Origin of the sequence: Streptomyces sp. NPDC047525, assembly GCF_040643025.1 — a bacterium.
GTDB lineage: Bacteria > Actinomycetota > Actinomycetes > Streptomycetales > Streptomycetaceae > Streptomyces > Streptomyces durmitorensis.
Genome location: NZ_JBEYTL010000007.1, coordinates 325,507 through 381,332 on the forward strand (window position 1 = coordinate 325,507; position 55,826 = coordinate 381,332).

Consider the following 55,826-nt stretch of genomic DNA (forward strand, 5'->3'; position numbering starts at 1 on the left):
TTGGACATCACCCACCAGGACGCGGCGTCGTCGAAGCCGCCGGCGATCACCACGTCGGACTCGCCGTGGCGGATCGAGCGGAAGCCCCGGGCGAGCGCCGTCACTCCGGCGTCGGCGGTGCCGTGGTAGTAGGAGTTGGCGCCCTTGAAGCCGTGCGCGTGCGAGAGATGGAAGAGCGATGCGGACTGCAGGCCCTCCACGAAGTACAGCGGATAGAACGCGGACGAGGCGCGCTCGCCGAGCTGCCGCAGATCCGCCCTGCCGTCCTCGCGGCGGCCCGCCAGACTGCCGGTCAGCAGATGCTCCGGGTTGGAGATCTCCTTGTTGCCGCCGACGAACACCCCGGCCCGCTCCGGGTCGTACCCCGCCGCCTCGAGTTCGAGACCGGCGTCCTCGACGGCCAACGCGGCGCCCGCGATGGCGAGTTGGTCATTGCGCGTGGTCATCCGCAGGGACTTGCGAGGGGCGTACCTGGTCGCCTTGAAGTCCGTCAGCTCGGCGGCGATCCGGGTGGAGAGCGACGCGGGGTCGTACCCCTGGATCGGCCCGATGCCACTGCGCCCGTCGAGCAGCGCCTTCCAGGTCTCGACCCGGCCGTCGCCCAGGGCCGTGAGTACTCCGATGCCGGTGACCGCGACCCGCCTCATGCCGTCACCTCGCCCTTCTCCAGGCGGAGTTGGCGGATCGTGGTGATGTCCCGCCCGCCGACGCCGACCGCCGCCTTGAAGGTGACGGACGACTCGGTCGCCTCGGTCACCTTGACGCTGATCTCCAGCCGGTCACCGGGCTCGGCGAAATGGCGGTAGCGAACCCGCCGCGCCTCGGCGAGCACCCAGCGGGAGCCTCGCGGCAGCCGGGGGGCGGCGAGCCGGGCGGCCCGGACGATGTCGTCCAGGATCAGCACGCCGGGCAGTACGGGAAACCGGGGGAAGTGAGTGGCGAACACGTGCAGGGTGCCGGGGACGTTGCGGACGGCGACCGCCCGGTCGCCCGGTACCACGTCGAGGACCTCGTCGAACGCTGTCATGCTGCCTTTCCTTCGCTCGGTCCCGCACTTGGTCCCGCACTCGGTACTTCGCCCGGTCCCTCGCTCGTCGCGGCCTTGACCACGAAGCAGGCGTTGGTGCCGCCGAACGCGAAGGCGTTGACCAGAGCGGCGCGCACCGGGCGGTGCACGGCCTTGTTCGGCACGTAGTCGAGATCGAGCTTGGGATCGGGACGGTCGAGGTTGATGGTCGGTGGCACCAGGCCCTCACGGATGGCGCCGAGCGCCGCGATCAGATTGACGCCCGCGGCTGCCGAAGTGAGGTGGCCCGTCATGGACTTGGGGGAGCTCACGCACAGCTCGTGGGCGTGCTTCCCGAAGAGCTTCTTGATGGCCAGGGTCTCGCTGGCGTCGTTGCCGGGCGTGGACGTCCCGTGCGCGGCGATGTAGTCGACGCCGTCCGGGCCGAGGCCCGACTCCGCCATCGCGTCCCGCATCGCGGAGATCGCGCCGCCGCCGTCCGGCGGCGAGTCGGTGATGCGGTAGGCGTTCAACGTCGAGCCGTAGCCGACGAGTTCGCCATGGATACGGGCGCCGCGAGCCACCGCGCTTTCCCAGTCCTCCAGGACCGCGATGACCGCGCCCTCACCGAGGACGAAGCCGGAGCGGTCGGAGTCGAAGGGGCGCGATGCCCGCTCCGGTTCGTCGTTCCAGCGGTCGGTGATCGCGCCGAGCAGCGAGAAGCCGAGTACGTCCATCCAGGTCGTCAGCGCGTCGAAGCCGCCGGCGAGCATCTGGGTGCACTCGCCCTCCTGGATGCGCCGGTAGGCCTCGCCGATCGCGTGCGCGGCACCCGCACAGGCGGTGGAGATGCCGACCATGGGGCCGCGGCAGTTTCCGGCCCCGGCGACGGCGGCGACCCCCACGTTCTGGTTGCGCAGCAGTACGTCACCGGGGGCCTGGCGGTACAGATCGTGGTAGTCGCTGGTGCTCAACTGATGCGACATGTCGACCAGTTCCTGGAGCTCGGGCCTGCCGACCGTGCCGGCCACGGCCACCCCCCGGTCGTACGGATCGGCGGTGTTCCAGCCCTCGCCCGCGTCCGCCAGCGCCTCCTGGGCCGCGGCGAGCGCGAACAGCGCGGCACGGGAGAGATGACGTCGCTGCTTGGCGGGTGCCACGCTCCTGGGGTCGAAGCCCTTGACCTGGCCGGCGATCCGTACCGGGAAGGCGGCGGCGTCGAAGGTCTCCAGGGCGCTCACGCCGCTGCGGCCTTCGGCCAGGCCCTGCCAGGTCTCGGCGGCGCTGTTGCCGAGCGGGGTGACGGCACCGACCCCCGTGATGGCGACCCGCCGCATCGGCTGCGTGCCGTTCATCGGCGACCACCGCCGGACGGTACCCGGGTGAGGCGTTCCAGCATCCGACGGGTGTCCTCGGGGTCCTCGAGATCCTCGGCGGGCAGCAGGGCGCACATCACGGCCTCGGCCTTCATCACGGTCCTGCCGTTCACCGACGCCGTGCCGGAGAGGACCGCGGTCTCCTCGCCCATGGACTCGACCGTCCCCTCAAGGACCAGGGTGTCGCCGGGACGCACCGGCTCATGGAAGGAGACCCCGTCCACGGAGAGGAGCGCGGCGCGCTGCCGTACCCCGGTGGTGGCGATGATCAGCCACGTCCCGGCCTGGCAGAGGGCTTCCAGGATCAACGGCTCGGGCATCTGTGGGCCGTTTCCCTCGTGGCGCCAGAAGTCCTCGAGCCAGGAGGTGAGTTTGCGGGCGCTGATGGTGCGCCCCGCATCCCAGGCGTCGATTCGGTCGATCAGATGGAAACGCATCGTCATCCTTCGTCTAGGAACATCACGGCGTGGGCGATGGCGTACTCCCCGCTGTGCGAGAGCGAGAGCTCGACCGAGGAGGCCCCGGCCTTCGCCGCCCGGTCCCCGGCCCCGCCGGACAGGCGCACCCGGGGGCGTCCGAGCGGGGTGTTGACCACCTCCACGTCGGTCCAGCGGGTGCCGGGACCGAGCCCGGTGCCGAGCGCCTTCAGGACGGCTTCCTTGGCGGCGAACCGCGCCGCCAGATGGGCGAGACGATTGCGTTTGGCGGCGCAGTAGGCCCGCTCGCGGCCGGTGAAGATGTCCTCTTCCGCGGCGGGGTTGTCCGCAAGGAGCCTGCGGATCCGGTCCACTTCGACCAGGTCCACCCCGACTGCGATCTGTGTCGCCACGCCACCCATCCCCCGTCATCCGTTCCGGCACTGCACTGAGAGATCCGTGCCGTGGCATCGCGGATACACCGGCGTGCGGGTGTATCCGGCGGCCGTCGTGCGGGATCTGTCATGCGAGGTCGGAGTGCAGGACCGGGCGGAGGTGGGGCAATTGCGCATCGGCGAATTCAGCCGTCGGGTCGGCGTGCCGATACCGACGATCAAGTACTACCTCCGCCAGGGCCTGCTCTCCCCGGGCAGCCTCACCAGCCCCAACCAGGCCACCTACGGCCCCCACCACGAACACCGGCTGCGGCTCGTCCGCGCGCTGAGCGAGTTGGGCGGGGTCCCGCTCGCCCGGGTGCGCGCCGTCCTGGTGGCGATGACGGCGCCGGACGTGACGACCCTCGGTGTGCTCCGCGCGCTTCGTGAGCACGAGCCGGAGCCGGAGCCTGAGCACGGCCCCGACCACGAGCAGGCCCGGACGGCGGTCCTGGAGACCCTCACCCGCCGGGGATGGCTGATCTCTCCGGACGACCCCGAGGTCAGGAAGCTGATCGCCACGGCCCTCGCCTCGCGGAGCCTGGGCCACGCGGAACTGGCGGTGGAGGCCCTGGACGCCTACGCGGAGGCGAGCGAGCGAGCAGCACGCGTGGAAGCCCGGTACGTCGCCGACGGCCATGACCCGCGGGAGCGGGCGGAACGGGCGGTGGTGGTCGCACTGCTGGGCGACGCGCTGCAGTCCTCGGTGCGCAGACTGGCACTCGAAGGGGCCATGCGCACCCCGCGGACCGGCGGCCCCGCGCTACGGCGGCAGGGCCCGAAGGCACGCTCCTGACCGGCAGTCCTGCCGTCAGGAACGGGGGCGGTCCCGCTCCGCGAGGTCCGCGTCGATCGCCGCCCGCAGCTGAGCGAGCAACGTCTCGAAGCGGGCGAGGAGTTCGGGCGGGTACTGGGCCATCGTCGCGTCCATGCGCCCCGCGAGCGGCGTGAAGAACTCGTCGGCGCGTTCCCGGATCCCCGGGCGGCTGTGCAGCGTGACGACGCGGCGGTCGGTGTGCTCGCGGGTGCGGTCGATGTGGCCCGCGGCTTCGAGCCGGTTCAGGAGCGCGGTCGTGGCGCCCGACGAGAGCAGGATGCGTTCGCTGAGGCGGGCCGGGGAGAGCGGGGTGCCGTTGTCCTCGGCGGTGACGATCTCCAGGAGGGCGTCCGCGTCCGTGGAGTGCAGGCCGAGCCAGACGGCGAAGCGGCGGCTGAGCTCGTTGTACCGCTCGCCGTAGCCCCTGAGCCCGTCCATCAGGCGCTCGCGCTGCGCCGTCACCTCGCCGGGTGTCGGTTCCTCCGTCGCCACCGCGCCCGCCCTCTCTCGTCCCTCTGCCTGCCCGTGCTCGTGCTTTGACAACTTACCGGCCCGACATTACCTTCACCGTGGAATTACTTCACCATGGAGGTATCAACGAGATGCGTGACCCGTCCCCCACCGCTCCCACCGCCCGCCGATGGCTCGGCCTCATCGCCATCGCGCTCGGCGTCGCCCTGATCGTGGTCGACACCACGATCGTCAACGTGATCGTCCCCTCGGTCATCGAGGACCTGGACGCGAGCTCCGGCCAGGCGCAGTGGATCCAGGAGTCGTACGCGATCGTCTTCGCGGCGCTGCTCCTGCTGACCGGGCGGCTCGCGGACATCTTCGGTGCCCGCCGGATCTTCGTCGCGGGTGTCGTCGTCTTCGGGGCGACCAGCGTGCTCGCCGGGCTCGCGCCAGGCAGCGGCCTGCTGATCCTGGCCCGCTTCCTTCAGGGCGCGGGCGCCGCGATGATCCTGCCGACCTCGCTCTCCCTGCTGAACGCGACCTTCACCGGCAAGGCGCGCGGCCAGGCCTTCGCCATCTGGGGCTCGACCATCGGCGCCGCCGCCGCGCTCGGCCCGCTGCTCGGCGGCTGGCTTGCCGAACACGTCTCGTGGCGCTGGGCGTTCGGCATCAACGTGCCGCTGTCCGTCCTCGTCGCCGCCGGCGTGCTGCTCTACATGGCTCCCTCGCCGCGGACCAAGGGGCGGCTGGACGTGGCCGGTGCGGTGCTCTCCGCGGTGGGGCTCGGGCTGCTCGCCTTCGGGCTCGTCGAAGGGCGTACGTACGGCTGGATCGTCAGCATCGAACCGCTGGACGTTCTCGGGGTCAGCTGGGCGAGCGGTCCCTCGCCCGTGCTCGTCGCCCTCGTGCTCTCCGCAGGCACGCTCTTCGCGTTCGTCCGGCGGCAGATCGCGCTCAGCCGGGGCGGTGAGTCCGCACGGGTCCTGATGGACGTACGGCTGTTCTCGATCGCCTCCTTCCGCAACGGCAACATCGCGACCCTGATCATCGGCCTCGGAGAGTTCGGCATCGTCGCGGTGCTCCCGCTGTGGCTCCAGTTCACCCTCGGCTACAGCGCCCTGGAGGCCGGGCTCGCCCTCGTGCCCATCGCCATCGGCAGCTTCGTCGCGACCGGTGCGAGCTTCCCGCTGGCCGCCAGGGTCCCGGCGCTCGGGCAGGTGCGCATCGGGCTTGCGCTGGAGGTCGTCGGGCTCGCGGGGGTCGGGTTCATCGCCGCGCCGGACAGCTCCTGGTGGACGGTGGCGCTGATGCTCTTCCTGTACGGAATCGGCGTCGGGTTCGCCACCGCGCAGGTCACCAACGTGGTCCTCGCCGAGGTGCCGCACGAGAGCGCGGGGCAGGGCTCCGGCATTCAGAGCGCCTTCCGCCAGCTCGGTTCCGCACTCGGGATCGCCGCCCTGACCACCGTCTTCTTCACCACCCTCAGCACGAATCTGCGCGACAGGCTGAGCGATGCCGGTCTGCCGTCCGGGAAGGCCGACCAGATCACCGGCGCCGTCACCGACAGCGCGGGCGCCGCCATCGGGCCCCTCGCCGACCGCCCGGAGACCGCGTCCGTCGCCGACGCGGCACGCTCGGCGATGACCGACGGGGTCGCGCTCGGCGGCTATGTCGCCGCGGGCTTCGTCGTCCTCGGGCTCGTCGCCACCTTCCTCGTCCCGGCCGTCACCGCCACCGCCGCGGAAGCCGCCGAGGAAGCTGCCGAGGATCAAGGCGACGTGGTCGCCCAGGTGTAGGCGTGCAGGCGCAGGGCGAGCTGGATCTCCAGGGAGCGCTCCGGGGACTGCCAGTCGGCGCCGAGCAAGTGGCCGATGCGGTCGAGGCGTTGGACCACGGTGTTCACATGGACGTGGAGCGAGTCCTTGGCCTTGGACTGGCTCATCCCGCAGGCGAAGTACGCCCGCAGTGTGTGGACAAGCTCCGTGCCGCGCTTGGTGTCGTAGTCCAGGACCGGGCCCAGCGTGCGGCGCACGTACGCGTCGAGGTTCGTGTCGTCGCCGAGGAGTACGCCGAGGAAGCCGAGGTCGGGCAGGTCCGCGCCCTGCCCGGTGTGGCCGAGCGCGCGCAGGGCGGAGAGGCAGCGCAGTGCCTCGGCGTGGGCCTGGGCGAGGGCTTCGGGGCCGGTGGCGGGGCCCGCGGCGCCGACCGTGACCGGGGCCCCGGCGGCCTGGGTGAGCTCGGTGGCGAGCGCGCGGGCGCGGGAGCCGGTGTCGTCGGCCGGGAGCACCAGGACCACGTGCTCATGGTGCAGGCCCGAAAGGCCCTGGCGGGTGCGGGCGGCGCGGGCGGCCGACGAGAGCAGGAGCCTGCGGGAGGCCGCCTCGCTGTGGGCGACGAACACCGAGTGGGGCAGGGCCAGATCGACGTCCAGGCGGCGGGCGCGCGCGGCGAGGCGGCTCGGAGTGCCGGAGAGGGAGAGCAGGTCGCCGAGGAGTTCGCCGCGTACGCGGTCCTCGGCCTCGGCGGCCGAGCGGCGCAGGAGCAGGAGCAGCGCGGTGACGACCCCGGCGCGCTCGAAGAGACGGCGGTCGGCCTCGCCGAGGTCGGCACGGCCGGTGAGGGCGATGCTGCCCAGAAGCTCCGGGCCCGCGAGGACCGCGCACACCCAGGTGCCCTCCAGGGGGACGGCCCGGCCGCTGGCGCGCGATGCGGCGACGGCCTTGGCCGGGGGCGTACGGGGGTCGGCGTCGACGCGGGCGAGTTCGGTGCCGTCGGCGTCGTGGATGAGGGTGCCGCCGCGCAGGAGCGCGCCGATGGCGGTGGCGACCTCCGTGAAGTCCCCGCCGCGCAGCACGAGATCGGTCAGGCGGTCGTGCGCGTCCTCGGCCCGGAGCATGGCCTCGCTGTGCGCGCGGATGGTCTGTGACGCCTCGTTCAGGTCGACGAGCGCGGCCCTGGTCTCCTCCATGCGGCGCGCGCTGTCGATGGCGATCGCCGCGTGGTCGGCGAGCGAGGAGAGCAGCGCGCCCTCGTCCGGCGTGAAGGCGCGGGCGGTGCGGTCGGCGGCGTACAGGACACCGATGACGTGCGTGCCCTGCCGCAGCGGCACGCCGAGGATGGCGTGCAGGCCCTCTTCCAGTACGGCGCTGTCGATGGTGAGGGTGTGCTGGAAACGGGGGTCGACCTCGTAGTCCCCGGTGGCGTACGGACGGGCGGTCTGGGCGACGAGGCCGCCGAGCCCCTCGCCCATGCCCAGGCGCAGGTTCTGGAACGCGGCGGAGACCGAGCCGTCCGTCACGCGCATGTAAGTGTCGCCCGCAGCAGGGTCGTTGAGGGAGAGGTACGCGACGTCCGTGCGGAGCAGCAGCTTGGCCCGGTGCACGATGGCGCGAAGGACCGCGTCCAGGTCACGGAGGGCCGCGAGGTCGCCCGCGGTGTCGAAGAGCGCGGTGAGCTCGGCCTCCCTGCGCTGGTGCTGGTTCAGGGTGCGGCGCACGCGCAGCGCGGTCTGCGTGGCCTCGTCGATGGCCGTGAGCTCGGCGCCGCTCGCCCCGGCCGCGCGGGCCGCCGCGGCAGGCTTGGCGAACTGCTCGGCCGGCGCGTCGTGGGCGAGCAGGTCGAGCAGCTCGCGCAGGGCGGCGAACGCCTGCTCCCGGTGGGCGGCGTCTGAGGACCTTGGCATACGACGGGTCGCCTCCGGGAGCGGGGTGGTGCGGGTCAGGTCGAGATTGTCGCCGAGGGAGCGGCGGCGGAGGAATCCCCGGGAGCCGCACTCCGCTCGGCGAGCGAGCGGCCCCGCGTCTCCTTGGCCACGAGCACGGTGAGCGTCGTGATCACCACGGTCACGCAGACGTACAGCGCCACCGGTGTCGCGGAGCCGAAGTCCTTGAGCAGCTCGACCGCGATGATCGGCGCGAGCGCGCCGCCGATGATGGACGCGAGTTGCGAGCCCATCGAGGCCCCGGAGTAGCGGACCTTCGTGTCGAACATCTCGGAGATGAAGGCGGCCTGCGGCCCGTACATCGCGCCGTGCAGGAGCAGCCCGACCGTGACCGCCAGGGTGATCACGGCGAAGGACTTGCTGTCGACGAGCGCGAAGAACGCGAACGCCCACGCCGCCATGCCGATCGACCCGATCAGGGTGACGGGCCTGCGCCCGATGCGGTCCGAGAGCGCGCCCCACAGCGGGATCGTCACGAAGTGCACGGCGGAGCCGATGAGCACGGCGTTCAGGGCGGTGCTCTTGGGCAGTTCCAGGTGCACGGTGACGTAGACCAGGACGAAGGCCGTGAGGATGTAGTACGAGACGTTCTCGCCGAGCCGCGTTCCGATGGCGGTCAGGACGCCGCGCCAGTTGTGCCGGAAGACCTCGACGACCGGCGCGTCCTGCTTGGCGGCGGCCGGACCGGCCTTGGCGGCCTCGGCCTGCGCGCGGGCCTGCGCCTCGAGGAACAGCGGGGACTCCGAGACCGAGACCCGTATCCACAGGCCGATGATGACGAGCACGCCGGAGAGCAGGAACGGGATGCGCCAGCCCCAGGCGAGGAACGCCTCGTCGGACTGGACGGCGGCGAGGAGCGCGAGGACACCGGTGGCCAGGAGGTTGCCGCCGGGGGCGCCGGCCTGCGGCCAGGAGGCCCAGAAGCCGCGGTTCTTGTCGTCGCCGTGCTCCGAGACGATCAGGACGGCGCCGCCCCACTCGCCGCCGAGCGCGAAGCCCTGGATCAGGCGCAACACCGTGAGCAGGATCGGGGCGCCGACGCCGAGGGTGGCGTGGGTGGGCAGCAGGCCCATCGCGAAGGTGGCGCCGCCCATCATCATGAGGCTCAGCACGAGCAGCTTCTTGCGGCCGATCCTGTCGCCGTAGTGGCCGAAGACGACACCGCCCAGGGGCCGTGCGGCGAAGCCGACGGCGTAGGTGAGGAAGGACAGGAGCGTGCCGACCAGGGGGTCGCTGTCGGGGAAGAAGAGGGTGTTGAAGACCAGGGCGGCGGCGGAGCCGTAGAGGAAGAAGTCGTACCACTCGATGGTGGTGCCGATGAGGCTGGCGCTGATGATGCGGGCGATACCTGGCCTGCCCGGGGTCTTGCCCTGGGCACGCGGCGTTGCGGCTGCCATGGCGTGATCCGTTTCTCGATGGGGACGTGTGGTGAATTGGCGCTGGGGGAGCGGTGGTTGTTCAGCCGGCGGTCCAGCCGCCGTCCAGGGGCAGCGAGGCACCGGTGACGAAGCCGCTGTGCGGGCCGCAGAGCCAGAGCGCCGCGGCGGCGATCTCCGCGGGTTCGATCAGCCGCTTGACGGCCGAGCGCCGCAGCAGTACGTCGGTGAGGACCTGCTCGGGGGCGATGCCGTGGGCGGCGGCCTGGGCGCTGATCTGGTCCTCGACCAGGGGCGTGCGGGTGTAGCCGGGGCAGAGGCAGTTGCTGGTGACGCCGTGCTCCGCGCCTTCCAGGGCGGTGACCTTGCTCAGGCCCTCCAGGGCGTGCTTGGCGGCGACGTAGGCCGACTTGAAGGGGCTTGCGCGCAGGCCGTGCACGCTGGAGATGTTCACGACGCGGCCCCAGCCGTGGGCGTACATGTGGGGCAGGGTCCGGCGCAGCAGGAGGAACGGCGCGGTGACCATGACCTTCTGGATCAGGTCGAACCGCTCCGGGGGGAACTCCTCGATGGCGGCGACGTGCTGGAGCCCCGCGCTGTTGACGAGGATGTCGGCGCGGGCGGGCAGGGTGTCCACCGCCGCGGGATCGGCGAGGTCCACCGCGTGGGCCTCGCCGTCGATCGCGTCGGCGACGTCCTTGGCCGCGTCGGCGTGCCGATCCACGACGTGGACGAAGGCGCCTGCCTGCGCCAGGGCCACGGCACACGCCCGGCCGATGCCGCTGGCGCCGCCGGTGACCAGGGCGGTGCGTCCGGTGAGGTCCGTTCCTGCGGGGGCTTTGGCGGGGGTTCCTGCGGGGTCGGCACCGCGGGGAGTGGGGCTCGTCATGGCCGGAAACGTAAGGGTGGGCCGTGCGGGGTTCCCATGTGTGGGGCCCACATAACCGGGGAGCGCACCATGTGGGTGGGTGCAGCCGTCCGGGTGCGGTCCGAGTGCGGTCCGGGTGCGATCCGGGCGGGCTTCCGGTGACCCACGTCACGCTCGGCGGCCCGCAAGCTGTGCTACCTTGCGAACAGCACGTGTGTACGCCGCCTTCTGCGGCGCCGGTGCCGATCTTCTTTTCTTCCGCCTCACCGAGGCCCCCGCAGCTCCGAAGCTCCGAGACATTCGTGTTTCTCCGAAGCCCTTTGCTGCAGTTCTTCTCTCCGCCCGACGTACGGGACGTGAACACACCGTCCTGCCGGGCCCCTCATTCGCATGTCCGCGAAAGGACCCCATCATGAGTACCGCAACCATCACCCGGAACAAGACCACCACAGCCACCGAGGCCCCCGTCGTCGCCGCATCCGGCATCCTCGACGTGAGTCACAACGCCAACGGCCATCTCCGCACCGGCGATTGCCTCCCCACCCCGAACGACGTACAGGTCCCCTCCACGCTCATCCGCCAACTCGGCCTGCGCGCGGGCGACATGGTCCAGGGCAGCTGCGGCAAGGCCCGCACCCTCACCTCCGTCGAGCGGGTCAACGGACACTCCGCCGAAGCCCTGCGCAGGCGCGCACGGTTCGGTGACCTCACCCCGCTGCACCCCCGCGAGCGGCTGCGTCTGGAGGCGCCCGGTGAAGGCGGCGCCAGTGTCGCGACCCGGCTCATCGACCTCGTCGCACCCGTCGGCAAGGGCCAGCGCGGCCTGATCGTCGCGCCGCCCCGCACCGGCAAGACCGTTCTGCTCCAGCAGATCGCCGCCGCCGTCAGCGCGAACCATCCCGAGGCGCACCTCATGGTGGTCCTGCTCGACGAACGGCCCGAAGAGGTCACGGACATGAAGCGTTCCGTACGCGGCGAAGTGCTCGCCTCGACCTTCGACCGGCCCGCCAAGCAGCACATCGCCCTGGCCGAACTGGCCGTCGAGCGCGCCAAGCGGCTCACCGAGGAGGGCAAGGACGTCGTCATGCTCTTCGACTCCCTCACCCGGCTCTGCCGTGCGTACAACAACGCGGCGTCCAGTGGCGGCCGCACCCTCTCCGGAGGTGTCGACGCCGCCGCCATCCAGGGCCCCAAGCGCCTCTTCGGCGCCGCGCGGTGCGCGGAGGAGGGCGGGTCCCTGACCATGCTCGCCACCGTGCTCGTGGAGACCGGATCGCGCGCCGACGACTACTACTTCGAGGAGCTCAAGGGCACCGGCAACATGGAGCTCCGCCTCGACCGCGGCATGGCCGAGCGCCGTGTCTTCCCCGCCGTCGACGTCACCCCTTCCGGCACGCGCCGTGACGAACTGCTCGTCCCCGCCGCCGAGTTGACCGCCGTACGCGGGCTGCGGCGCGCCCTGCACGGCAGGGACCCGCAGAGCAACCTGGAGGCGCTGATCGAGCGCCTGCGCAAGACCCCGGACAACGCCGCCTTCCTGCGCCAGGTGCAGCAGACCGTGCCCGGCGCGGGCTCCTCCAAGGTCAACGGCGGATGAGCCGCGGCCTCATGGGCGCGTGACGTGCACCCGGTAGCGGCCCTCCGCGTCGATGTCCGTCACCGTGATGCGCACGCCCGTCCTCTTGTCCGTGAAGGTCTCGCCGGGCTCGTAGGTCGCGTCCGAGAGCTCCGCGTGGACGTTCGGCTGGCGCGTGCAGCCTCCGCTGTCCTTGGTGGAGTCGGAGACGGAGACCGGGCCCTGGCCCGTGTCGACCTCCGCGTCCACCCGGTAGATCAGGACACCGGGCTTGCAGACCGCCTCGTCGTTGCCGCCCTGGGTGCGCACCTCGACGGCGTACCCCTTGGTCGTGCTCAGCGGCACGAAGGCGAGCTTGGTGCCGCCGCTCGTCGGCAGCGGGCTCAGCGTGTGCTCGGTGGTGCCCGCGTTCGACGCGCAGCTGATCTGGTCGTCGTCGAGCCAGCCCAGCTTCCACTTGTGCCAGGCCAGCAGGTCGTTGTTGGCGCCCCAGTCCTCGCTCATGATGTCCCAGTGGCCGACCGCGCCGCCGCCCTCCTGCGTGTAGAGGTCGGGCAGGCCGAAGACGTGGCCGTTCTCGTGCGGGAGCACGCGGTAGCCGGTCTCGCGGTAGCTGCCCGAGCCGTCGTCCTGGCGGCTGTAGACGAAGGACGCGTTGGAGACCGGGACGCCGTCCGCCACGGGCGCCTCGGTGTTGCCCGCGAAGGTCACCGAAAGGACCGTGTCGAGCGCGGAAGGGCCCGCGTTCGGCGTGATGAGGATGTTCACCAGGTCGTACTCCCGGAAGTCCACGTCCGGATCGGCCGCCGCCACGATGTCCTGGACCAGATCGCGGTAGCCCGGGTCGAAGGGGGCACCGCGCTCTATCCCGTACTGCTTGAAGCTCTTGGGCATCCGCAGCCAGTCGGGGATCGGCGACTCGGGGCGGTAGTCGAGACGCCCGTAGGAGCTGGTGCGGAACCAGTCCGACGTCTGCGGGAAGAACTCCGAGAGGCGGTCGAGCGCGGTGCCCTCGCCGGGGGCGTCGGAGAAGTCGACCATGAGGTTCAGGGCCCGGACGGTGCCCGTGGAGCGGGAGTATCCGGCGGGCGTGGGCACGCCCTCCGACATCTGGACGCCCATCGTGCCGTTGATCATGCACGGGCTGAGTGTCGTCGCGCGGGCCAGGGACACGGGGCCCGCCGCCGTGGGGGACTCCTCCATCAGGCGGCCGGTGCTCGCCGATGTGGTGACCGTGAGGGCAAGGACGGCGCATGTGGCGAGTGCCGCGCCACGTCGGGCTGCGCGTATCTGCCTCCAGGTCGGCTGCTGCATGCGTGGGCCTTCCCTTTGCGGCAGCCGCCGGTCCTGGCTGCACCCTTTCGATCACCCTGTGCCGGAGGGTGCGCGGGCGCTCGCTGGGTGCGACCGATCGTGGGTTTCTCGCCCATGGAGGCGTGACGCGGGTCACATGAAGAAAGTCGGGCAGTGGGAAATATCCGGGGACTCTCTCCCCGTTTAGACCTGTGTCCGAGCGAAACGGGGAGTGGTTCCCCGCATCGCGCATCCGAGGCTCAGGCACCGTCCCGAGACTCGATCAGCAGCTTGATCACCAGCTCGATCACCGCTTGATCACCAGCTCGATCACCAAGCTTGAGGAGAGCCGCCGTGGAAACCGCCACCGCTGCACAGCGCCGCACGCCCCGCCCGCGGGCCGACGCCCTGCGCAACCGGGAGCGGATCGTCGCCGCCGCACGCGAGATGTTCGTCGAGTTCGGCCCCGATGTGCCGCTCGACGAGGTCGCGCGCCGGGCCGGCGTCGGCAATGCCACGGTCTACCGGCACTTCGCAGACCGTTCCGAACTGGTCCACCAGGTCGTCCTGCTGGTCACCGACCGCGTCTCGGCACACGCCGAGGAAGCGATCGCGGCGGCCGACGCGGACCAGGGTGTCGCGTTCGACGCCCTGCGCCGGTTCGTGCACGCCTCCGCCGACGAGCGGATCGGTGCCCTGTGCCCGATGCTCCAGGCGGCCTTCGACCCCGATCATCCGGATCTGGTCGACGCCCGCGAGCGGCTCGAAGCCGTCGTCGACGGGCTCATGCAACGGGCGCGCGCGGCCGGGCAGCTGCGCACCGACATCGCCGTCGGAGACCTGATGGTCGCCCTCTCCCAGCTCACCAGGCCGCTGCCCGGCACCGCGTGCCTGAACATGGACCGTTTCGTCCACCGCCATCTCCAGCTGTTCCTCGACGGCCTGATGGCACCGGCCCGCTCCGAGCTGCCGGGTGCATCGGCGACCTTGGAGGATCTCCGCCAGTCCTGAGCCCGGCCGACCTCGCCCGAATTCGCTCGACTCCAGCCGACTTCGCCCGACATCATTCGACTTCGCCGTACGCCGTAGTGCGCGTCGCTTTCCGTCACTTTTTTCAGCACACGTATCGCTAGGTGGCTACTCCCATGTCAGAAACAGATCCCAGGCGCTGGAAAGCGCTGATCTTCATCGCGCTCGCGCAGCTGATGGTCGTGCTCGACGCGACCATCGTGAACATCGCGCTGCCCTCCGCCCAGCAGGACCTGGGCATCTCGGACGGCAACCGCCAGTGGGTCATCACGGCCTACGCCCTGGCCTTCGGTGGTCTGCTGCTCTTCGGCGGCCGCATAGCCGACCTCTGGGGCCGCAAGCGCACCTTCGTGACCGGCCTGATCGGCTTCGCCGCGGCCTCCGCGCTCGGCGGCGCCGCGACCGGCGAGGCCATGATGCTGGGCGCCCGCGCCCTGCAGGGTGTCTTCGGCGCGCTGCTCGCGCCCGCCGCCCTCTCGCTGCTCGCCGTGATGTTCACCGATGCCAAGGAGCGCGCCAAGGCGTTCGGCATCTACGGTGCGATCGCCGGTGGCGGTGGCGCCGTGGGCCTGATCCTCGGCGGCTTCCTCACCGAGTACCTGAACTGGCGCTGGACGTTCTTCGTGAACATCCCCTTCGCTGTGATCGCCGCGCTCGGTGCCTACTTCGTCATCCGTGAGCCGTCCGGCGCCCGCAACCGCTCGCCGCTCGACATCCCGGGCGTGGTCCTCTCCACCCTCGGTCTCGTCGCTCTCGTCTACGGCTTCACGCGCGCCGAGTCGGCGGGCTGGTCGGACTCCCTGACGATCGGCATGTTCGTCGCGTCGGCCGTGCTGCTCGCCGCGTTCGTCGTCACCGAGGCCAAGGTCAAGTCGCCGCTGCTTCCGCTGCGCGTCCTGACCGAGCGCAACCGCGGTGGCGTCTACCTGTCGCTCGGCCTCGCGATCATCGCGATGTTCGGCCTGTTCCTGTTCCTCACGTACTACCTGCAGATCGTCCAGGGCTACTCGCCGGTGAAGACCGGCTTCGCGTTCCTGCCGATGATCGTCGGCATGATCACGGGCTCCACGCAGATCGGCGCCCGCCTGATGACCCGCGTCCCGCCGCGGCTGCTCATGGGTCCCGGCTTCCTGGTCGCCGCCGCCGGCATGCTGTTCCTGACGCAGCTCGACGTCGGTACCTCGTACGCCGGTGTGATCCTGCCCGGCCAGCTGCTGCTCGGCCTCGGCATGGGTACGGCGTTCATGCCCGCCATGTCGCTGGCCACGCACGGTGTCGAGCCGCGTGACTCCGGTGTCGCCTCCGCGATGGTCAACACCTCGCAGCAGGTCGGCGGCGCCATCGGCACCGCTCTCCTGAACACCATCGCCGCCTCCGCCACGACCGCGTACGTCGCCTCGCACGCCGCGGGCGCGACGACCCCGGCCGCGCAGAAGCTGATGCAGGCCCAGGCCATGGTCGAGGGCTACACCAGTGCCATCTGGTGGGCCGTGGGCATCCTGGCGGCCGCCGCCGCGATCGCCTTCGCGCTCATCAACGCCGGCGCCCAGGGCGGCTCTCCCGCCGCCTCGGGCTCGGGTGACACCGAGGGTGTCGAGGACGAGATCCGGATCCCGGTGGTCGCGCACTGACCCGGTTGTTCAACAGGGAGGCCTAGCGGAGCCAGGGCAGGTCCGCCCCCGCCTCCTTCGGCTGAAGTCCCTCGGCGACGATCACCATGATCTCGCCGAGGGACTTCTGCTGTTCCGGGCTGAGCCGGTCGAAGAGGGCCTGGCGCACGGCGGTGACATGGCCGGGCGCGGTGCGGCGCAGGACCTCGTACCCGTCGTCGGTGAGGATCGCGAACTGGCCCCGCTTGTCGGAGGGGCAGTCCTCGCGGCGCACCCAGCCGTTCTTCTCCAGGCGCGCGATCGCGTGCGAGAGACGGGACCGGGTGATCTTGGTGTTCCTGGCCAGCTCCGTCATCCGCAGGCGCCGCCGCGGGGCGACGGAGAGCTGGACGAGGAGGCCGTAGTAGATGTGCGGCATACCGGCGTCGCGCTGCAACTGGCGGTCGAGGTGGTCTTCCAGGAGCGTGGTGGCTTGCAGGTACGCGAGCCAGGTGCGCTGTTCGTCGTCGTCGAGCCAGCGCGGTTCCCCGTCGGGGGGAGAAGTGGGTGCCGTGTCCATGTACTCCACTGTACGCAGCCCTTCCTTGAAACTTAAACAATGCGGGAGTAGGGTCGTCCTCGAGCGAAAGCTTGAGAGTTAAAGTAAATCGTTCTTTGTACGTTCTCGGAGGCGCCGCCATGACCGCAACCCAGGAGCGCATGCCCGCCCTGTACCTCAGCCACGGCGCGCCGCCGCTGGCCGACGACGCGCTCTGGCCCGACCAGCTCCGCGCCTGGTCGGCGGAGCTGCCGCGCCCCAAGGCCGTCCTCATGGTCTCCGCCCACTGGGAGGAGGCCCCGCTCGCGCTCGGCGCGACACGGACGATGCCGCTGGTGTACGACTTCTGGGGCTTCCCCGAGCACTACTACCAGGTCACGTACGCCGCTCCGGGCGCCCCTCAACTGGCTGATTCCGTACGCAAATTGCTGCGCGGGGCAGGTACGCCGGTGCAGGACATCCCGGATCGCGGGCTCGACCACGGAGCGTATGTCCCGCTCGTCGAGATGTATCCGGACGCGGACGTCCCCGTCCTCCAGATCTCCCTGCCGACCCTCGATCCCGCGAGCCTGATGGACATCGGACGCAAGCTGGCGCCGCTGCGGGACGAGGGCGTGCTGATCGTCGGCAGCGGCTTCTTCACGCACAATCTGGCGGCGCTGCGCCAGGGCGGTACGCCGTCGTGGTCGGTGGAGTTCGACGCGTGGGGGCACGAGGCGCTCGAAGCGGGCGACGTGGACGGTCTCCTCGACTTCCTGCACAAGTCCCCGGCGGGCGAGCTCGCACATCCGCGCACGGAGCACTTCGCGCCCCTGTTCGTGACGCTGGGGGCCGCCGAGGCCTCGGGGGACCTCGGCGGCCAGCGGAGCGTGATCGACGGGTTCTGGATGGGGCTCGCCAAGAGGTCGGTGCAGTTCGGCTGAGCCGGGGCGTCAGACCAGCGGCTCGCTGATCTCGATCGCGCGCAGGGCGGATGCCAGGGCCCGCTCGTCGCCCACGTCCAGTGCCGTGTCGGTGAACTTGATGACGTGCTCGTCGCCGTGCGCCAGGGCCCGCTCGAAGACCTCCTCGGGGGCGAAGGTGCCGGGCGCCGTGTACGCGACCGGGGCGTCAGGGGCGTACATCGAGGTCACGGCGGCCGACGCCGTCCACGCCGCGTGCAGGCTCGGCGCCCACAGGGTGCGGGGCAGCGCGGGCAGAGCGCGCAGCACGGCGTTGGGCGCGGTCGACGCGTGCACCAGCATCGTCTCCTCGCCGTGGCCGTGCGTGGCGTACCGGTGGGTGGCCGCGCGCACCAGCTCCGTGAGCCCGCGGTGCGCCTCGTCCGGGTCGCTCACGCCGGCCGCCCACGCGGGCAGGCCCACGACCCGGCCGAGCCTGGCGGGGAAGCTGCCCTCGGCCCTGTCCGGGACCGGCTCGACGGCGTCCAGGGCGGCGGCTGCCGTGCCCGCGCTCAGGGGCAGGAGCTCGACGCCGGTGACGGGGTGGTGGCGGGCGGCCCAGTAGCCGAGGCCGTGAGCCAGTTCCGCGAGGCGGGGTCCGGTCTCGTCCCCTCTCAGGAGCGTGCGCACCGCGTGGCCCACGCGGATCACCGGGTGGGTGGAGCCGCCGTACATGCCCGGCAGCAGGAGCGGCCACCAGGCGGCGAGGACGTCGCGCCACGGGCGTTCGCCGATCTCCCGGCCGAAGTACGCGATCCAGTCCGCGGCGCGGCGCGGATCGCCGAGAGCCTCGCGCCACGTGTCGCCGGTGATTGTCCCGACCGTGCTCGGGTACTCCTCCAACTTCGGCGCGTACAGCTCGAGCCAGCGGTGGACCGCACCGGAGCGGCCGTGCGCGGCGAGCGCCTCGACGGCCATCGGCGCGTGGTTGGTGAGCCGTCCGAGCCGCTCGGGGCCCGATGCGTGCAGGCGCTGGAGGGCTTCGTCGAGGGTGCCTGAGGTGTCGGCTGTGGCGTCCATGCGGGCACGCTAGGACGGGTGCGCGCGGGGTGTAACGGTCCTGCGGCCTAGGCCGCGCCCTAGGTCAGGGCTTAGGACGGGCCTGGTCAGGACCTAAGACCCGGGTCAGGGCCGGGCGTGCAGGGGACGCTCGTACCAGGCGACGTCCCAGTAGCGGCCGAACTTGCGGCCCACCTCGCGGTACGTGCCGACATGCCGGAAGCCGAAACGTTCGTGGAGGCGCTCCGACGCGTCGTTCGGCTGGGCGATCCCGGCGTAGGCGCGGTGCAGGTCCTCGCCCTCCAGGGCCTCGAAGAGCGCCTTGTAGAGCAGGGTGCCGATGCCACGGCCCGCGGCATCGGCGGCGCAGTAGACGCTGACTTCCACAGAGGTGGCGTACGCGGGCTTCGTTCGGAAAGGACTACTGGTGGCGTATCCGAGGATCAGGCCGGAATCCCGCTCCTGGGCAACCAATAGGCGGTGGGGGCCGTCTTCAGGATGGGAGAGCAGCCAAGGGCGGCGCTCTTCCGGCAGGAAGACGGCCGTGTCGAATGTGATCGCCGTCTCACGTACATAGTGGTTGTAGATGTCGGTCAGGGCCGCGAGATCAGCCTCCGCGCCCGGCCTGACCTGCACCTCTGTACGTTCCGACGGCATCTGGCCTCCCCTTGTGGCGGCACAGGGTACTGCAACGTCAGGAAAATAGATGCACGGCTTGGGAATTCTGTCCGGATTCCAGTCGTTGTTTCCATCGGAAGCAGGGCACCCGGAAGGGTGTGGTTTCCACCACAGAGGCCCGTGAAAAGGGCCGACCAGGACCTCCACACGCAAGGGAGCACGCATGGCAACCCGTGCCGTCGCCCGTCGTAAGTCCGCCACCTCCGGCGAGACCGACGCGGCACGCAGTGTTCGCGCCGTAGGCGGGGAGATCGCCGACCGCGACCTGGTCGGCATGTACCTCGACGAGATCGCGCGTACGCCGCTGCTCGACGCCGCCAAGGAAGTCGAGCTGTCCCAGATCATCGAGGCCGGTGTGTACGCCCGGAAGATAATCGACGGCGAGGTCGAGAGCTCCGGCGCGGGCGCGAAGGCGTCCCGCGAGGAGCTGGAGGCGCTGGTCGCCGACGGCGAGCGGGCCAAGGACGTCTTCATCCGGTCGAACCTCCGGCTCGTCGTGGCCGTGGCGCGCCGCTATCCGCGCAGTGGTCTGCCGCTGCTCGACCTGATCCAGGAGGGGAACGCGGGCCTGGTCCGCGCGGTCGAGAAGTTCGACTACGCCAAGGGCTTCAAGTTCTCCACGTACGCCACGTGGTGGATCCGTCAGGCCATCACGCGCTCCATAGCCGACCAGTCCCGCACCATCCGGCTGCCCGTCCACCTGGTGGAGGAGCTGGGGCGGATCCGCCGGGTCATGCGCGAGTTCAACCGCAAGCACGGGCGCGACCCGGAGCCGGAAGAGGTCGCCGCCGAGCTGGACTCCACTCCGGCACGTGTGACGGACGTCCTGGACTGGGCGCGCGACCCGGTCTCACTGAACATGGGCGTGGACGACAACGGAGACACGCAATTCGGTGACCTGCTGGAAGACACCTCCGCGGTCTCGCCCGAGCAGTCCGTCCTGACGCTGCTGCGCAGCGAGGAACTGGACGACCTGATCGGCCGCCTCGACCAGCGCACGGCCTCCATCATCAAGATGCGGTACGGCATCGAGGACGGCCGCGAGCGGACCCTTACGGAGGTCGGCAAGCAGCATGGGCTGACGCGGGAGCGGATCCGCCAGATCGAGAAGCACGCGCTTCTGGAGCTGAAGAAGCTGGCTCGGGACACGGGCTTCGACGCGGCTGCCTGAGCGGCCTGCTCGGCGGCCCCACCAGCTGAGCCCCGGTGCCATCCCCCCCGGCACCGGGGCTCATTCTTCTTTTCCCGCACACCCGCCCGATTGCCCCGCAGGATCAGCCGGACGACGCCCGGGTCAGGCGGGAGCCCAGGTCCCGTAGGGAAGCCACCAGCTCCGGGGGCCCGTGGGCCACGAAATCGCAGCCTGTCATGGCGAGCCGTACCGCCAGCCAGTCCACCGCATCCGTCACCGTGGCCCGCACGCGGCAACTCCTGGCCGTCAGCGGTTCCGGCGCCCCCAGGGCCGGGAGCCTCGTCGCGACGGTCTCCGCGGACTCCGCGAACGTCACGTCGATCGCGTACGAAGGCTGGCCCCGCCACATCGACCGGCGGATGTACTCCGCGGCGTCCCCCGTCGGAAGCTCCCGCGGGACGAAGCGCGCCCCGGTCGCGAACGGGGACGACACCCGGTCCACCCGGAACGTGCGCCAGTCGTCGCGGTCGATGTCGTACGCGACCAGGTACCAGCGCCGCCCCGTCGACACGAGCCGGTGCGGCTCCGTGAGCCGGCGGGTCTCCGTGCCGTCGCCGGAGCGGTACGCGAAGCGGAGCCGCTCCTGGCCCGCCGCCGCGGATGCCATGACCGTGAGCGTCTCGGGCGCGATGCTGGCCCCGTCCCCGCTGGTCAGCGGGGTCGTCGCGATCTGGAGGGTCTGCACCCGGTGGCGCAGGCGCGACGGGAGGACCTGCTCCAGCTTCGCCAGGGCCCGGACCGACGCCTCCTCCACCCCCTCCACCGCGTGGCCCGCCCCCGCCCGCAGCCCCACCGCGATGGCCACCGCCTCCTCGTCGTCCAGGACGAGCGGAGGCATCGCCTTGCCCGCGACCAGGCGGTATCCACCGGTCGCCCCCTGGCTCGCCTGCACCGGATAGCCGAGGTCCCGCAGCCGGTCGATGTCGCGCCGCACCGTACGGCGGCTGACGCCGAGCCGGTCCGACAGCTCCCCGCCCGGCCACTCGCGCGGGGTCTGGAGGAGGGAGAGGAGCTGCAGCAGCCGAGCCGGGGTGTCCGTACCGCCGGACCGTTCCGAGGTCGTGCCGGAAGTCGAAGTCATGTCACACAGGATGCCGCGCATCTAGGACACGCTCTGGCCTATATGGCTTCTAGTCTCCTCCCATGACTTACAGCAGCCCCGCCACGACACCGCCCGGAACGGCCGCCGCAGCCGACCGGCGCCGCTGGCTCGCCCTCGCCATCGTGATGACCGCGGCCTTCATGGACCTCGTCGACGTCACCATCGTCAACATCGCGATCCCGTCCATCCAGGAGGACGCAGGCGCCTCGTACAGCCAGATCCAGTGGATCACCGCGGGCTACGCGCTCGCGTTCGCGGCCGGACTGATCACCGGCGGGCGGCTCGGCGACATCCACGGGCGCAAGCGGATGTTCCTCATAGGCATCGCGGGCTTCACCCTCGCCTCCGCGCTCTGCGGCTTCGCCGCCAACCCGGAGATGCTGGTCGCATCGCGGATCCTCCAGGGCGCCATGGCCGCGATGATGGTGCCGCAGGTCCTGTCGATCGTGCACGCCACGTTCCCCGCGCACGAGCGGGGCAAGGTCTTCGGGCTCTTCGGGATGATCGTGGGGCTCGGCGCCGTCTCGGGGCCGCTGCTCGGCGCGCTGCTGACCCAGTGGAATCTGTTCGGGCTCGAATGGCGTCCGATCTTCCTCATCAACCTGCCCGTCGGGATCGCGGGACTGATCCTGGGCGCCAAGTTCATCAGTGAGTCCAAGGCCCCGAAGGCCCTCAAGCTCGACCTCGTCGGCGTCGTCCTGGTCACGCTCGGCCTGCTGATGGTGCTCTACCCGCTCACCCGTGGGCGCGAGCTGGACTGGCCGCTGTGGGGTTACGCGATGATGGCGGGCGGACTCGTGGTCTTCGGCGCGCTCATCGCGTACGAGAAGGCGAAGGCGGCGAAGGACGGTTCGCCGCTCGTGGAGCTGTCCCTGTTCAAGGTGAAGAGCTTCGCCGCGGGCATCGCGGTGCAGACCGTGTTCGGTGTCGCGATGGGCATCTTCTTCCTGGTCTGGACGGTATACATGCAGACGGGCCTCGGCTGGAGCGCGCTGCGGGCGGGCACCACCGGGGTGCCGTTCTCGATCGCCGTCTCGGTGGCGGCCGGCATGTCCGTGCAGAAGCTCGTGCCGCGGTTCGGGCGCAAGGTGCTGCAGGCCGGCGCGCTCGTCATGGCGGCCGGGGTGCTGCTCTACATCTGGGAGGCGGACCGGTACGGCGCGGGCATCGCGTCCTGGCAGATGGCTCTGCCGCTGGTCGTGATGGGCGCCGGGATGGGACTCATCGTCGCGCCGCTGACCGACGCCATCCTGTCGGACGTGCCGCGTGAGCACTCCGGGTCCGCGTCCGGGCTGCTCAACACCGTGCAGCAGATGGGTACGGCGCTGGGGCTCGGCCTGGTCTCCGTGGTGTTCTTCGGCATGATCGACGAGAAGGCGGCGCCGAGCCAGGTGCCCACGGAGATCGTGGGCGCGTTCCAGAACTCGCTGTGGTGGGTCGTCGGCGTGCTCGTCGTCATCTTCCTGCTGATGTTCGCCCTGCCGGGCAAGCCGCGGCAGCACGTCGAAGGTGGCGGCGACGAGGATGCGGATGCGGTCGCGGACGCGGGCGAGGATGCGGCCGGTGAAGCTCCCGCGCGGGAGGCCGCGTTGACCTCCTGAGCGGTGTCGGACCGGCGGGCGCGGCCCGGGTGGAGCCTAGAGCTCCGCCTGGGCCGCCGTCGTGTCCAGGGCTTCGAGTACGGCGCCGGGGTTGCCGCCCTTCGTGACGGCGGCCCCGATCTCCTTGCGAATGGCCGCCCGCACGGTCGGCCACGAGCGGAGGCTGACCGGCTGGAACTGCGCCTGCGGCATCTGGTCGATGAACTTCCACAGCGGGCGCTGGGCCGCGTCAGCGCGCAGCGCCGACGAGGCGGAGCTGGTGACCGGGAGCGCGGCCTGGCCGCCGCCGTACGCCTTCGCCGACTTGCGGCCGTAGAGGTAGCTGAGGAACTTCCCGCACGCGTCGCCGTGGCCGTTCTGCTTGAACGCCATCAGCCAGTCGCTCAGGCCCACGGGAGCCGCGGCCCCGCCCCTGCGCGTGGGGAACGCGGCATGGGCGTAAGGGAACTTGACCTTGTCGGCGGCGCCCATGAGCACGGGGTGCGCGATCAGCATCCCGATGTTGCCGCGCATGAACTGCTCGTACGCGGCCGTCCTGTTGAGCCCCGCCGGGTCCGCGCCCGCGAGGCCCTTCGCCACCAGCTCGTCCCGCAGCCAGGTCAGTGTCCGGACGTTGCTCGCGGTGTGGAAGTCGTAGCCGGCCAGGCCCGCGTAGCCGCCTTCGTCCGCGAGCATCCAGGACAGGGCCTCGTCCTCGGCGGCCTCGGGGCCCAACTGCAGCCCGTACGGCGTCTTCACGCCGATCCCCTTCAGCGCCTGCGCCGCCGAGCGGAGCTCGTCCCAGGAGGTGGGGGCGCCGCTGATGGCGGCCTGCTTGAAGAGGGCCTTGTTGTAGAAGAGGCGCGGGGTGCTGGCGAGGAACGGGATGCCGTACTGGATGTGCTTGACCGATCCCGCCTCGGCGTACGAGCGGGTGAAGTCGGCCTCGGTGCGGATGTCGAAGAGCTCGGAGGCGCCGTAGAGCTGGTCGCCCTCGGCGTAGGGGGCGAAGACGTTCGACTGCGCGATGTCGGGGGCGTTGCCGTCCTTCACGCGGCGGGCGAGCGTCCGGTCGAGCTTGTCGAAGGGGACGCGTTCCAGGGCGATCTTGACGGTGGGGTGCGCCTTCTCGAAGGCGGTGACGAGGCCGCCCCACTGGTCGCCGATGGAGGAGCCGACGCTCTTGTCGTAGCTGGCGACGAGGAGTTTGAGGGTGGTGGTGTCGCCGCCGGACGAGCAGGCGCCGAGGGTGGGGCCGAGGCCGAGGGTGAGACCGAGGGCGGAGACGCCGGTGAGGCCGGCGGAGTGGGAAAGGAACTGTCGACGACGCACCGGTGTAGCCACCTTCTCGAACTTCTTGGGCCTGTGCACTTGATCTCAACGGTGGCAGATTCTGTCACACAGGCATGATGTGCCGAGGGAGGGCCCGTCCCTGTGCCGTCTGGCATAACCTGCCTGGCATGCCCGCAAGTTCGCTCAATGCGCCCGATTCGCTCACCGAACGCCGTAAGGCGGAGACGCGGCTGGACATCGCCCGTACCGCGGCCGCGCTCTTCGTCGAGAACGGGCTGAGGGCCACGCGCGCGGAGGACATCGCCCGCGCGGCGGGTGTCGCGCCGCGCACCTTCTACCGCTACTTCGCGACGAAGGAGGAGGCTGTGGCCCCGCTCTTCGCCGCCGGGGCGCAGCAGTGGGCGGAGGCGGTGCGGGGTGCGCCCGCGGGGCTGCCGGTGCGGGAAGCGCTGCGCCACGCGGCGTCGAGGGCGCTGGTCCCCGACAGCGATGCCGCGCCGGGGCTCGCGATCGGGGACGCGGAGGCGCTGGAGTGGGTGCGGGCGCTGCTGCGGATGGCGGGGGAGAGTGCGGCGCTCAGGGCGGTGTGGTCGAACGCCTGCCACGCCTCGGAGGAGACGCTGCTCTCCGTCCTGACGGAGCGGGAGGGCCGTGGGGCGGGAGCGCCTTCGCTGGAGCTGCGGCTTGTGGCGGGGGTGGCCAGTGCGGCGGTGCGGGTGGCGGTGGAGACGTGGGCGGCAGGCGACGACCCCGCCGGGGGCGGGGGCGGCCCGGCAGCGCTGGCGGAACACTGCATCGAAACCTTGGAGGGCTTCCGCTGGCCGTAGGGCTCAGTGGTCCCGGGACGTAAGTCCGTTTGTGTCTGCCGAAGGTCCGAACGTGTTTACTTTGCTGAAATCCAGCCGTAGCCTGCAAGGGAAACAACACGCTCGGGCATCAGGCGGAGGCAAACGGACATGTACGCACCGGAGCGGCAGCAGGAGATCCTGCGGCTCGCACGCGACGGCGGCCGAGTCGACGTGCTGTCGCTCGCCGAGGAGTTCAAGGTCACCGCCGAGACCATCCGGCGCGACCTGAAGGCCCTGGACCGCGCCGGTCTCGTACGCCGCGTGCACGGCGGCGCCATACCGGCAGGACGCCTCGACTTCGAGCCCGACCTCGCGGAGCGGGAGGGAACGGCCGCCGACGAGAAGGACCGCATCGCCCACGCGGCCCTCGCCGAACTCCCCGCCGAAGGCAGCGTCATCCTCGACGCCGGCTCGACCGTCGCCCGCCTCGCCGCCTCGCTCCCGCTGGAAGCGACGTTCACCGTCGTCACCCACGGCCTCCCCACCGCGGCCCGCCTCGCCGACCACCCCGGCATCCAGCTCCACCTCATCGGGGGCCGCGTCCGCAGCCGTACGCGCGCCGCCGTCGACGCGTGGGCGCTGCGTGCGTACGGAGAGATCCGCGCCGACGTCCTCTTCGTCGCCGCGAACGGCTTCTCCGCGGAAGCGGGACTCACCACCCCCGACCTCGCCGAGGCCGCCGTGAAGCGCGCGGCGATCGGCGCTGCCCGCCGCGTGGTCCTCCTCGCGGACTCCACCAAGCACGGCCAGGAGCACTTCGCGCGCTTCGGCGACCTGGCCGACGTGGACCTGCTGATCACCGACACCGGACTCAGCCCCGAGGACGCCGTGGCGATCGAGGGCGGCGGCACGGAGGTGATCCGGGCATGAGCGGTACGGGCACGGACCCGAACGTGGGCAGCAGCAGTAACAGCACGCAGGTCAGCAAGGAAACGGTACGTACGCGCATGATCCTCACCGTCACCCCCAACCCCTCCCTCGACCGCACCTACGAGGTCCCCTCGCTGGACCGCGGCGAGGTCATCCGCGCCACCGGCGACCGGATGGACCCGGGCGGCAAGGGCGTCAACGTATCGAGGGCCGTCGCCGCGGCGGGCGCGGAGACGCTCGCCGTCCTGCCCCTCGGCGGCGCACCGGGCGCGCTCGTCGCCCAGCTCCTCGACGAGCAGGGCATCAAAGTCGCCCCGGTCCCGGTCGCGGGCCAGACCCGCTCGAACATCGCGGTCGCCGAGCCCGACGGGACGCTCACCAAGATCAATGCGACAGGGCCCGAACTGACGTCCGTCGAAGCCGAGTTGCTGCTCTCCGCCGTGCGGGAGCGGTCCACCGGCGCCGACTGGATCGCCTGCTGCGGCAGCCTGCCGCGCGGGCTCGCCCCCTCCTGGTACGCCGACCTCGTGGCCCGCGCACACGCCGCAGGCGCCCGCATCGCCCTGGACACCTCCGGCCCGGCCCTGCTCGCCGCGCTCGCCGAGCGCCCCGACGTGGTCAAGCCGAACGCGGAGGAACTCGCCGAAGCCGTGGGCCGCCCCCTGGCGACGGTCGGCGACGCGGTCAAGGCGGCGGAGGAACTGCGGGAGTTGGGCGCACGGGCCGTGCTCGCCAGCCTCGGCGCCGACGGCCAGCTGCTCGTGGACGACTCGGGCGCCCACTTCGGCAGCGCACCCGTCGACGCCGTACGCAGCAACGTCGGCGCCGGTGACTCCTCCCTGGCCGGTTTCCTCATCGCGGGCGGCACCGGCGCCACGGCCCTCGCATCGGCGGTGGCGCACGGTGCCGCAGCGGTCCAGCTCCCCGGCAGCGCGATGCCGACCCCCTCGGACCTCGCGCCCGACGCGGTCACGGTCACCTCGGAGGTCCCGATGGACCGCGTACTGACGGAGCCCGTGTCATGACTCCCCACACGACCCGCAAGGGCCTCAGCTCCACCCTCTCAACCCCCGTCCCCACCCCCGCCCTCCGGGCGATACGCGTGCGAAGGAGCCCGCGATGAGCGAGATGATCACCGCGGAACTGGTCGACCTCGAAATCGACCGGTCCGCCGGAACCAAGGAAGCGGCGGCCCGTGCCCTCGCCGAGCGCATGGTGGCCCTGGGCCGGGTGACCGATCTGGAGGGGTTCCTCGCCGATGTGGCGGCCCGCGAGGCGCAGATGCCGACCGGCCTCGACGGCGGCATCGGCATCCCGCACTGCCGCAGCACCCACGTCACCGAGCCGACCCTCGCCTTCGGCCGCTCGGCCGACGGCATCGACTTCGGGGCGCCGGACGGACCCGCCGACCTGATCTTCCTGATCGCCGCGCCCGCCGGTGCCGATGACGCGCACCTGACCATCCTGTCGTCCCTTGCGCGGCAGTTGATGGACGAGGAGTTCACGAGCGCGCTGCGGGCCGCGACGGACGCGGAGACGGCGGTTTCATTGATCACTGGGGATGACGAGCAGGCGGGTGGTGAGCCCACAGAAGAACCCACCGACCCGCAGCCGGAGAACGACCCCACCCCGGCGGAGCCGTTCCGCATCGTGGCCGTCACCTCCTGCCCCACGGGCATCGCCCACACGTACATGGCCGCCGAGTCCCTCGAAAACGCCGCCCGCGAGGCAGGCGTGGAGCTGACGGTCGAGACCCAGGGGTCAGCAGGCTTCACCCGTCTGGACCCGGCGGTCATCGCCTCCGCCGACGGCGTCGTCTTCGCGCACGACGTCCCCGTACGGGACAAGGACCGCTTCGCCGGGAAGCCCACCGTCGACGTGGGGGTGAAGGCCGGCATCAGCAGGCCCGCCGAACTCATCGCCGAGGTCCGGGCGAAGGCGGCCCGCGGCGAGACCACCGCGGACGTCGGACCGAGCCCCGTCGACAACGCCGGGGACAGCGGCGACGGCTACGGCACCAAGCTGCGCAAGTGGCTGATGTCCGGCGTCAGTTACATGGTCCCGTTCGTCGCCGCCGGCGGCCTCCTCATCGCACTCGGCTTCGCCATCGGCGGCTGGAAGATCGACAAGGCCCCGTCGGTCGCCGAGCACTTCGTGTGGACGGACACCACCAGCTGGGCCGCGCTCCTCTTCCAGATCGGCGGGCTCGCCTTCGCCTTCCTGGTGCCGGTCCTCGCGGGCTACATCGCGTACGGAATGGCCGACCGGCCAGGACTCGTCCCGGGCTTCGTCGGCGGCTCCGTCGCCGTCACCATCGACGCGGGCTTCCTGGGCGGCCTCGCGGCGGGCCTGATCGCCGGTGGGGTCGTGATGGGCATCCAGCGCGTGAAGATCCCGGCCGTCCTGCGCGGCATCATGCCCGTGGTCGTGATCCCGCTGATCTCGTCCGCGATCGTCGGCTTCCTGATGTTCCTCGTCATCGGAAAGCCCATCGCCTCGCTGCAGAGCGCGCTCACCGACTGGCTTGAGGGGCTCTCCGGCGCCAACGCGATCATCCTCGGCGTCATCCTCGGCCTGATGATGTGCTTCGACCTCGGCGGACCGCTGAACAAGGTCGCGTACGCCTTCGCCGTCGGCGGCCTCGCCAACCCGACCGAGGGCAGCTTCAAGGTCATGGCCGCGGTGATGGCCGCCGGCATGGTCCCGCCGCTCGCCATGGCCCTTGCCACCACCGTCCGCGGGCGGCTCTTCACCAAGACCGAGCGCGAGAACGGCAAGGCGGCCTGGTTCCTGGGCGCCTCCTTCATCACGGAGGGCGCGATCCCGTTCGCCGCGGCCGACCCGCTGCGGGTGATCCCCGCGTCGATGGCGGGCGGCGCGGTCACCGGCGCCCTGTCGATGGCCTTCGGCTGCACGCTGCGGGCCCCGCACGGCGGCATCTTCGTGGTGCCGCTCATCGGGCAGCCGCTGCTGTACCTGGTGGCGATCGCCGCCGGTGTCGGCGTCTCGACCGTGGTGGTCATCCTGCTCAAGGGCGGCCGCAGGACGGCGCCTGCCGAGAGCGGCGCCACGGCCGACGCGGCCGTGACGGAGAAGCCGCTGCCGGCGGCGGTCTGAGCACCGGCCGCCCACCCCATGGGGTTCGGCCCCTATGAGGGGGGTTGTGCGACATGCGTCACTTCAGGACGTAAGTCCCACAACCCCCCTGTCGTAAGCCCCGGATCGTGTTGTCTACTGTGCGGCATGCTCCAGAATGTCTCGATCCTCCAGCAGACAGGCGTGGCCGTACTGGCCGTGGCGACCGTCGTCTGGGCCGTGGGCCTGGTGCGGGTGCTGCGTCGCGACCAGGTCGACGTGGACGTCTGGCGCCAGTCACAGGCGCTGCGCGCGCTGCCCGCGCAGACCGGCCCGCCGCGCGCGGAGACGGTCGATCTGACGGCGGACGAGCGGGCCGCCTTCGCGGGTCTCGTGCGGCAGTTCGGCGACAGCAGGCCGTGAGGCCGTACAGGTACGCCGCTCCCGCCTGACTCCTGACTCCTTACGCCGCTCCCTGTTCTTTGCAGGGGCCCTGCTTCCGGTGGGCTCCTACTTCGTGCGCTGCTGCGGAAGGCTCCTCGCGCGCAGCTCCATCGCCGCGCGTGCCGCTTCCTCGGAGACGTACACCTCGCACCTGTGCCGCTTGTCCGGCGTGACCGTGTGCTCGACCTCCCAGAGGCTGAGCTCGCTGCCGTCGAAGAGCAGGAACGCGTGTTCGTAGAGCGAGAAGCAGAGGCGTGCCTCGCCCGCCAGGCAGGGGCGGCCGAAGGCCTGGGTGATCTGGTGCGCGAACGCCGAGCGCAGTAACCGCTCGATGTCCTCGGCGGGCCGTCCCTCGCTCACCGGGTTCTCCGCGCGGCGCAGCAGCCGGCGCGCGTGATCCGCGGAGTCGTCCGGGACGTACGTATGACGGGGCTCGTCGGTGACCGAGAGCTGGAGCACGACGGGCTGCTCGCAGACGGCGGCCGGGGTGTCGGGCGGGAGCGGCAGGCGCGAGGTGGCGACACCGGCCTCCTCCTCGTCCGCGTACAGCTCGTACTGGGGGTGGCTGCCGGGGCCCGTGTTGTGCGCGAGCTCCCAGAGGGTGAGCGCGCCGGCGTCGGCGAGCAGCCATGTGTGCCGGTACGTCTCGCGGTGCATGCCCGCGCTGTGGTGCGCCGAGTGCAGCGAACTGTCGTACGCGAGAGCCGACTCCAGGCGTCCTATCGTGTCGTCCGGCAGGTCGAAGGAGTTCAGGGCGCGGCGAAGAAGCCGCTCTAGATGCTCCTGCGGAGAGTGCGGAGACTTCTGCTCGGCCGACTGTGGCTCGTACGCCGTCTCGTACTCGTACGGAACGCTCAAGGTCTCTCCCGGCGTTGCTGCATGTCACCTTGTGAGTGCATACCGTAGCCCCTGCGTCGGACATCATGCCCGGGAACAGGAAAACGTACGAGCCGCACGGCAAGTTCCCGTGCGGCTCGCGGTGTTGGCCCTGGTGAGAGGGTCGGCCCGGCGGCTGGAATCAGCCCGCGCTGCCCGCCGTCCACTGGCTCCAGGACATGTTCCAGCCGTTGAGGCCGTTGTCCGGGGCGATCGTCTCGTCCGGGGAGCCCTTGACCGTCACGATGTCCCCGATGAGGGAGTTGTCGTAGAACCACGCGCCCGGCGTGCTGGAGTCGCCCGCGCCCTGCGCGTCCTGGAGGCCGACGCAGCCGTGGCTGGTGTTGGCGCTGCCGAAGATCGAGGGCGAGCCCCAGTAGTTGCCGTGGATGAAGGTGCCGGAGGACGACAGGCGCATCGCGTGCGGGACGTCCTTGATGTCGTACTCACCGCCGAAGCCGACCGTGTCGCCGTTCATCCGGGTCTGGGTGAACTTCTCGGAGATCACCATTTTCCCGTTGTACGTGGGGTTCGACGGGCTGCCCGCGGAGATCGGGATGGTCTTGACGACCTTGCCGTCCCGCTCGACCGTCATCGTCTTGGCCTTCACGTCGACCGTGGAGACCTGCGCGCGGCCGACGGTGAAGGTGACCGTCTTGTTCTGTACGCCGGTGGCGCCGTCCGCGCCCTTCACGCCCTCCAGGTCGATCTTCATCGTGACCTTGGAGCCGGCCTTCCAGTACTCCTCGGGCCTGAAGTCGAGGCGCTGGTTCCCGAACCAGTGGCCCACGACCTTCTGGCCGCTGTCGGAGGTGACCTTGATGTGCGACTGGACGGACTGCTTCTCGGTGATCGCCTTGTCGAAGTTGAAGGAGACCGGCATGCCGACGCCGACCTTCGTGCCGCCGTCGGGGGAGTAACTGCCGATGAAGCTGTTGTCCTTCGAGACGGTGGTGAAGATCGAGTTCTCGGTCGCTTCCTTGCCCTTGGTGTCCTTCGCGTCGGCCGTGATCTTGTACTTCATGCCGCGCTCCAGCTGGGCCTTGGGCTTCCAGCTTGTGCCGTCGCCGGAGAGCGTGCCGTCGACCGCCGCCCCGGTGGAGACCAGGGTCATCTTCACCTCGGTCAGCTTGCCGCCCTTGACCTTGACGCCCGTGGCGTTGATCGAAGCGCCGGTCGAGCCGTCCTTCGCCGAGATGCTGATGTCGGCGCCCTGGGTCTTGGGCTTGCCGTCCTTGTTGTCGCCGTTGGCGTCCGCGTCGCCGCCGCAGGCCGTGAGGGAGAGCGCACCCACGGCGGCGAGCGCGGTGGCCGCCAGAAGGGTGCGTCGCCGGGGCTTGGCTATGTGCGACGTTGTCACGGGCTGCTCCATCTTTGTGCGAAGTGCGCGTTCTGATCCAGTACGAGTTAAGAGCGGCCTGCAGGCGGAAAGGTTCCGTCCGCTTGGTGTGAGCGGGGGCACAGCGGCATGGCCCGCCGACGGCCCAACGGGCGCTGTTCTGCTGCTATTTGTAGCGTTTCTTTCTTGGGATTCCCTTAAGGGTTCCTCTGTGGACTATGTGGTGTAGAGGTCGCGGTACGAGGGGAAGTCACCGCCCGGTGTCTTCACCGACTCCGCGGCGAGCAGCGCCCGGACGATCGCCGCCGTCACCATGTCCGCGCCCGCCGCGAGGATCTCGTTCAGGGCGAGCGGGTTCCGCGCGGCGTCCGGCAGGGGGTGCTCGCCGGTCGCGAGGGCGAAGACGGTGTCCCCGTCGTTGAGGAGATGGACGGGCCGCACGGCGCGCGCCATGCCGTCGTGCGACGTACCGGCCAGCTTCTGCGCCTGGGCCTTGGTGAGTTCGGCGTCCGTGGCGACCACGGCGAGGGTGGTGTTCAGCGGGGGAGGCCCACTCTTGGCGGCGGCTTCGGCGAGGCGGCGCGTGGCCTCCTCGTGGACCTCGGGGGCGGGATGGGCCACTTGCCGTCCCTCGAAGTACCGCCCGTACAACGCGCCCGTCCCCGGATCGACCCCCGAGCCCGCGGCGTTCGCCACGACCAGGGCGGCGACCGTGACACCCGATTCCAGCCTGACGCTCGCGCTGCCGATGCCGCCCTTGACCTTGCCGACCACGGCGCCGGCGCCCGCGCCCACGTTCCCCTCCTCGACGGGCGTGAACGGCTCGGTGGCCGCGGCGGCCTCCACAGCGGCGCGGCCCGTCGTGGCGTCGGGGCGCGCGCTGAAGTCGCCGCCGCGGCCGAGGTCGAAGACGCAGGCGGCCGGGACCACGGGGACGACGTGGGAGGGATCGGGGCCGACCCTGACGCCGCGGCCCTGCTCCTCCAGCCACGCCATCACGCCGGTCGCCGAGTCCAGGCCGTACGCGCTGCCGCCGGTGAGCACGACGGCCTCGACGCGCTGCACCAGATTGCGGGGGTCCAGGGCGTCCGTCTCCCGGGTGCCGGGGCCGCCGCCGCGCACATCCACGGCCGCGACGGCGCCGCCCACCGGGGCGAGCACGACGGTGGTGCCGGTGAGGTGGCCTTCGTGGGCGGGGGCGGTGCGGGTGGCATGACCCACACGCAGGCCGGGGACGTCGGTGAGGGAGTTGAGAGGGGTGAGGGGATGGGGAGAGCCGGGGGAGGTGAGGGGGTCGGAGGAAGCCATGCCGACTTGCGTATCACGCGCGGGAGTTACGCGGCCCTCTCCTGGCGGGCCATCCGGCTGGTAAGCGTCACACCGGTCGCGACGGTGGCCGTTGCCACGATCCCCGCGACCAGGACGGCCCAGCTGCCCGCGAACGTACTCGCGAGCGTCGCCAGCGCACTGACCGGCAGGACCAGTTGCTGGGCGAGGCCCACCTTGTAGTAGCGGGAGTGCAGCAGCCAGACGGTGAGGAGATACAGCGCCATCGGCACGGTCACCGCGGCGGACGCGGCGAGCGTCGAGATGTGCGCCTTGCCGACCGCCTCCTCGACCGCGACCTCGAGCCCGGCTCCGATCGCGGCGGCCGAGCCGAGGATGACGTAGTGCCCGTACCCCCACAGGAAGGCCTGCCGGTTGCCGCTCAGGCGGCCGTGGATGGGCACGACGAAGTAGATCCACCACGCGGCGAAGACCATCAGGAGACCGCCTGCCGCGATGGGCAGGAGTTCGCCGAGTGCGTCGTTCTCCTCGATGCCGGACTTCACGGCGACGGTCGCCGCCGCGATCGTCTCGCCGAGCACGATGATCGTGAACAGGCCGTACCGCTCGGAGATGTGGTGCGGATGCCAGGCCGTGGTGTAGCTCTTCTCCGCGAACACCGGCACGCACATCTCGAGGACCGCCATCGCGAGGAACAGCCAGAGCCGCCCGCCCTCGGGCAGGAACAGCAGCCCCGACCAGCCGATCTGACAGACCAGCACCCCGCACGCGTACCGCAGCGCGGTGGTGCGTTCGGCGCCCGTCGCCGACCAGGCGACGCGCAGCCACTGGACGGTGAGCGCGACCCGCATGATCAGGTAGCCGAGCCAGATGAGCAGGAAGTCGTGCTCCTCGAACCCCTTGGACACCCCGGCGGCGAACACGAGCACACCGGCGATCTGTACGAGCGTGACCACGCGGTAGAGCACGTCGTCGTTGTCGTATGCCGACGCGAACCACGAGAAGTTGACCCACGCCCAGAACAGCGCGAAGAACACCATCGCGTAGTTGAGCACGCCCTCGCCCGCATGCCCCTCGGCGACGGAGTGCACGAGCTCGGCCCCGGCCTGCGCGACCGCCACGACGAAGCAGAGGTCGAAGAAGAGCTCCAGCGGAGTCGCGGCCCGATGCGCCTCCTCGCGCCCCCGCGCGCGGAGGGGCCGCACGGCTGCCGGAGGAGGTGCGGGAGCTGTCACGGGTGTGGGAGGCGGGGCTGGGGTCGGCTCGGGTGCCGCTGCGGACGTCATGAGCCCCAGCACAGCAGAAGGCCCGCGCCGAATCGGGCTGCGGCGCCCAGCGGGTCGGCAGTGACACCCGGGCGCCGCACGGCGGGTGGCCGGGGCCCGCTCGCGCACCGCGGCCCACGAGGTCCGAAGACCCCCTGATCTTGGTGTCTTTGGGCTGGTCGGCGCGTGTCCTACGACTCTGCTCCACAGGAGTCGCGCACGGCACCGTGGAAACGTCAGGCCCCGGAGCAAGGTCGGGACCGGTAGCGAACTGGGAACCAACATGAGATCGCCTGCCACCCAAGAAGCGCAGACCGCACCAGTGGACGCGACGTACGACACGACGCAGTACCGCCCCGGCAAGACCATCACCGACTGGGAGCCGGAGAACGAGCTCTTCTGGAAGTCCATCGGCAAGAAGGTCGCGTCCCGCAACCTGTGGATCGCCGTCCCCGCGCTCCTGGTGGCGTTCGTCGTCTGGCAGGTGTGGTCGGTCACCGCGACCAACCTCAAGGACGTCGGCTTCGGCTTCTCCACCTCGCAGCTGTTCTGGCTGACGGCCGTCCCCGGCATCACCGGAGGCACGGCGCGCATCTTCTACACCTTCCTCGGCCCGATGATCGGCCAGCGCCGCTTCACCGCGCTCTCCACGATCGTCCTGGTCATCCCGCTGATCTGGCTCGGCATAGCGGTCCAGGACCCGAACACGTCGTACGGCGTGATGATCGCCATCGCGGCCCTGTGCGGCGTCGGCGGCGCGAACTTCGCCTCGTCCCTCGCCAACATCGGCTTCTTCTTCCCCAAGCGCGACAAGGGCAACGCCACCGGCATCAACGGCGGCCTCGGCAACCTCGGTGTCTCCGTCGTCCAGCTGGTCACCCCGATCGTCATCACCAGCTCGGTCCTCGCGGTCGGCTCGGCCCAGCACAAGGCCGACGGCACGCCCGTGTTCCTGCAGAACGCCGCGTTCCTGTGGGTGCCGGTCCTGGTGATCCTGGCCGTCGTCGCGTGGTTCGGCCAGAACGACCTGAAGGTCGCGTCGACCCCCTTCAGCCAGCAGAAGATCATCTTCAAGCGCAAGCACAACTGGCTGATGACCTGGCTCTACGTCGGCACGTTCGGTTCCTTCATCGGGTTCGCGGCGGCCCTGCCGATGCTCATCAAGACGACGTTCACGCCGATCGATGCGGCCTACTCCGCGGCGACGTACGCCTGGATGGGCCCGGCCGTGGGTGCGCTCGCACGCTGGGCTGGCGGCTGGATCGCCGACAAGATCGGCGGCGCCAGGGTCACCATCATCTCGTTCGTCGGCATGGCGCTCTCGATCATCGGCGTCATCAACTTCCTGCCCTCCGGCGGCGACAACGGCAGCTTCTACGGCTTCTTCGCCTGCTTCCTGGCCGCGTTCTTCTTCTCGGGCATCGGCAACGGCTCGACGTTCCGCCAGATCCCGGTGATCTTCCGCGCCCAGCACCTGAAGGGCCTGACGGAGGGCACCCCCGAGTACGCGAAGGCTCTGAAGCAGTCCGAGATGGAGGCGGGCGCCGTCACCGGCTTCACCTCCGCCATCGCGGCGTACGGCTTCTTCTTCATCCCGGCGATGTTCGCCAACTTCGCGGTGACCAGCGCGATGTGGGGCTTCGTGGCCTTCTACGCCAGCTGTATCGCGGTCTGCTGGTGGTTCTACGCCCGCAAGGGCGCGGAGTCCCCGAGCTGACGTCCTGAGCGGCGTCGGCGGGACGGGCCGGGTGTGGGAGCACCCGGCCCACTCGCATGTCCAGGCCCCTCTGGCACTCCAAGCACTTCTAGCGCTCCTGGCCCCCCTGACCCCGTACCACGGGATGTGCGGGAAATTCTTGTGAATGCATTCACAAGCGAACTTAGGTCCAAAGTCCCGAAGGAATTCCCAGGTCAGGGCGGGTGCGTCTGGTCGGGGGAGCGGAGAGAGGGGACCTCGGGCCCTGAAGTGGGGACCATTGCGGCGCCGCTGATCGATCAAACCGGAGTGCAATGGAGGCATAGCGAAAAGACGACTCGGAAGGTGCCGGCGATGACTGCCACTCCCGCGGAAACGACAGTGCACGGCGAGGCATGGGACGGCTTCAAGGGCGGCCTGTGGCGGGACGCCATCGACGTCCGCGACTTCGTGCAGCAGAACTACACCCCGTACGAGGGCGACGACTCCTTCCTGGCCGGCGCGACCGAACGCACCACCCAGGTCTGGCAGAAGCTGCTGTCGATGTTCCCGGCGGAGATCGAGCGCGGCATCCACGACGTCGACGTGAAGACCCCGTCCCGCATCGACGCCTTCAGGCCCGGCTACGTCGACGGCGACCGGGACCTCATCGTCGGCCTGCAGACCGACGCCCCGCTGCGCCGCGCCATCATGCCCAACGGCGGCTGGCGCATGGTCGAAAGCGCACTCAACGCCTACGGCTACGAGGCCGACCCCGAGGTCAGGGAGGTCTACACGCACCTCCGCAAGACCCACAACGAAGGTGTCTTCGACGCCTACACACCCGAGATCCGCGCCTGCCGCTCCTCCGGCATCATCACCGGCCTGCCCGACGCCTACGGCCGAGGCCGCATCATCGGCGACTACCGCCGCGTCGCGCTCTACGGAGTCGACCGCCTCATCGCCGCGAAGGAGGCCGACAAGGCGCTCCTCGGCGAGGAGTGGGCCACCGAGGACGTCATCCGGGCCCGCGAGGAGACCTCCGAGCAGATCAAGGCCCTGGGCGAACTGAAGGCCATGGCGATGTCGTACGGCTACGACATCTCCGCCCCCGCCACCAACGGCCGTGAGGCCGTCCAGTGGCTGTACTTCGCCTACCTGGCCGCCGTGAAGGAGCAGAACGGCGCGGCCATGTCGATCGGCCGCATCGACAACTTCCTCGACATCTATCTCCAGCGCGACATCGAGTCCGGCCGCATCACCGAGACCGAGGCCCAGGAGTTCATCGACGACTTCGTCATCAAGCTCCGCATCGTCCGCTTCCTGCGCACCCCCGAGTACAACGAGGGCTTCTCCGGCGACCCCACCTGGGTCACCTGGTCGATGGCCGGTATCGGCCAGGACGGCCGCCCGCTGGTCTCCCGCACCACGTTCCGTGCCCTGCAGACCCTCTACAACCTGGGCCCCGCCCCCGAGCCGAACCTGACGGTCTTCTGGGCGCGGGAACTGCCCAAGGGCTTCAAGGACTTCGCCGCCAAGGTCGCCATCGACACCTCGGCCATCCAGTTCGAGTCCGACGACCTGATGCGCCCCAAGTACGGCGACGACACCGCGATCGCCTGCTGCGTCTCGGCGATGGCCGTCGGCAAGCAGATGCAGTTCTTCGGAGCCCGCGTCAACGTCGCCAAGGCCCTGCTTTACGCGATCAACGGCGGCCGTGACGAGAAGACCGGCAAGCGCGTCGTCGAGGGCTTCGAGCCCATCGAGGGCGACTACCTGGACTACGACACCGTCGCCGAGCGCTACGACGCGATGCTCGGCTGGCTCGGCAAGACGTACGTCCACGCGCTGAACGTCATCCACTACATGCACGACAAGTACGCCTACGAGCGCATCGAGATGGCGCTGCACGACCAGGAGATCCTGCGCACGATGGCGTGCGGCATCGCGGGCCTCTCGGTCGCCGCCGACTCGCTCTCCGCCATCAAGCACGCCAAGGTCAAGGTCATCCGCGACGAGACGGGCCTCGCCGTCGACTACGAGATCGAGGGCGACTACCCCGCCTACGGCAACAACGACGAGCGGGCCGACGCCATCGCCCAGCGGATCGTCTCGGACTTCATGGGCAAGATCCGGCAGCACCCGACCTACCGGAACGCGGTGCACACCCAGTCCGTCCTGACGATCACCTCGAACGTCGTCTACGGCAAGAAGACCGGCAACACCCCCGACGGCCGCCGCGCGGGCGAGCCGTTCGCCCCCGGAGCCAACCCGATGAACGGCCGTGACGAACACGGCTACATCGCCTCCGCGCTGTCGGTCGCCAAGCTCAACTACGACGACGCCGAGGACGGCATCTCGCTCACCAACACGATCACGCCGGACGCCCTGGGCCGCACCCCCGGCGAGCGGATCCAGAACCTCTCCGGGGTCCTCGACGGCTACATGGCCAGCGACGGCTTCCACATGAACGTCAACGTCCTCGACAAGGCGACGCTGCAGGACGCCATGGAGCACCCGGAGAACTACCCGCAGCTGACCATCCGGGTCTCCGGCTACGCGGTCAACTTCATCCGCCTGACCCGCGACCAGCAGCTCGACGTCATCAACCGCACCTTCCACGGCTCCCTCTGAGCCACCGGCTCCCCACGAGCCACCCCTGATCCGCGGCCCCGGAGCCGAACCCTCACTCCGGCTCCGGGCGCCGCGCACATCACGTCCTGCCAGTAGTCCGGGAGTTCTGCCATGACTGTTCTGCTCGACACGGCGATCGAATCCACCACCCCGGCGGCCGCGGTCACCCGGCGCCCCGTCACCGGATCCATCCACTCCTGGGACCTGTCCACCGGCGTCGACGGCCCCGGCAGCCGCTTCGTCACGTTCCTCTCGGGCTGCCCGCTGACCTGCCTGTACTGCCACAACCCCGACACCTGGCGGATGCGGGACGGCAAGCGGACCACCGCCGACGACGTGATCAAGGAAGCCGCCAAGTACACCAAATTCATCTCGGCGGCGGGTGGCGGCGCCACCGTCAGCGGCGGCGAACCCCTCCTGCAGCCCGTCTTCACCGGCGAACTGCTGCACCGCCTCAAGCACGAACTGGGCCTGCACACCGCCCTCGACACCTCTGGCTTCCTCGGCGTGCGCGCCACCGACGCCCTGCTCCGTGACGTCGACCTCGTGCTCCTGGACATCAAGTCCTGGGACCGCGAGACGTACAAGAAGGTCACCGGGCGCCCGCTGCGGCCCACCCTCGACTTCGCCCACCGCCTCGCCGGCCTCGGCAAGGAGGTCTGGGTGCGCTTCGTCCTCGTGCCCGGTCTGACCGACGACCCGGAGAACATCGAGGGCGTCGCCCGCTTCGCCGCCTCGCTCGGCAACGTCTCGCGCGTCGACGTGCTGCCCTTCCACAAGCTGGGCGAGGCGAAGTGGGACGCCCTCGGCAAGGACTTCACCCTGCGCGACACTCCCTCGCCGACTCCGGCGCAGGTGGCCACCGCCAAGGAGATCTTTGCAGCTCAGGGGCTCATGGCCGTCTGACTCCCACGGCGGCGCCCCACGGACGTACCCTGGAGACATGAGCACCGCCCCTGCCTCCGAACCGCGCGATCCGAAGGAATCGGAGACCCCGAAGGGCTCCGCGGCGCCGAAGAAGCCGAAGAGCGCCCTGGTCTTCGACGACCCCCTGTCGCAGCAGTCTTCGGACGACACGGACCGTGGGTGGGGCGAGCGGCCTCCGGTCGGCGGCGACAGCGCCGCCGACCTGGCGCGCTTCCTCGACGAGAAGCCGCCCCACCACCTCTGAGCGCGCGCTAGCGCTCGTCGTGCCCCGCGCCGCGCTGGGCCACCAGGGCGTCGCGGATCTCCTTGAGGACCTCCAGCTCCGAGAGCTCGAGGACCTCCTGCGTCCCCTCCTTCGCGGCCTTCCGCGCGGCCTGCTTCGCCAGGTACTTGGCCATGGGCAGCACCATCAGGAAATAGACGACGGCCGCGGTGATCACGAAGCTGAGCGTCGCGCTGAGCACGGAGCCCCACATGATCGGGATGCCGCTGACGACCTCCCCCGCGTCGTTCATCTTGCACGGGTCCTTCAGACACGAGCTGTAGTGGTCGAGGTCCTTCGTACCGAAGGCACCGACCAGCGGGTTGATGACACCCTTCACCACGGAGTTCACGATGTTCGTGAACGCGGCGCCGATGACCACCGCGACCGCCAGGTCGATGACATTGCCGCGCATCAGGAAGGCCTTGAAGCCCTCCCAGAGACTCGGTTCGTTCTTCTCGCTCACCACGAGGCCTTTCGTTGCAACTGCAGGTCGTGAAACAAACAGCTTCGAAACCTACGGCAGGGCCTGGCAGCACTGTCCAATTGGGTAACACGAATGAGCGACTTGACAGGATGTCAGTGCAGTTGCACACGGCGTGGGTCAGCACAACGTCACCGCCAGACGCATGCTCGCTCCCGCACCGGCGAGCCGTGCCGCCGTAGCCCGTGGCACGGAGAGCACCACCAACGCCCCTGCCTCGGCGGTACTTTCGGCCGCACCGTCGCCGGGCTCGGGCACCTCGGCCACCCTGGCCCCGGCAGCCACCACCCGTGACGCGGAGCCGTCGGCGGCGACGACATCGACCCGGTCGCCCCGGTGCAGCAGCCGCACCGTCTCCGCGTCCGCGATCCGCACGGGCGCCGTCACCCAAGGGGCGGCCCGCTCCGGCTGCGGCGAGGAGGAGGCAGCCGTCGGATGCCCCGGTGGCCGTGCCCGCTCGGCATCCCGCGGCCCGGCGGCCACGAGCGCCGCCGCGGTCACCGCGAGCCCCGCGGCCATGGCCCGCCGTCTGTGCCGCAGCAGCCTTCGCAGCCGGTGCCTCCCGCCTCGTACGCGCACGGGGGCGAAATGAGGCACCGGACAGGGCGCGGGAGGAGAAGAGGACGGGATGTCTGAGGGAACGTGTGCCACGACGGCCACCACCTGCGGAGAGAGTCGGGAGAGCTGAGGATCTTGCCTTCCGCCCTCACGATGCAGGCCCGCGCCGAATCCCGCTGAGCCCCGTGGACTACTCGCGGGTTGTGGACAACTCCCTCACCCGAAGGGGAAGTTCCAGCCTCGAACGGGCCCGCCTCGAACGGCCCCTGCCACGGCCCGTGCCCCAACGTGCCCCGGACACCTCACGGCAGCCGAATCCCCGTCTCCATCCCGCCCAGCGCCTCCGCACACAGACAGTCCCGCTCACCCTCCGCCGGCAGCCCCGCCACCGCGTCGAACAGCACCGTCCGCAGCCGGTCCACATTCGCCGCGAACACCTGGAGCACCTCTTCGTGCGAGACGCCCTCGCCGCTTTCCGCCCCCGCGTCCAGGTCCGTGACCAGCGTCAACGACGTATAGCAGAGCTCCAGTTCACGGGCGAGCACGGCCTCGGGATGCCCCGTCATGCCGACCACCGACCAGCCCTGCGCCGCGTGCCAGAGCGATTCGGCCCGGGTCGAGAACCGCGGCCCCTCGATCACCACGAGCGTCCCGCCGTCCACCGGCTCCCACTCACGCCCACGGGCCGCCTTCAGGGCGGCGCTGCGTCCGACGGGGCAGTACGGGTCGGCCAGCGACACGTGCACGACGTTCGGGATGCTCCCGTCCGCCAGCGGCACCCCGTCGAAATACGTCTGCGTACGCGTCTTCGTGCGGTCCACGAGCTGATCGGGCACCAGTAGCGTCCCGGGCCCGAATTCGGGCCGCAGCCCGCCCACCGCACACGGGCCGAGCACCTGCCGTACGCCCACGGAGCGCAGCGCCCACAGGTTGGCGCGGTAGTTGATGCGATGCGGCGGCAGATGGTGTCCGCGGCCGTGCCGGGGCAGGAACGCGACCCGTCGTCCGGCGATGTCACCGAGGAAGAGGGAGTCGCTCGGCGCTCCGTAGGGGGTGTCCACCTGGAGCTCGGTCACGTTGTCGAGGAAGGAGTAGAGACCGGAGCCGCCGATGACACCGATCTCGGCGCGTTCCGTGCTGGTCGTGTCCGCCGTATTCACCATGCCGTGCACAGTAGCCGGGCCCCGGAACGCCGAAATCCCCGCTGTCGGACGACAGCGGGGACCTGGAGAAAGAACTTAGGCGGCCGACGAGCTGGAGGAACTCGAAGAGCCGGCCGACGAACCCGAGGAGGAGCCGGACGACTTCGAGTCCGAGCCCGAAGAGCCCGAGGAGCCCGAGGAGGAGGACGAAGCGCCCGCGGTGGACTTGGAGTCCGACGGCTTGGAGTCCGAGGACTTCGACGCGTTCGCCGTCGAGGGCGTGCTGCTCGACGACGAGCCGCGGCTGTCGTTGCGGTAGAAACCGGAGCCCTTGAAGACGATGCCGACCGCCGAGAACACCTTCTTGAGGCGTCCGTCGCAGCTGGGGCACACGGTCAGGGCGTCATCAGTGAACTTCTGCACCGCCTCGAGGCCCTCGCCGCATTCGGTGCACTGGTACTGGTACGTCGGCACTTGCTTCCTCCTGGCACTCTCACTCGATGAGTGCTAACGACGGTCCATAGTGACGTATTCCGCGGGATCAGTCCACCGTGACCGGCTCGCGGTGACCGACGCCACGTGCGACGGTGCGCCCGACGGACCGCGGAACGAGCCGCGAACGCAGGGTCACGAGCACCGCGAGCGCGAGCGCCGTACCGCCCAGCGGCACCAGGAAACCGGCACCGTCCCAGAAGCGGTCCTCCAGCTGTCCCGCGACCGTGACGGCGGCCGCCTGGCCGAGCGCGACGGCGCCGGTGAGCCAGGTGAACGCCTCGGTCCGGCCGGACGGGTCCACGAGCCGGTCGACCAGCGTGTAGCCGGTGATCAGCGCGGGCGCGATGCAGACGCCGACCAGGAGACCGAGCCCGGCGAGCAGCACCACGGAGTGCGCGGCCCACAGCCCGGAGGCCATCAGGGTCAGCGCCGCGTACCCGACGAGGAGCCGCCGCTGCGGGGCGATCTTCCAGGCGATGGCGCCGCAGACGAGTCCGGAGAGCATGTTGCCCGCCGCGAACGTGCCGTACAGGACGCCGTTCAGGCCGGGTTCGCCGATGGACTCGGTGAAGGCGGCCAGTGAGACCTGCATGCCGCCGAAGACGGCGCCGATGCCCAGGAAGGTCACGATCAGCACCCGCACACCGGGGATCCGCAGCGCCGAGACGTGCTCCACGCGCGCGTGCTCCTCGCGGGAGGCGGGCTTGGGCTGGGTGCTCTTCTGCGCGGCGAACAGCAGGCCGCCCACCAGCGTGAGTCCGGCCTCCGTGAAGAGTCCGGCCGCCGGGTCGATGGTCGTGCACAGCGCGGTCGCGAAGAGCGGGCCGAGGACGAACGTCAGCTCGTCCGTGACCGACTCGAAGGCGGCCGCCGTGCCCGCCAGCGGGGAGTCCTGGAGCTTGACGCCCCAGCGGGCCCGCACCATGGGGCTGATCTGCGGCTGCGAGGCGCCGGTGGGCACCGCCGCGACGAAGAGCGCCCACAAGGGGGCGTCGGAGAGTGCGAGCACCGTCAGGGAGAGCACCGACACCGTGTGGATGAGGACACCCGGCACCAGTACGGCCCGCTGGCCGAACCGGTCGGCGAGCTTGCCGCCGAAGGGGGCGAACACCGCCATGGAGACACCGGTGACGGCCGATACGGCGCCGGCGACGCCGTACGAGCCGGTGGTGTGCTGCACGAGCAGCACGATGGAGATGGTCAGCATCGCGAAGGGCTGTCGTGCCGCGAAGCCGGGCAGGAGAAACGTCCAGGCGCCGCGGGTGCGCAGCAGCTGTCCGTATCCGGGGCGGGAGGTGACCGTGGATGCCACGGCCCGTGCCTTTCTGCCGCCTGGTAGCGCGGCCCCCTTTTTCAGGGCGACGGCGCCGAGAGCTGTCCTCTTGCGCGGGACTGCGGTAGATGCCGGTTGCCCACTGCGAGGACACGCGGCCGCCATACGGTCGGCGCCAGCTCTGCTTCAGACAGAGTTGGTTCGATCAGGTGGTACAGAAGAAGTGTGCCTTCATCGTACAGGGAATGGAGCCACCTGGCCTGTGAATACGGAGATTGAGGCGCCCGTCACCTGTGATTGCCCCGCTCTTCCGGCTCCTGACCAGCGGTTCCCAGCCATCCGGCCAGCTTTCCGCCCTGTCCGACGGCCCGCAGCCGCTTCTCCGCCGCGTCCCGCACCGGGTCGGTCGCGACCACCAGGAGCTCGTCCCCGCGCTGCAGCACGGTCGTGGGCTGCGGCACGAATGATTCGCCGTTGCGAACGACGAGCGTGACCGCCGCCCCCGCGGGCATCCGCAGCTCGCCCACCTCGACGCCGTGCATCCGCGATCCTTTCGGGATCGCCACCGAGAGCAGGTGCCCGCGAAGGCGCTCCAGGGGCGCCGATTCGATGCCCAGGTCGGCGGCGCCCGAAGAGTCGCCGAGGCGCAGCTTCCTGGCCAGCCACGGCAGCGTAGGACCCTGGATGAGGGTGTAGACGACGACCAGGACGAAGACGATGTTGAAGATCCGCTGGCTGTCGTCGACGCCGTTCACCATCGGGATCGTGGCCAGAATGATGGGGACGGCTCCGCGCAGTCCCGCCCAGGACATCAGGGCCTTCTCCTGCCAGGGCATGCGGAACGGCAGCAGGCTGATGACGACCCCCAGGGGTCTGGCCACCATGGTCAGGATCAAGCCGATGATGATCGCGGGCCACATGTCGTCCAGCAGGTCGTGCGGGGTGACCAGGAGGCCGAGCAGGACGAACATGCCGATCTGCGCGATCCAGCCGAGCCCTTCGGCGAAGCCGCGGGTGGCGGGCCAGTGCGGCAGCTTGGCGTTGCCGAGGACCATCGAGGCGAGGTAGACGGCGAGGAATCCACTGCCGTGCGCCATGGCGCCGGCCGCGTAGGCGGCGACCGCGATGGCCATCACGGCGATGGGGTAGAGGCCGGACGCGGGCAGCGCCACGTGCCGCAGGCCGTAGGCGCCGAGCCAGCCCACCGCGATGCCGATCGCGGCACCGATGGCCAGTTCCAGGGCGATCTCGCCGATCAGGACGTACCAGTGCTCCACGGGGCCCGCGGTGGAGAAGGCCACGACCAGGATCACCACAGGGGCGTCGTTGAACCCCGACTCCGCTTCCAGGATGCCCGTCACGCGGGAGGGCAGCGGCACCTTGCGCAGCACGGAGAAGACCGCCGCCGCGTCCGTCGAGGAGACCACCGCGCCGATGATGAGCGCCTGCCGCCACTCGAGGCCGACCAGGTAGTGGGCACCGGCGGCCGTCACGCCGACGCTCACCGCGATGCCGGCGAGCGACAGGACGGCGGCCGCGGGCAGCGCGGGTTTGATCTCTTTCCACTTCGTGCCGAGGCCGCCCTCGGCCAGGATCACGACGAGCGCCGCATAGCCGATGACCTGCGTCAACTCGGCATTGTTGAACGTGACGTTGCCAATGCCGTCCTGGCCCATGGCAATGCCGATGCCGAGGTAGAGGAGCAGGCTTGGGAGCCCACTGCGCGACGAGATGCGAACCGCCGCTACCGCGACGAGCAGGACGAGCGAGCAGATGAGCAGAAGCTGGTTGAGGTCGTGGACAGTCAGGGGCCGTTCCTTCCTCCGCGCGAGCCAAGTACTTCGTTACCTTACCTAATTGTTAACGCTTCCTTGACGCCTTCGAACGCTTATCCGATGCGTCGCGATGTAGGTTCCTGACTCCGCGTCCGGGGCCGCAGTGCCCTGCGCCTATGGTTGCTCCAGCGCTCCCACCACCGCCCAGCCAGCCCTGCCGCTCGCGTAAGGACAGCAAGGACAGCGATGCCCTCGAATACCACCGCCTCTTCCGGTCATAAGTCCGGCAAGAAGAAGGGGCGCCGAGCCCGCCTCATCGTGATCGTCCTGGTCCTGGCCATCGTGGCGGGCATCGGTTACGGCGCGTACTGGAGCGTCAGTACGGTGCGGGCCTCCTTCCCGCAGACCAAGGGGACGATCAAGCTCGACGGCCTCTCCGGCCCCGTCGACGTGAAGCGTGACGGCAACGGCATCCCGCAGATCTACGCCGAGTCCGACGCCGACCTGTTCATGGCCCAGGGCTTCGTCCAGGCGCAGGACCGCTTCTGGGAAATGGATGTCCGCCGTCATACGACCTCCGGTCGCCTCTCCGAGATGTTCGGCAAGGGCCAAGTAAAGACCGATGAGTTCCTGCGGACGCTCGGTTGGCACCGTGTGGCGCAGAAGGAGTACGACACCAAGCTCTCGCCGGAGACGAAGAAGTACCTCCAGGCGTACTCCAAGGGAGTCAACGCCTACCTGAAGGACAAGAGCGGCAAGGACATCTCCCTGGAGTACGCCGCCCTTGGCTTCACCAACGACTACGCGCCCCAGGAGTGGACCCCCGTCGACTCCGTGGCGTGGCTCAAGGCCATGGCCTGGGACCTGCGCGGCAACATGCAGGACGAGATCGACCGCTCCTTGATGACCAGCCGCCTGGGCCCGTCCCAGATCGACGACCTGTACCCGGAGTACCCGTACTCCCGGAACAAGCCCATCGTCCAGGAGGGCTCCTACAACAGCGTCACCAAGGAGTACGAGGGCAAGGGCAGCGCGGGCGGCCAGTCGCAGTCGCAGACCGGCGGCGCGGCGGGCACGGGCCTCGCGGGCAACACCCAGGCTCCCGACGGGCTCCAGTCCCAGCTGTCGGGTCTCTCCGACATCCTGGACAGCGTCCCCGACGCGGGCCTCGGCCCGAACGGCAACGGCATCGGATCCAATTCCTGGGTGGTCTCGGGCGACCACACGATCACCGGGAAGCCGCTGCTCGCCAATGACCCGCACCTGTCACCGCAGCTGCCCTCCACCTGGTACCAGATGGGCCTGCACTGCAAGGCGGTCTCCGAGGACTGCCAGTACGACGTCTCCGGCTACACCTTCGCCGGCATGCCCGGCGTGGTCATCGGCCACAACCAGGACATCGCCTGGGGCATGACGAACCTCGGCGCCGACGTCACCGACCTCTACCTCGAGAAGTTCGAGGGCGACGGCTACGCGTACGACGACAAGGTGCTGCCCTTCAAGTCCCGCGTGGAGACCATCAAGGTCGCGGGCGGCAAGTCCAAGAAGATCACCGTCAGGGAGACCGACAACGGCCCCCTGCTGTCCGACCGCGACGACGAGCTGGTGAAGGTCGGCAAGAAGGCCACGGTCGACAGCGCCGCCCCCGACCGGGGCGACGGCTACGGAGTCTCGCTGCGCTGGACCGCGCTCAAGCCGGGCAGGTCGATGGACGCCGTATTCGAGCTGAACAAGGCGAAGGACTTCTCGCAGTTCCGCAAGGCGGCCGCTTCTTTTGAAGTGCCCTCGCAGAACCTGATCTACGCGGACACCAAGGGCCACATCGGCTACCAGGCACCGGGCAGGATCCCGGTCCGCGGGAAGGGCGACGGCGCGCTCCCGGCGCCCGGCTGGGACTCCGACTACCGCTGGACCGGCTACATCCCGCAGTCCGCGCTGCCCTACGAGTACGACCCCAAGCGCGGGTACATCGTGACCGCCAACCAGGCCGTCATCGGCAAGGAGTACCCGTACAAGCTCACGTCGGACTGGGGCTACGGCGCGCGCAGCCAGCGCATCACCGACCTGATCCAGTCGAAGATCAAGAACGGTGGGAAGGTCTCCACCGAGGACATGCGCACGATGCAGATGGACAACAGCAGCGAGATCGCCAAGGTCCTCGTGCCCAAGCTGCTCAAGATCGACGTCAAGGACAGCTACGTCCGTGAGGCGCAGAAGCTCCTGGAGGGCTGGGACTACACCCAGGACCCCGACTCGGCGGCGGCCGCGTACTTCAACTCGGTCTGGCGCAACATCCTCAAGCTCTCCATCGGCAACAAGCTGCCCAAGGAGCTGCGGGTCAAGGGCCAGTGCCTGAGCGTCGAGCCGGCCGGGAACACGGGTCCTGCCGACGAGGCCGAGCCGGTGCGCGAGTGCGGCCAGCGGGACGCGGAGTCCGCGCAGCCCGACGGCGGCGACCGCTACTACGAAGTGATCCGGTCGATCCTCGACGACGAGGACAACGACTGGTGGAAGTCGCCCAAGACCCGCACGGACGCCGAGACCAAGACCCGTGACCAGCTGTTCGGCCGGGCCTTGGAGGACGCGCGCTGGGACCTGACGGCCAAGCTCGGCAAGGACGTCGACACCTGGAGCTGGGGCCGCCTGCACCGGCTGACCCTGAAGAACCAGACCCTGGGCGTCGAAGGCCCCGGCTGGCTCCAGTTCATGCTCAACCGCGGCCCGTTCAAGCTGGGCGGCGGCGAGGCGGCGGTCAACGCCACCGGCTGGAACGCGGCGGGCGGCTATGGAGTGCAGTGGGTGCCGTCGATGCGCATGGTGGTGAACCTCGACGACTTCAACAAGTCCAAGTGGATCAACCTCACCGGAGCTTCGGGGCACGCCTACAGCGCGCACTACACCGACCAGACCAGCAAGTGGGTCAAGGGCGAGCTGCTGCCGTGGTCCTTCTCGAAGAACGCCGTCAAGAAGAGCACGAACGACACGCTGGTGCTGCGGCCCTGAGCCGCCGCACCTGACCGGTGCGCACCACTGAAAGGGCCCTCCACGCGCGCGTGGAGGGCCCTTTCACGTCCAGAGGGGATCAGCGGAAGCGCCGCACTCCCGACGGCGTGACGACGGCGTGCACCGGCTTGTCGTGTGCCTCCTGGGGGACGTGTGCGACGACCTCCGTGTCGTACAGGAGCACCACCAGGGCGGGATCGGCGCCGGCCCGTCCGAGCCGGGCGAGCACCCTGTCGTACGACCCGCCACCGCGCCCGAGCCGCATCCCGCGCTCGTCCACGGCCAGCCCCGGAAGCAGCACGGCGTCCGCCGCCACGACGGCATCGGACCCGAGCCGCGTCCCTGAGGGCTCCAAGAGCGCCATCTTTCCCGGGTGTTGCACGCGGGCCAGCGAGCCCTCGCCCTCATAGGCCGCCCAGTCCAGGTCGTTGTCCTCGAGGAGCACCGGGAGCAGGACCCGCGTCCCGCGCGCGTGGAGGGCATCGAGGAGCGCTCGCGTCCCCGGCTCGCTCCCCACGGAGACGTACGCCGCGACCGTGCCCGCCCCGGCGAGCTCCGGCAGCTCCAATGCGCGGTCGGCGAGAACCGCGGCGGCCTTCTGTGCGTCATCCCTAGTCAACCGGCCTCTCACCGCGAGGAATTCTCCGCGCAATGTGCGCTTGGTTGGCTTGGCAGGGCCGGTTTCTTCCATGGTGCGCTCACAAACCCTTCCAGGTGCGCTCATATGAGAACAAAATGTCCGGAGGCACAGATTCCGCACATACTCACCGGTTATGGTTACGGACATGACTGAGTCTCACCCCCACAGGATCAGCAAGGCTGTCATTCCGGCAGCAGGTCTGGGCACCCGGTTCCTGCCGGCGACCAAGGCCACTCCCAAGGAGATGCTGCCGGTCGTCGACAAGCCGGCGATTCAGTACGTGGTCGAGGAGGCCGCCTCCGCCGGCCTCGACGACGTCCTCATGATCACGGGCCGCAACAAGCGCCCCCTGGAGGACCACTTCGACCGCAACTACGAGCTGGAGTCGGCCCTTCTGAAGAAGGGCGACGAGGCGAGACTGGCGAAGGTCCAGGAGTCCAGCGACCTCGCGACCATGCACTACGTACGCCAGGGAGACCCCAAGGGCCTTGGTCACGCCGTCCTGTGCGCCGCGCCGCACGTCGGCGACGAACCGTTCGCCGTCCTCCTCGGCGACGACCTGATCGACCCGCGCGACCCGCTCCTCGCCCGCATGGTCGAGGTCCAGGAGCGGCACGGCGGCAGCGTCATCGCCCTCATGGAGGTGGCCCCCGAGCAGATCCACCTCTACGGCTGCGCGGCCGTCGACGCCACGGACGAGGGCGACGTCGTCAAGGTGACCGGCCTGGTCGAGAAGCCCGACGCGGCGGACGCCCCCAGCAACTACGCCATCATCGGCCGCTATGTCCTTGACCCGCACGTCTTCGACATACTGCGCAAGACCGAGCCCGGCCGCGGCGGCGAGATCCAGCTCACCGACGCACTCCAGCAGCTCGCCGTCGACGAGAAGGTCGGCGGCCCCGTGCACGGCGTCGTCTTCAAGGGCCGCCGCTATGACACCGGCGACCGCGGCGACTATCTGCGTGCCATTGTCAGACTCGCGTGCGAACGTGAAGACCTGGGCCCGGACTTCCAGGCCTGGCTTCGCAGTTACGTGTCCGAGGAGATGTAGCACTTTGAGCAGCAGCGCGACGACCGAAGTCACCGGCCAGGAACACGTCTGGTCGGTGAGCGAGCACCTGGACGACATCCTCGGATCCGTCCGCCCCCTGGAGCCCATCGAGCTCCAACTCCTCGACGCACAGGGCTGCGTCCTCGTCGAGGACGTCACGGTGCCCGTCTCGCTGCCGCCCTTCGACAACAGCTCCATGGACGGATATGCCGTCCGGGTCGCCGACATCGCGGGCGCGAGCGAGGAGTTCCCCGCCGTCCTGACGGTCATCGGTGACGTCGCCGCCGGCCAGGGCGAACAGCCCACCGTCGGCGCGGGCGAGGCCGCCCGCATCATGACCGGCGCCCCGCTGCCGCCCGGCGCGGAGGCCGTCGTCCCCGTGGAGTGGACCGACGGAGGCCTCGGCGAAGGCCCCGTCTCCGGAATGCGCGCGCACAGCGCCGCCCCCGACGGAGCCTTCGGAGAGGTCCGTGTGCACCGCCCCGCCGAGGCACGCGCGCACGTGCGGGCCCGCGGCAGCGACGTCCAGGCCGGTGACCGCGCACTGTCCGCGGGCACGGTCCTCGGCGCCCCGCAGATCGGCCTGCTCGCCGCGATCGGCCGCGGCACGGTCAAGGTGCGCCCGCGCCCCCGCGTGGTCGTCATGTCCACCGGCAGCGAACTGATCCAGCCCGGCGAGGAGTTGGCCAAGGGCCAGATCTACGACTCCAACAGCTTCTCCCTGACCGCCGCCGCCCGGGAGGCCGGAGCGATCGCCTACCGCGTGGGCGCGGTCGCCGACGACGCCGAGACGCTGCGCTCCACCATCGAGGACCAGCTGATCCGCGCCGACCTCATCGTCACCACGGGCGGCGTCAGCGTCGGCGCGTACGACGTCGTGAAGGAAGCACTCTCCTCGGTGGGGGACGAGGACGAGGCCGGCAGCGGCATCGAGTTCCGCAAGCTCGCCATGCAGCCGGGCAAGCCGCAGGGCTTCGGCTCCATCGGCCCCGACCACACCCCGCTGCTCGCACTGCCGGGCAACCCGGTGTCGTCGTACGTCTCCTTCGAGATCTTCGTACGTCCCGCGGTGCGCGCCCTGATGGGCCTCCCGGACGTGCACCGGCCCACGGCGCGCGCGGTGCTCAGCGCCGACAAGGCGCTGACCTCGCCCGCGGGGAAGCGACAGTTCCTGCGCGGGCAGTACGACGCCGATGCGGGCAGCGTGCGGCCCGTGGGCGGCGCGGGCTCCCACCTCGTCGCGGCCCTCGCGCACGCGAACGCGCTGATCGTCGTCCCGGAGGACACCGCATCGGTCGAGCCGGGCGCCGACGTCGAAGTGGTCCTGCTCGGCTGAAACGCCCTTCCGCGCGGTACGGTGTCGCGCACATAGGCCCCCTTGCGCCGCACCGCGAGAGGGCCCGGACCGGGAGCGCCACAGCACATGAGTAGCCAGCAGCGACTGACGCACATCGACGAAGCGGGCGCGGCTCGCATGGTCGACGTATCCGCGAAGGACGTGACCGCGCGCACCGCCCGCGCCAGTGGCCGCGTCCTGGTATCGCCCCGCGTGATCGAGCTGCTGCGCGGGGAGGGCGTCCCCAAGGGCGACGCCCTCGCCACCGCGCGGATCGCGGGCATCATGGGCGCCAAGCGCACGCCCGACCTGATCCCGCTCTGTCACCCGCTGGCCGTCTCCGGAGTGAAACTCGACCTCTCCGTGGCGGACGACGCCGTCGAGATCCTCGCCACGGTGAAGACGACGGACCGCACGGGCGTCGAGATGGAGGCCCTCACCGCGGTGACCGTCGCCGCCCTCACAGTGATCGACATGGTCAAGGCCGTCGACAAGGGCGCGGTCATCACGGACGTACGCGTCGAGGAGAAGACCGGCGGGAAATCCGGGGACTGGAGCCGCGAAGGAGCCGGGGCATGACCGCCTACCGCGCGCTCGTCGTCACCGCCTCCAACCGTGCCGCCGCCGGTGTCTACGCGGATCGGGGCGGGCCGCTCATCGCCGATGCCCTTGCCGCGCTCGGCTTCGACGTCGAAGGCCCCCAGGTCGTCCCCGACGGCGACCCCGTCGAGCAGGCCCTGCGCGCCGGAGCCGACGCCGGATACGACGTGATCCTCACCACAGGCGGCACCGGCATCTCGCCCACCGACCGCACCCCCGAGGCCACCCGCGCCGTCATCGACCACGAAGTGCCGGGCATCCCCGAGGCGATTCGCGCGTACGGCAGGGAGAAGGTGCCCACGGCCGCGCTCTCCCGGGGCCTCGCCGGAGTCGCGGGGCGCACGCTCATCGTGAACCTGCCGGGCTCCACCGGCGGCGTACGGGACGGCCTCGCCGTCCTCGAGCCCCTGCTGACGCACGCCGTCGAGCAGCTCAGGGGCGGCGACCATCCCAGACCCTCAGGTGGTGCGAGCTGAACAGCCCTTCCTGGCCCGTCGAGCTGACGGACGGCGATGTCGCCCTCCGTCCGATAAAGATGCGCGACCAGAGGCCCTGGCGTGAGGTCAACCGGCGCAACCGGGACTGGCTGCGCCCCTGGGAGGCGACGATCCCGCCGCCCACGCCCAGCGGCCCGATCGTGCACCGCCCGACGTACCGTCAGATGGTCCGGCACCTGCGCGCCGAGGCGCACGCCGGGCGCATGCTGCCCTTCGTGATCGAGTACCAGGGGCGGCTCGTCGGGCAGTTGACGGTCGCCGGGATCACCTGGGGATCGATGTGCTCGGGCCATGTCGGCTACTGGGTCGACCAGTCGGTCGCTGGCCGCGGCGTGATGCCGACCGCCGTCGCCCTCGCGGTCGACCATTGCTTCCGCTCGGTGGGGCTGCACCGTATCGAGGTCTGTATTCGACCTGAGAACGGGCCAAGTCGCAGGGTCGTGGAGAAACTCGGATTCCGCGAGGAGGGGCTTCGTCCACGCTATCTCCACATCGATGGTGCCTGGCGTGACCATCTTGTCTTCGCGCTCACCGCGGAAGAGGTACCGGAAGGGTTGCTGCGGCGCTGGCACCAGGCACGACCCCGGAAGACCGCGTAAATAGAATAAGTGTTTGAAATTGATCGGTGATCGACCGTCTGGGGCCCGACTTGATCCCCCTACGGCATTAATTTCACGGTCTCGGTGACCTGTTGATCGCACCAGTCACAAAAAAAGTTCGAGATATCAGCCAGATCGTGCGACACACCGGCTCAATTGGCAGATGGCCTCAACCAAACCCCTCTACCGTGTGAGGCGTGAGCAGCAGCGGCCTCATCTACGCAGTCATCGTCGGGGCCTGGGCCGCCTACTTGGTGCCGATGTGGCTCCGTAGGCAGGACGAGCTCAATGAAGCCCGTCCGACGGAACGCTTCAGCACCGCCATCCGGCTCTTGTCCGGACGGGCGGGGATGGAGCGCCGGTACGCCAAGGACCTGCAAGCGCGCTCGCCTGAAGAGGAGGAGTCGCGCGACCCGGACGACGCCACCGGCGCGGTGGACGTCCGGGCCTTCGTCGCGCCCCCGTATCGGCAGGGCGACCAGGAAGAGCGGCCCGAGCCGCAGGCCAAGGCGCCGGTCAAACCCCAGGCGCAGCAGCCTCCCGCACGGTCCAAGCCGCAGCCGGCGGCGCAGTCTCCGGCAAGGCCCTCCGTGAAGGCCCAGGCGAACGCCCCGGCACAGGCATCGGCGCAGGCATCGGCACAGGCCCCGGCGAAGAGCGCCGCGCGGCCCCAGCAGTCGCCCGCCCGGCGGGCCGCATCGGCGGAAGCCGCCGCGCGCGCCCGGCGCGTGAAGGTACTCGCGCGCCGTCGGCGCACGACGGTGATGCTGTTCGTCGCCTTCACGATCGGCACGATCGTCGCCGCGGTCGGCGGGCTCGCGTTCCTCTGGGCGCCCGCCGCACCGGCCGCGCTCCTGAGCGCGTACATCGTGTACCTGCGAGGCCAGGAGCGGCGCCGCTTCACCTACACCATGGACCGGCGCAGGGCCGAGGTCGCGGCGCAGCGGCTGCGGGAGCGTCAGCCGCGCAGGCGCGCTTCGAGCGGCGCGGAAGCGGTCGTCGACGACGCGGAGGAAGGACCGGCCCCTGACGACACGGAGACCGGCCTCTCCGCGCTCGCCGCCGACCGCCGGGCCCTGGTCGAGCAGACCGACCACGCCGAGTGGGTCGACCAGCAGCGCGAGCGGCAGCGCCGCCCGGGGCACGGCGACAGCTGGGACCCGGTGCCGGTGCCCCTGCCGACGTACGTGACCGCGCCGGTCGCCCCGCGGGCCACCGGTGACGTCGACTTGGGCGCGCCCGATGCCTGGAGCTCGGCGCGGTCGAGCTCCGTGGAGCCCGCGGCCGATGAGGCGGACGGGAGCGAGTACGCGGAGTACGGCGAGTACGCCGAGGACGCAGAAGGCGCCGACGGCGCCGACGGCATGGACGGGGTCGGCGGTCGCAGTGACGCACGGCGGGCCGCCTCCGCACGCCGGGCCCGCGAGCGCGGACGCACGCCGCTCTTCGATCAGTACGACGACGGGCAGCGCCCGCGGGCCGCCAACGAGTGAGGCCTGACCGGCCGGGTGACCATCCAGGTCACCGGGCAGGTCACCGGCCAGGAACGGATTTCCAAGCACCCGGATCGGGATGCTAGAGTTTCACTCGTTGCAAGGGCCTGTGGCGCAGTCTGGTAGCGCACCTCGTTCGCATCGAGGGGGTCTGGGGTTCAAATCCCCACAGGTCCACTGCACATGAGATCCCGTCCAGTTCATCGAACTGGGCGGGATCTTTGCTGTGCCTCGGTGCCTCGGATGTGCGGCGCGGGAGAACGTGTGGCTCGGGAGAGCTACAGCTGCTTCGCGAAGCAGCGGCTCAGGTCCTCGAAGCGGTAGAGGCCGAACTTGTTGGGGGCCGGGGTGTAGCCGGTCGAGGTGTAGAGGGCTATCGCCTCCGGCTGCTTGGTGCCCGTCTCCAGGACCATGCGCGTACGGCCCGCCGTCCTCGCGTCGTCCTCCAGGGCCGCCAGGATGCGGCGGGCCAGGCCGAGGCCGCGGGCCTCCGGGGTGACGTACATGCGCTTGATCTCGGCGTCGCCGTGCGCGTACCCCTCGTCGTTCTCCTCGTGGCCGCGCCAGCCGCCGGTGGCCAGCGGGGTGCCGTTCTCGTCGTACGCGATGAGGTACAGGCCGCGCGGGGCCGTGAACATGGCCGGGTCGAGGGGTGTGACGTCGCCCTCGTCCCCGTACCGCTGCGCGTACTCGAGCTGGACGCGGTCGTTGAGCTCGACCGCGTCGGGGTGGTCGAAGGAGGTGGCGCGCAGCTCGACGGCGGGGCGCTGCAACGATGACTGGATACTCATGCGAACCATCGTACTTCTATGCGGTGGGATGCGGGTGTCCATTAAGTGTGCCGGTATCGTTCCGGGATGCTCACAGTGACCAGTGTGAATGTGAACGGGCTGCGCGCCGCCGCCAAGAAGGGCTTCGTCGAGTGGCTCGCCGGGACCTCGGCCGACGTGCTCTGCCTCCAGGAGGTGCGGGCCGAGCCGCAGCAGCTGCCGGAGGACGTGCGGGAGCCCGAGGGCTGGCACGTCGTGCATGCGCCGGCCGCCGCCAAGGGGCGCGCGGGTGTCTCCCTCTATACGCGCC

52 protein-coding genes and 1 tRNA gene (2 of these 53 only partly in view) are annotated in these 55,826 nt (G+C 70.3%); 26 read left to right on the forward strand and 27 right to left on the reverse strand.

The window, feature by feature from the left end; genetic code table 11:
* The 5 genes in view from ABZ833_RS22410 to acpS are tightly spaced (at most 2 nt apart) and all read right to left on the reverse strand, a layout consistent with a single transcriptional unit that may run on beyond the window.
* On the reverse strand, nt 1-647 hold the beginning of the coding sequence (locus ABZ833_RS22410; RefSeq protein WP_361049262.1) for a beta-ketoacyl-[acyl-carrier-protein] synthase family protein. 655 nt of this gene lie to the left of the window's left edge; 647 of the gene's 1,302 nt are visible here — the first part of the coding sequence; its start codon is at nt 645-647; the stop codon falls past the left edge of the window.
* Nucleotides 644-1,027 carry a hydroxymyristoyl-ACP dehydratase gene (locus ABZ833_RS22415; protein WP_361049263.1) on the reverse strand — a complete coding sequence of 128 codons (384 nt, stop codon included), beginning with the start codon at nt 1,025-1,027 and terminating at the stop codon, nt 644-646. Before ABZ833_RS22415 ends, ABZ833_RS22410 begins: the two co-directional genes overlap by 4 nt.
* Nucleotides 1,024-2,361, reverse strand: a complete 1,338-nt coding sequence (locus tag ABZ833_RS22420; RefSeq protein ID WP_361049265.1) for a beta-ketoacyl-[acyl-carrier-protein] synthase family protein — start codon at nt 2,359-2,361, stop codon at nt 1,024-1,026. Before ABZ833_RS22420 ends, ABZ833_RS22415 begins: the two co-directional genes overlap by 4 nt.
* A complete protein-coding gene (locus ABZ833_RS22425; RefSeq protein ID WP_361049267.1) occupies nt 2,358-2,819 on the reverse strand; it encodes a hotdog domain-containing protein in 462 nt (153 codons plus the stop codon). Before ABZ833_RS22425 ends, ABZ833_RS22420 begins: the two co-directional genes overlap by 4 nt.
* A gap of 2 nt (nt 2,820-2,821) precedes the next feature.
* Nucleotides 2,822-3,211: a holo-ACP synthase gene (gene acpS, locus ABZ833_RS22430; RefSeq protein WP_361049269.1), complete on the reverse strand. Its 390-nt coding sequence runs from the start codon at nt 3,209-3,211 to the stop codon at nt 2,822-2,824.
* A gap of 46 nt (nt 3,212-3,257) precedes the next feature.
* Between acpS and ABZ833_RS22435 the strand changes: the two genes are divergently transcribed.
* Nucleotides 3,258-4,028: a MerR family transcriptional regulator gene (locus ABZ833_RS22435; RefSeq protein ID WP_361049271.1), complete on the forward strand. Its 771-nt coding sequence runs from the start codon at nt 3,258-3,260 to the stop codon at nt 4,026-4,028.
* 15 nt (nt 4,029-4,043) lie between these two features.
* Here ABZ833_RS22435 and ABZ833_RS22440 read toward each other — a convergent pair whose 3' ends face one another.
* Entirely contained in the window at nt 4,044-4,487 is a 444-nt protein-coding gene (locus tag ABZ833_RS22440) for a MarR family transcriptional regulator (RefSeq protein WP_361049669.1), read from the reverse strand.
* A 164-nt stretch (nt 4,488-4,651) separates the two neighbouring features.
* Between ABZ833_RS22440 and ABZ833_RS22445 the strand changes: the two genes are divergently transcribed.
* Nucleotides 4,652-6,298, forward strand: a complete 1,647-nt coding sequence (locus tag ABZ833_RS22445) for a DHA2 family efflux MFS transporter permease subunit (RefSeq protein ID WP_361049273.1) — start codon at nt 4,652-4,654, stop codon at nt 6,296-6,298.
* Here the strand turns inward: ABZ833_RS22445 and ABZ833_RS22450 are convergent.
* The 3 genes from ABZ833_RS22450 to ABZ833_RS22460 form a co-directional block, all read right to left on the reverse strand.
* The gene (locus ABZ833_RS22450) at nt 6,271-8,184 is read right to left on the reverse strand and encodes a GAF domain-containing protein (RefSeq protein WP_361049275.1); all 1,914 of its coding nucleotides are present in this window, start codon (nt 8,182-8,184) and stop codon (nt 6,271-6,273) included. The genes ABZ833_RS22445 and ABZ833_RS22450 overlap by 28 nt on opposite strands.
* 35 nt (nt 8,185-8,219) lie before the next feature.
* Nucleotides 8,220-9,620: an MFS transporter gene (locus ABZ833_RS22455; protein ID WP_361049277.1), complete on the reverse strand. Its 1,401-nt coding sequence runs from the start codon at nt 9,618-9,620 to the stop codon at nt 8,220-8,222.
* A gap of 61 nt (nt 9,621-9,681) precedes the next feature.
* Complete coding sequence (locus ABZ833_RS22460) at nt 9,682-10,488, reverse strand: 3-hydroxybutyrate dehydrogenase (RefSeq protein WP_361049279.1); 807 nt, start codon at nt 10,486-10,488, stop codon at nt 9,682-9,684.
* A 391-nt stretch (nt 10,489-10,879) separates the two neighbouring features.
* Between ABZ833_RS22460 and rho the strand changes: the two genes are divergently transcribed.
* Nucleotides 10,880-12,064, forward strand: coding sequence for a transcription termination factor Rho (rho, locus tag ABZ833_RS22465; RefSeq protein WP_361049281.1), 1,185 nt, complete (start codon nt 10,880-10,882; stop codon nt 12,062-12,064).
* Between the two features lie 9 nt (nt 12,065-12,073).
* On the opposite strand, the gene ABZ833_RS22470 is transcribed toward rho, so the two are convergent.
* Nucleotides 12,074-13,357 carry a M6 family metalloprotease domain-containing protein gene (locus ABZ833_RS22470; protein ID WP_361049283.1) on the reverse strand — a complete coding sequence of 428 codons (1,284 nt, stop codon included), beginning with the start codon at nt 13,355-13,357 and terminating at the stop codon, nt 12,074-12,076.
* A 333-nt stretch (nt 13,358-13,690) separates the two neighbouring features.
* Here ABZ833_RS22470 and ABZ833_RS22475 point away from each other — a divergent pair, with 333 nt between their 5' ends.
* Both ABZ833_RS22475 and ABZ833_RS22480 read left to right on the forward strand, forming a co-directional pair.
* Nucleotides 13,691-14,347 (forward strand): helix-turn-helix domain-containing protein, encoded by a 657-nt coding sequence (locus ABZ833_RS22475; protein ID WP_361049285.1) that lies wholly within the window; start codon nt 13,691-13,693, stop codon nt 14,345-14,347.
* Between the two features lie 134 nt (nt 14,348-14,481).
* Nucleotides 14,482-15,996: an MFS transporter gene (locus ABZ833_RS22480; protein WP_361049287.1), complete on the forward strand. Its 1,515-nt coding sequence runs from the start codon at nt 14,482-14,484 to the stop codon at nt 15,994-15,996.
* A 22-nt stretch (nt 15,997-16,018) separates the two neighbouring features.
* On the opposite strand, the gene ABZ833_RS22485 is transcribed toward ABZ833_RS22480, so the two are convergent.
* Nucleotides 16,019-16,534 (reverse strand): MarR family transcriptional regulator, encoded by a 516-nt coding sequence (locus ABZ833_RS22485; RefSeq protein ID WP_361049289.1) that lies wholly within the window; start codon nt 16,532-16,534, stop codon nt 16,019-16,021.
* Between the two features lie 119 nt (nt 16,535-16,653).
* Here ABZ833_RS22485 and ABZ833_RS22490 point away from each other — a divergent pair, with 119 nt between their 5' ends.
* Nucleotides 16,654-17,436 carry a class III extradiol ring-cleavage dioxygenase gene (locus ABZ833_RS22490; protein WP_361049291.1) on the forward strand — a complete coding sequence of 261 codons (783 nt, stop codon included), beginning with the start codon at nt 16,654-16,656 and terminating at the stop codon, nt 17,434-17,436.
* A gap of 9 nt (nt 17,437-17,445) precedes the next feature.
* Here the strand turns inward: ABZ833_RS22490 and ABZ833_RS22495 are convergent, their stop codons facing one another.
* A complete protein-coding gene (locus ABZ833_RS22495; RefSeq protein WP_361049293.1) occupies nt 17,446-18,474 on the reverse strand; it encodes a questin oxidase family protein in 1,029 nt (342 codons plus the stop codon).
* A 105-nt stretch (nt 18,475-18,579) separates the two neighbouring features.
* On the reverse strand, nt 18,580-19,110 hold the full coding sequence (locus tag ABZ833_RS22500; protein WP_361049295.1) for an N-acetyltransferase family protein: 531 nt from the start codon (nt 19,108-19,110) through the stop codon (nt 18,580-18,582).
* A gap of 184 nt (nt 19,111-19,294) precedes the next feature.
* On the opposite strand from ABZ833_RS22500, the gene ABZ833_RS22505 reads away from it, so the two are divergent.
* Nucleotides 19,295-20,302 (forward strand): sigma-70 family RNA polymerase sigma factor, encoded by a 1,008-nt coding sequence (locus ABZ833_RS22505; RefSeq protein WP_249589372.1) that lies wholly within the window; start codon nt 19,295-19,297, stop codon nt 20,300-20,302.
* 103 nt (nt 20,303-20,405) lie between these two features.
* On the opposite strand, the gene ABZ833_RS22510 is transcribed toward ABZ833_RS22505, so the two are convergent.
* Nucleotides 20,406-21,404, reverse strand: coding sequence for a YafY family protein (locus tag ABZ833_RS22510; protein ID WP_361049298.1), 999 nt, complete (start codon nt 21,402-21,404; stop codon nt 20,406-20,408).
* A 62-nt stretch (nt 21,405-21,466) separates the two neighbouring features.
* Here ABZ833_RS22510 and ABZ833_RS22515 point away from each other — a divergent pair, with 62 nt between their 5' ends.
* The gene (locus tag ABZ833_RS22515; protein ID WP_361049300.1) at nt 21,467-23,026 is read left to right on the forward strand and encodes an MFS transporter; all 1,560 of its coding nucleotides are present in this window, start codon (nt 21,467-21,469) and stop codon (nt 23,024-23,026) included.
* Nucleotides 23,027-23,062: 36 nt separating this feature from the next.
* Here the strand turns inward: ABZ833_RS22515 and ABZ833_RS22520 are convergent, their stop codons facing one another.
* The gene (locus tag ABZ833_RS22520; RefSeq protein ID WP_361049302.1) at nt 23,063-24,337 is read right to left on the reverse strand and encodes an extracellular solute-binding protein; all 1,275 of its coding nucleotides are present in this window, start codon (nt 24,335-24,337) and stop codon (nt 23,063-23,065) included.
* Between the two features lie 128 nt (nt 24,338-24,465).
* On the opposite strand from ABZ833_RS22520, the gene ABZ833_RS22525 reads away from it, so the two are divergent.
* The 5 genes from ABZ833_RS22525 (at nt 24,466) to ABZ833_RS22545 (ending at nt 29,514) form a co-directional block, all read left to right on the forward strand.
* Complete coding sequence (locus tag ABZ833_RS22525) at nt 24,466-25,125, forward strand: TetR family transcriptional regulator (RefSeq protein WP_361049304.1); 660 nt, start codon at nt 24,466-24,468, stop codon at nt 25,123-25,125.
* Between the two features lie 129 nt (nt 25,126-25,254).
* Entirely contained in the window at nt 25,255-26,016 is a 762-nt protein-coding gene (locus ABZ833_RS22530) for a DeoR/GlpR family DNA-binding transcription regulator (RefSeq protein WP_361049305.1), read from the forward strand.
* Between the two features lie 77 nt (nt 26,017-26,093).
* Nucleotides 26,094-27,041 (forward strand): 1-phosphofructokinase, encoded by a 948-nt coding sequence (pfkB, locus tag ABZ833_RS22535; RefSeq protein WP_361049671.1) that lies wholly within the window; start codon nt 26,094-26,096, stop codon nt 27,039-27,041.
* A 94-nt stretch (nt 27,042-27,135) separates the two neighbouring features.
* The gene (locus ABZ833_RS22540; RefSeq protein WP_361049307.1) at nt 27,136-29,133 is read left to right on the forward strand and encodes a fructose-specific PTS transporter subunit EIIC; all 1,998 of its coding nucleotides are present in this window, start codon (nt 27,136-27,138) and stop codon (nt 29,131-29,133) included.
* Between the two features lie 126 nt (nt 29,134-29,259).
* On the forward strand, nt 29,260-29,514 hold the full coding sequence (locus ABZ833_RS22545; RefSeq protein WP_249589379.1) for a hypothetical protein: 255 nt from the start codon (nt 29,260-29,262) through the stop codon (nt 29,512-29,514).
* Nucleotides 29,515-29,601: 87 nt separating this feature from the next.
* Here ABZ833_RS22545 and ABZ833_RS22550 read toward each other — a convergent pair whose 3' ends face one another.
* The 4 genes from ABZ833_RS22550 to ABZ833_RS22565 form a co-directional block, all read right to left on the reverse strand.
* Nucleotides 29,602-30,393 (reverse strand): DUF6227 family protein, encoded by a 792-nt coding sequence (locus ABZ833_RS22550; protein ID WP_361049309.1) that lies wholly within the window; start codon nt 30,391-30,393, stop codon nt 29,602-29,604.
* Between the two features lie 160 nt (nt 30,394-30,553).
* On the reverse strand, nt 30,554-31,783 hold the full coding sequence (locus ABZ833_RS22555; protein ID WP_361049311.1) for an Ig-like domain-containing protein: 1,230 nt from the start codon (nt 31,781-31,783) through the stop codon (nt 30,554-30,556).
* 183 nt (nt 31,784-31,966) lie between these two features.
* Nucleotides 31,967-33,058 carry a P1 family peptidase gene (locus tag ABZ833_RS22560; protein WP_361049313.1) on the reverse strand — a complete coding sequence of 364 codons (1,092 nt, stop codon included), beginning with the start codon at nt 33,056-33,058 and terminating at the stop codon, nt 31,967-31,969.
* A 26-nt stretch (nt 33,059-33,084) separates the two neighbouring features.
* Nucleotides 33,085-34,323, reverse strand: coding sequence for a low temperature requirement protein A (locus ABZ833_RS22565; protein ID WP_361049315.1), 1,239 nt, complete (start codon nt 34,321-34,323; stop codon nt 33,085-33,087).
* Nucleotides 34,324-34,585: 262 nt separating this feature from the next.
* Between ABZ833_RS22565 and ABZ833_RS22570 the strand changes: the two genes are divergently transcribed.
* The 4 genes from ABZ833_RS22570 (at nt 34,586) to ABZ833_RS22585 (ending at nt 39,782) form a co-directional block, all read left to right on the forward strand.
* A complete protein-coding gene (locus tag ABZ833_RS22570) occupies nt 34,586-36,019 on the forward strand; it encodes a NarK family nitrate/nitrite MFS transporter (protein ID WP_361049317.1) in 1,434 nt (477 codons plus the stop codon).
* Between the two features lie 333 nt (nt 36,020-36,352).
* Nucleotides 36,353-38,611: a formate C-acetyltransferase gene (pflB, locus tag ABZ833_RS22575; protein ID WP_361049319.1), complete on the forward strand. Its 2,259-nt coding sequence runs from the start codon at nt 36,353-36,355 to the stop codon at nt 38,609-38,611.
* Nucleotides 38,612-38,722: 111 nt separating this feature from the next.
* Nucleotides 38,723-39,517, forward strand: coding sequence for a pyruvate formate-lyase-activating protein (pflA, locus tag ABZ833_RS22580; RefSeq protein WP_361049321.1), 795 nt, complete (start codon nt 38,723-38,725; stop codon nt 39,515-39,517).
* Between the two features lie 37 nt (nt 39,518-39,554).
* Nucleotides 39,555-39,782: a hypothetical protein gene (locus ABZ833_RS22585; protein ID WP_249589387.1), complete on the forward strand. Its 228-nt coding sequence runs from the start codon at nt 39,555-39,557 to the stop codon at nt 39,780-39,782.
* A gap of 7 nt (nt 39,783-39,789) precedes the next feature.
* On the opposite strand, the gene mscL is transcribed toward ABZ833_RS22585, so the two are convergent.
* The 6 genes from mscL to ABZ833_RS22615 all read right to left on the reverse strand — a co-directional run bounded on the left by mscL (nt 39,790) and on the right by ABZ833_RS22615 (nt 45,560).
* A complete protein-coding gene (mscL, locus tag ABZ833_RS22590) occupies nt 39,790-40,269 on the reverse strand; it encodes a large conductance mechanosensitive channel protein MscL (protein ID WP_361049323.1) in 480 nt (159 codons plus the stop codon).
* Nucleotides 40,270-40,404: 135 nt separating this feature from the next.
* Nucleotides 40,405-40,935 (reverse strand): hypothetical protein, encoded by a 531-nt coding sequence (locus ABZ833_RS22595; RefSeq protein WP_361049325.1) that lies wholly within the window; start codon nt 40,933-40,935, stop codon nt 40,405-40,407.
* A 209-nt stretch (nt 40,936-41,144) separates the two neighbouring features.
* The gene (locus ABZ833_RS22600) at nt 41,145-42,005 is read right to left on the reverse strand and encodes an S-methyl-5'-thioadenosine phosphorylase (protein WP_361049327.1); all 861 of its coding nucleotides are present in this window, start codon (nt 42,003-42,005) and stop codon (nt 41,145-41,147) included.
* 75 nt (nt 42,006-42,080) lie between these two features.
* Entirely contained in the window at nt 42,081-42,458 is a 378-nt protein-coding gene (locus ABZ833_RS22605) for an FmdB family zinc ribbon protein (RefSeq protein WP_361049329.1), read from the reverse strand.
* A gap of 67 nt (nt 42,459-42,525) precedes the next feature.
* Entirely contained in the window at nt 42,526-43,791 is a 1,266-nt protein-coding gene (locus ABZ833_RS22610) for an MFS transporter (protein WP_249589392.1), read from the reverse strand.
* 248 nt (nt 43,792-44,039) lie between these two features.
* Complete coding sequence (locus ABZ833_RS22615; RefSeq protein WP_361049673.1) at nt 44,040-45,560, reverse strand: potassium/proton antiporter; 1,521 nt, start codon at nt 45,558-45,560, stop codon at nt 44,040-44,042.
* A 213-nt stretch (nt 45,561-45,773) separates the two neighbouring features.
* On the opposite strand from ABZ833_RS22615, the gene ABZ833_RS22620 reads away from it, so the two are divergent.
* Nucleotides 45,774-48,530: a penicillin acylase family protein gene (locus tag ABZ833_RS22620; RefSeq protein ID WP_361049331.1), complete on the forward strand. Its 2,757-nt coding sequence runs from the start codon at nt 45,774-45,776 to the stop codon at nt 48,528-48,530.
* Nucleotides 48,531-48,609: 79 nt separating this feature from the next.
* On the opposite strand, the gene ABZ833_RS22625 is transcribed toward ABZ833_RS22620, so the two are convergent.
* A complete protein-coding gene (locus ABZ833_RS22625) occupies nt 48,610-49,221 on the reverse strand; it encodes a 5-formyltetrahydrofolate cyclo-ligase (RefSeq protein WP_361049334.1) in 612 nt (203 codons plus the stop codon).
* 94 nt (nt 49,222-49,315) lie between these two features.
* Here ABZ833_RS22625 and galU point away from each other — a divergent pair, with 94 nt between their 5' ends.
* The 7 genes from galU to ABZ833_RS22660 all read left to right on the forward strand — a co-directional run bounded on the left by galU (nt 49,316) and on the right by ABZ833_RS22660 (nt 54,923).
* Nucleotides 49,316-50,221: a UTP--glucose-1-phosphate uridylyltransferase GalU gene (gene galU / locus ABZ833_RS22630; RefSeq protein WP_249589395.1), complete on the forward strand. Its 906-nt coding sequence runs from the start codon at nt 49,316-49,318 to the stop codon at nt 50,219-50,221.
* Nucleotides 50,222-50,225: 4 nt separating this feature from the next.
* Nucleotides 50,226-51,557: a gephyrin-like molybdotransferase Glp gene (gene glp / locus ABZ833_RS22635; RefSeq protein WP_361049336.1), complete on the forward strand. Its 1,332-nt coding sequence runs from the start codon at nt 50,226-50,228 to the stop codon at nt 51,555-51,557.
* Nucleotides 51,558-51,644: 87 nt separating this feature from the next.
* A complete protein-coding gene (gene moaC / locus ABZ833_RS22640; RefSeq protein WP_160505558.1) occupies nt 51,645-52,136 on the forward strand; it encodes a cyclic pyranopterin monophosphate synthase MoaC in 492 nt (163 codons plus the stop codon).
* The gene (locus tag ABZ833_RS22645; RefSeq protein WP_249589398.1) at nt 52,133-52,633 is read left to right on the forward strand and encodes a MogA/MoaB family molybdenum cofactor biosynthesis protein; all 501 of its coding nucleotides are present in this window, start codon (nt 52,133-52,135) and stop codon (nt 52,631-52,633) included. The genes moaC and ABZ833_RS22645 overlap by 4 nt, the downstream gene beginning before the upstream one ends.
* Nucleotides 52,630-53,253, forward strand: coding sequence for a GNAT family protein (locus tag ABZ833_RS22650; protein WP_283779166.1), 624 nt, complete (start codon nt 52,630-52,632; stop codon nt 53,251-53,253). Before ABZ833_RS22645 ends, ABZ833_RS22650 begins: the two co-directional genes overlap by 4 nt.
* A 197-nt stretch (nt 53,254-53,450) precedes the next feature.
* Nucleotides 53,451-54,746, forward strand: coding sequence for a gephyrin-like molybdotransferase receptor GlpR (glpR, locus tag ABZ833_RS22655; protein WP_361049339.1), 1,296 nt, complete (start codon nt 53,451-53,453; stop codon nt 54,744-54,746).
* A gap of 103 nt (nt 54,747-54,849) precedes the next feature.
* A tRNA-Ala gene (locus ABZ833_RS22660) sits at nt 54,850-54,923 on the forward strand.
* 101 nt (nt 54,924-55,024) lie between these two features.
* Here ABZ833_RS22660 and ABZ833_RS22665 read toward each other — a convergent pair.
* Nucleotides 55,025-55,537, reverse strand: coding sequence for a GNAT family N-acetyltransferase (locus ABZ833_RS22665; RefSeq protein WP_361049340.1), 513 nt, complete (start codon nt 55,535-55,537; stop codon nt 55,025-55,027).
* Nucleotides 55,538-55,603: 66 nt separating this feature from the next.
* Between ABZ833_RS22665 and ABZ833_RS22670 the strand changes: the two genes are divergently transcribed.
* On the forward strand, nt 55,604-55,826 hold the start of the coding sequence (locus ABZ833_RS22670; protein ID WP_361049342.1) for an exodeoxyribonuclease III. 578 nt of this gene lie beyond the right edge of the window; only the first 223 of its 801 coding nucleotides appear in the window; its start codon is at nt 55,604-55,606; the stop codon falls past the right edge of the window.

Excerpts from the sequence above, each read along its gene's own strand:
- ABZ833_RS22415 (WP_361049263.1), bottom strand. The coding sequence starts at position 1,027 with ATGACAGCGTTCGACGAGGTCCTCGACGTGGTACCGGGCGACCGGGCG.
- ABZ833_RS22420 (WP_361049265.1), bottom strand. The coding sequence starts at position 2,361 with ATGAACGGCACGCAGCCGATGCGGCGGGTCGCCATCACGGGGGTCGGT.
- ABZ833_RS22425 (WP_361049267.1), bottom strand. The coding sequence starts at position 2,819 with ATGCGTTTCCATCTGATCGACCGAATCGACGCCTGGGATGCGGGGCGC.
- ABZ833_RS22440 (WP_361049669.1), bottom strand. The coding sequence starts at position 4,487 with ATGGACGGGCTCAGGGGCTACGGCGAGCGGTACAACGAGCTCAGCCGC.
- ABZ833_RS22445 (WP_361049273.1), top strand. The coding sequence starts at position 4,652 with ATGCGTGACCCGTCCCCCACCGCTCCCACCGCCCGCCGATGGCTCGGC.
- ABZ833_RS22450 (WP_361049275.1), bottom strand. The coding sequence starts at position 8,184 with ATGCCAAGGTCCTCAGACGCCGCCCACCGGGAGCAGGCGTTCGCCGCC.
- ABZ833_RS22455 (WP_361049277.1), bottom strand. The coding sequence starts at position 9,620 with ATGGCAGCCGCAACGCCGCGTGCCCAGGGCAAGACCCCGGGCAGGCCA.
- ABZ833_RS22460 (WP_361049279.1), bottom strand. The coding sequence starts at position 10,488 with ATGACGAGCCCCACTCCCCGCGGTGCCGACCCCGCAGGAACCCCCGCC.
- rho (WP_361049281.1), top strand. The coding sequence starts at position 10,880 with ATGAGTACCGCAACCATCACCCGGAACAAGACCACCACAGCCACCGAG.
- ABZ833_RS22470 (WP_361049283.1), bottom strand. The coding sequence starts at position 13,357 with ATGCAGCAGCCGACCTGGAGGCAGATACGCGCAGCCCGACGTGGCGCG.
- ABZ833_RS22480 (WP_361049287.1), top strand. The coding sequence starts at position 14,482 with ATGTCAGAAACAGATCCCAGGCGCTGGAAAGCGCTGATCTTCATCGCG.
- ABZ833_RS22485 (WP_361049289.1), bottom strand. The coding sequence starts at position 16,534 with ATGGACACGGCACCCACTTCTCCCCCCGACGGGGAACCGCGCTGGCTC.
- ABZ833_RS22490 (WP_361049291.1), top strand. The coding sequence starts at position 16,654 with ATGACCGCAACCCAGGAGCGCATGCCCGCCCTGTACCTCAGCCACGGC.
- ABZ833_RS22495 (WP_361049293.1), bottom strand. The coding sequence starts at position 18,474 with ATGGACGCCACAGCCGACACCTCAGGCACCCTCGACGAAGCCCTCCAG.
- ABZ833_RS22500 (WP_361049295.1), bottom strand. The coding sequence starts at position 19,110 with ATGCCGTCGGAACGTACAGAGGTGCAGGTCAGGCCGGGCGCGGAGGCT.
- ABZ833_RS22505 (WP_249589372.1), top strand. The coding sequence starts at position 19,295 with ATGGCAACCCGTGCCGTCGCCCGTCGTAAGTCCGCCACCTCCGGCGAG.
- ABZ833_RS22510 (WP_361049298.1), bottom strand. The coding sequence starts at position 21,404 with ATGACTTCGACTTCCGGCACGACCTCGGAACGGTCCGGCGGTACGGAC.
- ABZ833_RS22515 (WP_361049300.1), top strand. The coding sequence starts at position 21,467 with ATGACTTACAGCAGCCCCGCCACGACACCGCCCGGAACGGCCGCCGCA.
- ABZ833_RS22525 (WP_361049304.1), top strand. The coding sequence starts at position 24,466 with ATGCCCGCAAGTTCGCTCAATGCGCCCGATTCGCTCACCGAACGCCGT.
- ABZ833_RS22530 (WP_361049305.1), top strand. The coding sequence starts at position 25,255 with ATGTACGCACCGGAGCGGCAGCAGGAGATCCTGCGGCTCGCACGCGAC.
- pfkB (WP_361049671.1), top strand. The coding sequence starts at position 26,094 with ATGATCCTCACCGTCACCCCCAACCCCTCCCTCGACCGCACCTACGAG.
- ABZ833_RS22540 (WP_361049307.1), top strand. The coding sequence starts at position 27,136 with ATGAGCGAGATGATCACCGCGGAACTGGTCGACCTCGAAATCGACCGG.
- ABZ833_RS22545 (WP_249589379.1), top strand. The coding sequence starts at position 29,260 with ATGCTCCAGAATGTCTCGATCCTCCAGCAGACAGGCGTGGCCGTACTG.
- ABZ833_RS22555 (WP_361049311.1), bottom strand. The coding sequence starts at position 31,783 with ATGGAGCAGCCCGTGACAACGTCGCACATAGCCAAGCCCCGGCGACGC.
- ABZ833_RS22560 (WP_361049313.1), bottom strand. The coding sequence starts at position 33,058 with ATGGCTTCCTCCGACCCCCTCACCTCCCCCGGCTCTCCCCATCCCCTC.
- ABZ833_RS22565 (WP_361049315.1), bottom strand. The coding sequence starts at position 34,323 with ATGACGTCCGCAGCGGCACCCGAGCCGACCCCAGCCCCGCCTCCCACA.
- ABZ833_RS22570 (WP_361049317.1), top strand. The coding sequence starts at position 34,586 with ATGAGATCGCCTGCCACCCAAGAAGCGCAGACCGCACCAGTGGACGCG.
- pflB (WP_361049319.1), top strand. The coding sequence starts at position 36,353 with ATGACTGCCACTCCCGCGGAAACGACAGTGCACGGCGAGGCATGGGAC.
- pflA (WP_361049321.1), top strand. The coding sequence starts at position 38,723 with ATGACTGTTCTGCTCGACACGGCGATCGAATCCACCACCCCGGCGGCC.
- ABZ833_RS22585 (WP_249589387.1), top strand. The coding sequence starts at position 39,555 with ATGAGCACCGCCCCTGCCTCCGAACCGCGCGATCCGAAGGAATCGGAG.
- ABZ833_RS22600 (WP_361049327.1), bottom strand. The coding sequence starts at position 42,005 with ATGGTGAATACGGCGGACACGACCAGCACGGAACGCGCCGAGATCGGT.
- ABZ833_RS22620 (WP_361049331.1), top strand. The coding sequence starts at position 45,774 with ATGCCCTCGAATACCACCGCCTCTTCCGGTCATAAGTCCGGCAAGAAG.
- ABZ833_RS22625 (WP_361049334.1), bottom strand. The coding sequence starts at position 49,221 with ATGGAAGAAACCGGCCCTGCCAAGCCAACCAAGCGCACATTGCGCGGA.
- galU (WP_249589395.1), top strand. The coding sequence starts at position 49,316 with ATGACTGAGTCTCACCCCCACAGGATCAGCAAGGCTGTCATTCCGGCA.
- moaC (WP_160505558.1), top strand. The coding sequence starts at position 51,645 with ATGAGTAGCCAGCAGCGACTGACGCACATCGACGAAGCGGGCGCGGCT.
- ABZ833_RS22645 (WP_249589398.1), top strand. The coding sequence starts at position 52,133 with ATGACCGCCTACCGCGCGCTCGTCGTCACCGCCTCCAACCGTGCCGCC.
- ABZ833_RS22665 (WP_361049340.1), bottom strand. The coding sequence starts at position 55,537 with ATGAGTATCCAGTCATCGTTGCAGCGCCCCGCCGTCGAGCTGCGCGCC.